Here is a 57,671-nt window from a genome sequence, read left to right as displayed (position 1 = left end):
ACTGGCATATAAAACAGGTACAACCGCTAAGGTTAAAATTGTGCCAACGCCTAAGCCGAATGCTAATACGGTTGCCATACCATAAAACATTGACATTGGGTCTATCAATAACGGTAATAATCCCATAATAGTGGTAACGGTTGTCATCGTTATTGGGCGTAAACGTGTTAAACACGAATTAACAATGGCTTGATAGTCACTTTGCCCTGTGGCTCGTTCAATTTCAATTCGGTCAATTAAGACAATCGCATTATTAATAATAATACCTGCCAAACTATAAATACCTAAGGTGACCATAAATCCAAAAGGCGCATTCATGACTAATAAACCAACAACCGTCCCTATCAGTGATAAGGGAATAGTCAGCACAATAATTGACGCTCGGCGGAATGAATTAAATTGCATAACCAATAAAATTAGCACCAAACCAATAACCATCGGCATACTAGCCCCAAGAGCTTGTTGCGCTTCTTTAGACTGGACAATAACACCGTCGTATTCAATTAAATGGTTAACGGGTAAATCTTTTTTTAATGCTTGAATATCGCCGTCAATAACCCCCTTTAGATCTTCCGCTGTCATTTGGGTATTACTGGCTTCAATCGTGATAGTCGTAAACATGTTCTCACGTTGAATTTTTGCATACTGATTAACTGGAATAAAGTCTGCCACTTGAAATAAGGGCACTGATGATCCAGTTTGATTAGAAAATATTGAAACGGTACGCAGCCTATCTAGATTAAAACGCTCTTCTTCTTCTGCGCGAAACACCACGGGAATAATATCATCGCCATCACGATATTCAGTAACATTAGCGCCGCTAAAGTAGCCTTGTAAGGCGGTAGCTACGTCAGAAGAGGTAACACCGGCTCGACGGGCACGATGTTGATCAATTTTAACTTGCATCTTAACAATACGATTTTCCCAATCGGTACGCACATTTTTAGTATGAGGGACCGCTTGTAAAACGCTCATAATTTCTTTAGCTTTTTCATATAAAATGTCTTTATCAGGACCTTTTACTTGAATACTTATTGTGCTTGAATCTGAAGGGCCCGCAAACATCCGCTTAACGCGTCCAGACACATTGGGGAAGTTTTCAATAATACCGTTATGTAATTTATTAACAAAAGTATTAATTTTTGTCTCATCTTTAACATTAATGACGACAAACCCTTTATTATTAGCGGGATCTTCTGGATTAAGTGTTAATACAAAACGCGGTCCGTTAAAACCAGAATACCCCGAATAGTTACTGATCTCAGGAAAACTCGTCTTATCATCTAACCAAGTAAACACCTCTTGCATTTGACGATTAGTTTCTCTTGCCGAAGTCCCATTAGGTAGGTCAATGTACATCATCACCTGAGTTCGGTCAGAGTCAGGAAAGAATTGTTTTTTTAGTAAGCCAAAGCCACTTAAAGATACGATTAAGGTGACGACCATCAAGGTCATAAAAATGGCTTTATGTGCTAAAACCCAATGAAGAAATTTTTCATATATTTGATAGAATTTCGTTGAATTTTCAGTGGGTTTATCTGTTGTTGCCGCCCCCTTATTTTCAGCTTTGATAAAGAAATAACAAAGCGTTGGAGTAACACATAAAGCTAAAACCCAACTGGTCATCAACGTTATCAGTATAACCAGGGAAACTGAGCGGGTGAATTCACCCGCCACATGCTCGGCAAGCATTAAGGGTAAGAAAAATAAAATCGTGGTTACCGATGAACTGAGTAATGGCATGGCAAGTTCTTTACCGCCCTGGCACATGGCATCAAAGCGGTCTATACCTTGTTCAATTCTTCGTTTAAAGTCTTCAGCGATAACAATGCCATTATCAACCAATAAACCCAAGGCAATGATAAGTGTTGCTAAGCTCATTTTCTCTAACGTCATACCAGAGAACTTCATAATAGCTAATGTGGTTAGCATCACAAAAGGTACAATTGAGCCAACAATTAAACCAGTACGTAAACCTAAAAAGTAAATAACAACCAATAATACAATCACCAGTGTTTGTATTACATTGATTGAGACCCCTTCAATAGATTTCTGTACTTGATCCGCTTGATAAGTTGCAATATTGATTTTGTAACCAATCGGTAAAGTATTTTCAATATTGGTGACCATATTTTTAACTCTTGGCGCATATTCCAATAAGTTATATTTTTGCAGCATGGAAACGCCAAACATAATAGCGGGCTCGCCATTAAAGTAGGCAGGTTTATCTGGCGGATCAATAAAGCCTCGGCGCAGGCTAACAATATCTTTTAGCGCGATGGTATCGTCAGTCCCGGTGATCCTAATATGAGTATTACCTATTTCTTCCAGTGAAGAAAAATTACCCGTTGGCTCAACCACTATGGAACGTAAACCCGTATCGATTTGTCCACCTGGACTAATAATATTTTGATTTTGTAGTTCACTAATAATGCTACGCGGTGAAATACCCAATTGAGCGAGTTTAGCTGTTTTTACTTCAAGGTATATTCGCTCAGCTTGAACGCCGATAATATCAACCTTTTTAGTACCTGCAACACTGTATAAATTGTCACGAATATGTTTAGAAATATCATACATTTCACCTAAGTCAAAACCGTCAGCGGTTAAGGCTAAAGTGACAACAGATACGTCACCAAATGAGTCATTAACAAAAGGAGGACTAGTCCCTTCTGGCAAATTCAATTGCGCTTGTTTAACTTTATTACGTAAGTCTTGCCAAATATTATCTAAATTAAAATAGCGATCGTAAATTTCAACATGAATGACCGATTGTCCCGTCATTGAGGTCGATGTAAGTTTTTCAACTTCAGGAATTTTTCTAATTTCTTTTTCAATGGCACGCGTGATTAATTGTTCAACACGTTCGGGGGCCATACCTGGGTATGAAGTGGTAACAATGGCTTTACGTATAGTTATTGTTGGGTTTTCTTGTGCTGGTAAGGTTAAATAAGCAAAAACACCGTTAATCAATAATAAGGCAAGTACCATTAAAATGGACTTTCGGTAGGTAAAAGCAATTTTAGTTAAATTCATAAAAGTCTCTAAATTTCAAGTTATACGGGAACGTGATTAATTAAAACGCTTTACATGCTTATCAAGCAACCGAACCGACTGGCCATCACGTAAAAACGAGACACCGGCAATCGCAATAATTTCTCCTGACGATAAGCCAGCAGAAACCAAGACTTCATTGTTTAAAATACTTTCTGTTTGCACCATACGTTTTTGTAAAATTTGTTGTTCAACGTTATAAACAAATACATACGACTTTTGTCCTTCATCTGCTGCCAGTGCTGCAATAGGGAGACGAAAAGCTTTACCTTGATAACCCGTTCGTCCAATACCTTGAAAGGTAAAGTCAACTTCGGCTGTCATGCCTGCTCGCAAATTTTTTGTTTCAGAATTAATAAGAATAGTCACCGGAAATGCATTAGCTGTAGCGGCGCGAGAACTAATTTCTGCGATTGTGCCTTTACTGTTTAAGCCGGGAAACGCGGGATAATGAATATCAATTTCGCTTCCTTTAGATAAATCTCTGATCATCGTTTCGGGGACCATGACTTGCACCTCTAAACCATCGTCACCTTCAATTTGAAAAATGGCTTGGCCCGGAGAAATTTGCATAGAAGGTTCGCTAAGACGTTTCGTTATTTTACCATTGTAAGGGGCCGTTAATATTGAATCACTTAAATCTTTATTGGCGATATCAAGTTGAGTTTTAGCAATGTTTACGGCACTGCTTGCTGACTCAAAAGCTGCTTTGGCATTATCAAAGCCAGACTTTGACACTAAACCTTTGGCTGATAACTCGGCGTAACGTTTATATTCATTTTCAGTTTCAGATAGTGCGGCATAGCTTTTTTGTAGGTTTGCTTGTGCTGATTGACGACTCAAATTAAAGTTTCGTTGGTCTAAACGCGCTAGGGCATCGCCTCGCTTAACTTCATCACCGAGTTTTACTTTTATCCATTGTATTTTTCCACCAACCTCAAAACTTAAATTAGCTTCTTCAACCGGGTAAATAGTGCCAGACAAACGACGCACTTGGTCAAATGAGGTTTGCTGAACTTCTTGCCATGCAATAGGACGAATAACTTCTTCAAAAGGCTGCTCTTCTTTACCACACCCTGAGAGTACCGTGATAATAGAAAAAGCTAATAAAAATAAACGCATACAAAACTCCATGAAAAAAACTGCAATAATAAGGCTATTATAGCGGCTTTACAGTTAACGACCGGTTAATTATCAATACTGTTAAATAATTGCTCTGCTAACGCTTTTAATGTCTCTGGATCTGGATTTGATTGAGCAAAAGTGCGTAAACCATAAATACCCATGATTAAAAATTGCGCTAAGTGTTCACTCTTTTTATTTGATGATAATTCTTTCGCTGCTTGTGCTTGCAAAAACTTATCAGCTAGCGCTTGTTGCCATTGTAAAACATTGTCGGCAATAACGGCTTGTACTTCTTGATCTTCTTCTGTTGACTCGTAAAGGGTTTTAATAAATAAGCAGCCTTTCGCGGGATCACCGCTGACACACTCATTGACCATATGGTCTAAATATTTTTTTAATTGTGCAAGAATGGTTTCGTCACTTATAAAAAACTGTGAAAATTCGGCATTACGGTCAGCTTTATACTGGGCGATAGCGGCTAACAGTAAACCGCGTTTATTCTCAAATGCACAATAAATTGAACCTGGATGTAAACCTGTCACTTTTTTTAAATCAGGCATACTTGTTTTGCTATAGCCTTTTTCCAGAAATAAGCTCATCGCTGCTCTTAGTACTTTTTCTCGGTCGAACTCAGCATTTCTCATGATCACCACTTTCCATTTATCTACTAGATAACGACATGATACTTAATTTTGAACAATCATTCAAAAATAATACTTGAATGATTGTTCAAATAACGTTATCTTGAACGCATATTCAAGAAAGAAATCAATTAATAGAGATAATTAATGACTGATAATTTATTCCAACCTTATGCACTAAATGACACCATCACTTTAAATAACCGTATATTAATGGCGCCATTAACCCGCTGTATGGCCGATGATAACTTAGTGCCTACGGTAGCAATGGCCGAATATTATGGCCGCAGAGCAGAAGCCGGTTTAATCATTTCTGAAGCAACGATAATCCGTCCTGATGGTCAAGGTAATCCAAATACACCGGGCTTATTTACCCAAGAACAAGTCAATGCTTGGAAATTTGTCACCAAGACAGTTCACGATAAGGGCGGTAAAATATTTGCTCAACTTTGGCACACCGGCCGAGTTGCTCATCCTCACTTCTTTGAGCACAATAATAATGGCTCTAGTGACGTTTTAGCGCCATCGGCGGTAGGTGTTGAAGGCACAGTACCGAGAATGCGCGATTTAAACTATCAAGTGCCAAGAGCTGTTACTCATCAAGAGATTGAGCAGTTAATAGCAGACTTTGCTCAAGCGGCAAAAAATGCTATCGAAGCAGGTTTTGACGGTGTCGAGATTCATGGTGCTAACGGCTATTTAATTGACCAGTTCCTTCATTACGACAGCAACCGTCGCACCGATGAATACGGCGAAACACCAGAAAACATGACACGTTTTCCGTTAGCGGTTGTTGATGCGGTTATTGCCAGCATTGGTAAAGATAGAACGGCATTAAGAATAAGCCCAGGTGCCTATTTCTTCATGTCTGGGGATGCAAGAGACCGCCAAGTATTTGATCACTTACTGACCGAACTTGAACAGCGTGATCTGGCATTTTTACACTTAGGTATTTTTGATGATTCTATGGTCTTTGATTATTTAGATGGCCAAGCATCAAGTTATATCCGCGCCAACTACACTAAAACATTAGTGGGTGTAGGCAGTTATACTCCAGATACTGGCAGTAATGCCATTGCCGATAATAAGTTTGACTTAGTCGCAATCGGACGACCTTTTATTGCTAATGCTGATTACGTCGCTAAAGTGCGAGCGGGTGAAGATTTGGTTGAATATAATGCCGAAATGTTAACAAGCTTAATTTAAATAATAGCGAAGCGAAGCATAACTTGCTTCGCTTTTTTTAGTCGCTTACCCTAAATTTAAATCGCTAAAAAATGTCCGTAATAAAGCCGTGATCCAACCAGTGACTCTAGCTCCGCACTGCTAGGAAAAGTAGCCCACTTTTTAGCATTTTCTTCAACCGCTGCTTCATCTAACCAAACTAATTGCCAACAAATTTCTTCATCATTATCGGTCTTACTTAATATACGATGTGATATTAAGACGGCTCTTTCCTTGTTCATTTCTTCAAACAATAACTGACTTAATTCAATCACTCTTTGTTGATTTTCTTTACTAACAGAAAATACGGCAACCTCATAACAATATGACATGTAAACTCTCACTAGGTGATCAATCAATGACTTCACTTGGTATATCCATCAATGATGATTATAATCTCGAATAATTTTTCAAATATACAACGAGCTAAGATTAATTACTATGGATCTATTTTTACTTAAAAAAATTATTAGCGCGCTGATCATGCCGTTAAGTATCGTCATACTATTATTGGTATTAGCTATTATTTTTTATCAATATAAAAAGAGATTCAGTTATAGCTGCTTAATCTTGGCGACCTTATTATTAACGCTAGGTTCATTAGGTCCGGTTGCTAATCTAGTTATGGCGCCGCTAGAAAGCCAATACTCCGCGTTCACACGTTCAAGTAAACCTGTTGATTATATTATTATTTTAGGCTGCAAGCACACCACAGATGCTCAATTACCAGCGACTAGCGAATTAGGTATTTGTTCGTTGCAACGACTTGTTGAAGCGATGCGTATTCTGCGTATTCACCCTGAAGCGCACTTAATTACCTCAGGTTATGCCGGTAATGACGAAACAAGTAATGCCGAGAAGGTTAAGCAAGCCGCAATGCTGTTAGGTGTTGCTGAGAGAAAAATAATTGTTGAGGGATTTGCACAAGATACCGAAGAAGAAGCACAATTAATGGCGCCAAGGGTCAGTGGAAAAAACGTTGTCTTAGTAACTAATTCTGACCACATGCCGCGTGCAATAAAGTACTTCCAACGAGAAGGTATTAACCCCATCGCCGCCCCCGCAGGTAAATGGACCAAAGGAATGAATGACGAAAAATATTGGCAAGATTATATCCCTACGCCAAAAAAATTAGAACAAACAACTCATGCCTGGTATGAGAGCATAGGCCGCGTGGTTCAGTGGTTAAAGAGCTAGTAGCGGCTTATATTGCCCATGACGGTTTCAGTATTTGGGCTTTATCTTCTTCGCCCGTCATGCTGAACTCGTTTCAGTATCTGGTCTTTGTATTCTCCGCCGTCATGCTGAACTCGTTTCAGTATCAAGTCTTTGTATTCTCCGCCGTCATACTGATACTGAAATAAATTCAGCATGACGGTTTCTGTATCTGCTCTTTGTGCCATGAAATACGAGATGCTGAAATAAATTCAGGATGACGGAAGGGGCTCATATGACGAATGGGGCCCATTCAGTATCTGGTCTTTGTATTCTCCGCCGTCATAATAATACTGAAATAAATTCAGCATGACGGTTTCTGTATCTGCTCTTTGTGCCATGAAATACGAGATCCTGAAATAAATTCAGGATGACGGATGGGGGCTCATATGACGCTTGAGGTGCATTCAGTATCTGGGCTTTATGTTCTTCGCCCGTCATGCTGAACTCGTTTCAGTATCTGGTCTTTGTATTCTCCGCCGCCATACTGATACTGAAATAAATTCAGGATGACGGAAGGGGGGTCATATGACGGATGGAGAGTCATATGACGTTCGGGGGTTCATATGTCGAATGGGGTGCATTCTGGATGACGTAGGGTTTAATCATTACGGCTGGGTATATTCTCTAAGCAGGGTTATCAATATCAATAAAAACTGTCGGTATTGATAATTCTTTTTCAAGATGTTTTGCCAACGCTTTAGCGCCATAACGCTCGGTTGCATGATGGCCAGCAGCAAAAAAATGAATATCCATTTCTGTTGCAACATGGGTCGTTTGCTCTGAAATTTCGCCACTAATAAATGCGTCAATGCCCTGCTCTGCAGCAAGCTCGATATAATTTTGTCCGCCACCACTGCACCAAGCAACTGTTTTTATTTTTTTATTAGACGGTGGTGTAATATGCAAGCAATTTCTCGATAGTTGCTGGGAGATACGTGTACTCAGTTCATCACCTGAAATATGATGTGAGAACTCACCACGTACAGCGACACTTAAAGGATTGCCAACTTCTAGAGGTTGGACATTATTTATTTCAAATAATTGAGCAAGCTGAGCGTTATTTCCTAATACCGGATGAATATCAAGCGGCAAATGGTAGGCAAATAAACTTATATTGTGATCAAGCAGCGCCTTAATTCGTTGATATTTCATGCCACGAATAACATAAGATTCATTTTTCCAAAAAAAACCATGGTGTACCACTAAAGCATCTGCTTTTTCATCAATAGCTCTGGCAATTAACGCTTGTGTTGCGGTTACGCCCGTGACAATTTTATGGATTTGATCACTGCCCTGAACTTGTAAACCATTAGGACAAAAGTCTTTAATTTGTTCAGGCTTTAGCAAGGCATTTAGGTGCTGCTCTAAATCGTTACGATGGATCATTACTGTATTCTCTTTGTTAGGAACTTAAAAGTTAGTTAATTTTATGTGATGAATTCATACTAGGCACTTCTACCTGTTTAAACTTCGGCCTTATCGCCCATTTAGGCTTAATAGGCGTTAACGGGTGAACACGTTTTTTGGCCACTAAGACATAGATAGACCCTAAATTAGGTAAGAAGTCACTCGCGATTTTTTGCCAAAGTTGAACAATTTTACCTTGGCTTAACCGTCCCGATAAAGAAGAATAAATAACTTTTTCATCAACTAATATTTCATAGCCCATTAAGTGTAGCCAATCTTTCACTCGCATTGCCGAAAAAAAACGTTCGTTCCACGGAGTGTTATGTTTACGATAAGGAATAAATTTATTAAGTCCCGCTAAACTAAAAGGGTTAAAACCAGTAATAACTAAGTAACCATTAGGGATCAATACTCGGTTTGCTTCTCGCACTACATGGTGAGGGTCAAGTGAAAATTCTAAGGCGTGACTAAGTAAACAAACATCAATGCTATGTTCTAAAAAGGGTAAATCATCTACATCAGCAATAATATCGCCGGTTTGTTTTCGCTCGACTAAATTTATTTGATGTTTAATTGTACAGCTTGAGCTGTCAATATGACCACTGAGTGCACCAATTTTTAATAGATGATAACCAAAAAATTTTGGCCACCACGGCGCTAACACTTGTTCAATTTCTTTAACAATGACCTCGCCGTTTGGTAAAGCTTGCCAAGATTTTGGGTAATGGGGTTGTCGATAGCCCAAAGCAGGTTTCATCAGTTAGATACGCCTTTTTAGTTCGTTTACGGGTATACTACTTACTCTACCTTCATTGAGGACGATTTAACGTGCAAAGTCAAACACTAAAGCCAATTTTGATTACGGCAATCCCCGCTTTTACCGACAATTATTTTTGGGCAATAACCTCTCATGAAGTAAACGTTACCGATAATAAAACGCTAAAACCCGTTGCTCTGGTCGATCCCGGAGATGCTAAACCTTGCATTACTTATTTAGAGGAAAATAATTTACAGCTATGCGCTATTTTAATCACCCATCATCATGCTGATCATACCGGTGGTGTTGCTGAGTTAAAGAGCTACTGTAAAAATAAGAACTGGCCACTTACTGTTTACGCGCCTGAAAATGAAAAGATAACCAATGTTGATGTTCGGGTAGTCGCTAAGCAAATAATCGAAATTCCTGCGCTTGAAACTTCTTTTGAAGTCATTGATCTCGCTGGGCACACCTTAGATCATATAGGTTATTACACTGGTGATGCTGTTTTTTGTGGTGATACTTTATTCTCAGGCGGCTGTGGGCGGATATTTGAAGGGTCACCAAAACAGATGTTGAGCGCTTTAACCCGTTTAACCGACTTACCCGATCGAACACATGTTTACTGCGCGCACGAATACACTTTAGCCAATTTAAAGTTTGCTTTAGCGGTTGAGCCAAATAACGCTGAACTCGTTCACTATTACAATCAAGTAGTAGAACGACGAGCAAAAAATATTCCCACCATCCCTAGTTCTATTTTACTTGAGAAAAAAATCAATCCGTTTTTACGTTGCCAACAACAAGAAATCATCGAAAGCGCTGTTGATTATAGTGGTAAAAACTCAATAAATACCTTAGCAACTTTCACCGTTATTAGGCAGTGGAAGAATGAATTCTAAGCCGAGAACACTTTGACTAATGTATTAGCCACGCTTGAATAAGCAGGCTAAATAAGTGAAACTAACCTTAAGTAAAATAATATAGTGCCTACATGAAATTTATCTTAAAAACATCAAACAAATCACCTGCTAAAAAATATACTCTTGCAAAAGCTCTACCGCTATCATTTTCTGTTGCTTTCTCGGTCATGCTAATGGGTTGTCAAGCGACGTCAGTGCAAAATAGTGATGGCGCTCAAGCAACAGATATTGACCAACGGATGATCGCTAGCACTGCTGAAATTAATCAGGCGATATTAGCCGATGAAAACATTGACATTATTCATCCGGTTGCGGATGTAGAATTTACCTTAACTGACCCAGAAATTGTTGATGATATTTATGTATCCGATGATATCTGGCAACGTATTCGCACTAAATTTACCTTTGAAATTCCAGAAGATAAACGCCTTACGCAGCAACGCAATTGGTTTGTAAAACATCCTGAATATCTTGACCGCGTAGCAAAACGTGCTGAGCCCTTTATTTTTTATATTGTGCAAGAACTTGAAAAAAATGATATGCCGCTAGAAATAGCGCTTTTACCTATAGTTGAAAGTGCTTTTGATCCCTTTGCATACTCTCATGGACGTGCTTCAGGTATGTGGCAATTTGTTCCAGGAACCGGCAAGCGATTCAATATGAAGCAGAACTGGTGGTATGACGGACGCCGTGATGTCATTGCATCAACACAAGGTGCGATTCAATATTTAAAATATTTAAACAAATTTTTTGATGGTGACTGGTTATTAGCACTCGCTGCGTATAATTCTGGTGAAGGTCGCGTAAAACGGGCAATGAAAAAAAATGCTCGTAAGAATTTACCAACAGATTTTTGGTCTTTAGATTTACCCAGAGAAACTAGAGCTTACGTACCAAAATTACTTGCGTTGGCCGATGTAATAAAACGTCCTGAAGATTTCAATATTAAACTTTACGAAATTGAAAACAAGAGTCAGATCACCAATATTGATATAGGATCGCAGTTAGATTTAGCAAAAGCGGCTAAGTTAGCTGATTTATCTTTAGCTGAATTACAGCGCTTAAACCCTGGATTTAATCGTTGGGCAACTGACCCTGATGGCCCTCACAGTTTATTGATACCAAACCATAAAGTCGCTAATTTTGTGAAGAAGCTTGCTGAACTTCCCCAAGAAGATCGTTTAGCATGGCAACGTTATAAAATTAAAGAAGGTGATAACTTAGGTGAAATTGCCCATAAATTTAATACTGATATCAAGTTAATTAAACAGGTTAATAATATTAGAGGCACACAAATTCGTGCGGGCAAACATTTATTAATTCCTGTAGCGACGCAGTCGCTCGACAGTTATGTCTTTTCTCAAAAGCAACGGACGGCGACAACTAAAAACCGTCAACGAAGTGGAGAAAAAACAACACACCTTGTCGTAGCAGGCGATACTTTATGGGATATAGGACAAACCTATAAGGTCAGTAGCCGAAGTATTGCAAAATGGAACGGTATGGCGCCACGCGATGTTTTAAAACTTGGCCAGAAACTGGTTATTTGGCAGAAAAGCGCTGTGGTTGAAGACAATTTAGCCAGCACAACGTCTTACCAGCCGCCAGAGCAGGCAATCATGCGAAATATCACCTACAAGGTAAGACGTGGTGATTCTTTCGCACGTATTGCCAATAAATTTAGGGTCTCAATTAGTGATATTGAACGCTGGAACAGTTTAAATCGCAAAAAATATTTACAACCTGGTCAAATGATAAAATTGTCGGTTGATGTGACTAACAATATTTAATCAATAACATTTGATGGTTAATAAAACGCTATTGACTGCAGTCTTTAGCGTTTTTTTACATTAAAAATGGCTCTTTATAACCATATATAAGTTATTCAGCAAAATAGCACTTGATAATATTTTTATAGCTGTCACAGTGGCCCTATCGTATAAACGATTAATTTTATACGTACCTCACAATTTGTTAATAATTTAAAGGAGTAGCGCTTCAATGTGTTCGATCTTTGGTATATTAGATATAAAAACAGGTGCAGACGCACTTCGTCCGAAAGCCCTAGAATATTCTCGTTTATTACGTCACCGTGGTCCTGATTGGTCCGGTATTTACAGCAGCGAACATGCTATTTTAGTGCATGAACGTTTATCAATTGTTGATACTGAGCATGGTGCTCAACCATTATATAACGAAGACAAAACAAACATTCTCGCTGTAAATGGTGAAATTTATAACCATAAAGCCCTAGCAGCAAACTTAACGGTAGATTACCAATTTCAAACTGGCTCAGATTGTGAAATTATTCTGCCACTATATAAAGAATTTGGCGTCGAATTTATTGATAAACTTCAAGGCATGTTTGCTTTTTGTTTATACAACGAAACTGATAACTCTTACCTTATAGCACGCGATCATATCGGTATTATCCCACTTTACACTGGCTATGATGAAGACGGTAACTTTTATGTTGCCTCTGAAATGAAAGCATTGATGCCTATTTGTAAAACAGTGAGTGAGTTTCCTCCTGGCCATATTCTTGACAGTCGTGTTGGCAAGTTACAAAAGTATTATAAACGTAACTGGCAACAATATTCTGCGATTAAAGATAATACCACCAGTAAAACAAAAATTCGTGAAGCGCTAGAAGAGTCGGTTAAAAGTCATTTAATGACTGATGTACCTTATGGTGTTTTATTATCGGGTGGTTTAGATTCATCGCTAATATCGGCTATAACGCAAAAATTTGCCGCTCGCCGTATTGAAGATAATGACTTAGCTGAAGCTTGGTGGCCAAAGGTTCACTCCTTTGCTTGTGGTCTTGAAGGCTCACCAGATTTAATTGCCGCGAAAACAGTAGCAGACAGCATAGGCACTATTCATCACAGTGTGGTGTTTACTGAGCAAGAAGGTATAGATGCCTTACAAGAAGTTATCTATCACTTAGAGACTTATGACGTCACCACTATTCGAGCTTCTACCCCTATGTACTTAATGGCGCGTAAAATTAAAGCCATGGGTATAAAAATGGTACTTTCAGGTGAAGGCGCTGATGAAATTTTTGGTGGTTACTTATATTTCCATAAGGCGCCTAACGCACAAGAGTTTCATGAAGAACTTAACCGTAAGTTAGACAGATTACATAAGTTTGATTGCTTACGTGCCAATAAATCTATGTCAGCTTGGGGTATTGAAGCCCGAGTGCCATTTTTAGATAAAAACTTTATGGATGTTGCCATGCGCATCAACCCAGAAGATAAAATGTGTGGCAATGGAAAAATGGAAAAAGCGATTTTACGTGAGTCGTTTGAAGGTTATTTGCCTAAAGAGATCTTGTGGCGTCAAAAAGAGCAGTTTTCTGATGGCGTTGGTTATTCTTGGATTGACGGCTTAAAAGCGCATGTTGAGTCTCAAGTGACCGATCAGCAACTTGCAACGGCTAACTTTAAATTTCCAGTGAATACACCAGACAGTAAAGAAGCCTACTTTTATCGTACTGTTTTTGAGGATAAGTTTCCACTTTCCTCAGCAGCCGACTGTGTTATTGGTGGTAAATCTGTTGCCTGTAGTACTGAAGAAGCATTAGCATGGGATGAAAGTTTTCGAAATAATGCTGACCCTTCAGGTCGAGCGGTAATGAGTGTTCATAACGATAGTTACTAGCATTTATCCTTAAAATATTATAAAACCGATAAGTCTGACTTATTGGTTTTTTTTTCAATTTTTTATCTCATTAAAATAATGATATTAATTTGAATACATAGAATTATAATTGTGTAGAATAACCAATAAGATAAAAATGATATAAATAGTACTAACAGGAAAATATTTTGACCAAGCAAATCGACCATAACATGCCGAGTATCACGCCTGATAAAGATCAGGTCGAGGCATTCAAAAATACTCGAACTTATTCTCCCGCTTCAGCTAATTCGGTTGATAATACATCACCTCAGCCTAAAATAGTAAAGCCACAAAAAACACCTAGTTCACCACCAATAAAAATAGCTAAAGCGGCTATTATTTTTATCTATTTATTTATTGCGGGTGCTGGCTATTGGCTTTATCAAGAAAATATTAAAACAAATGCCATTATAGCTTCAGCAGAGCAACGTATTGCCGACTTAGAGCACCAACTTTCCGCTACAGGCGAAGAAATGGGTGAATCTGCAGTAGAGATGAAAGTACGCATAGAAACACTCGGCAAGACCAGTGATAAACTGTGGGAAGAAATGGACAAGCTCTGGGCTTCTGCTTGGCGAAGAAACCAATCTGAAATTAAGACTTTACAAAAAGACAATAAATTATTGACTGACTTATCGGTAACTCAAGGTAAAACACTTGTGGCAACAAACGCCACAGTAAACGAGGTCAATAATAAGCAAGTAGCTACTGAGTTCTCAATAGACGCGCTAAAAGAAAAGTTGACTGAAAATATTAAAAATTTATCGCTGGAGTTATCCGCTATAGAGTCAAACTCTCAACGTCGTGATAAACAGCAAATAGCCCTGGCGAGCCGTGTTACTCAACTCAGTGAGCAGAATAAAAAATTATTATTAAAAGTTGAAAGTTTAGAAGCACTAAGCAACATACCTGCGAGAACAGCACCTCCTTTCGTTGAAGGTTCTTAGCACCGTAAAAATAAGCAAGAGTAGGTTAATGACTATTTAATAACCTACTCTTACCTACCCCTTGTCGACTAAAATCTAAACTGACTCTCTAGCTCGCTTACACCTAAGCCACTGCATTTTTTAACTTTTATTTGCACAGGAATACGTTCTTTAAGCGTATCTACATGACTTATGACACCAATCATTTTGCCACTAGCATTTAAACTGTCTAACGCATCAAGTGCCACTTCGAGTGTATCGTTATCAAGTGTGCCAAAACCTTCATCAAGAAAAAGAGAGTCGATACTGGTTTTGGCGCTGACCAAATCAGACAAAGCTAACGCCAACGCCAAACTCACTAAAAAACTCTCACCGCCAGAAAGTGTTTTGGTGTCCCGTACGCTATCTGCTTGCCATGTATCAAGGACTTCAAGGGTTAATGCCTCCGATTGTTGGCACTTAAGTTGATAACGAGCATGTAAGCGCTCGAGCTGTTGATTCGCTAAATAAACGAGATGAGCGAGCGTTAATCCTTGAGCAAACTTTCTAAATTTCGCGCCATCTGCCGAACCAATTAAGCCATTTAAATGGGCTAAATCATCGACATCTTTTTGTAAAGCCGTTATTTTTTCAAGTAAACCTTGTTGTTGTTGGCGTTGAATGTCGTCTTGTTTTAATGTTTGCCCTAATTGTCCTAGTTGTATCTGCGCTTGTTTCAATTGCTCTTTACATGCTGCCAATTTTTCCGTGATCGCCAAGGTGCTAAAATCAGTAACACCTGCTTGTTGAATCGCAGCTTGCTCAAAAGTCAATTGTTGAAGTTGTTGCTGATATTGTTCAAGTAGTGTTTGTGAACGCTGTTTTTCAAGGGTAATACTGTCTGACACTTGCTGAAACACATCTTGTTTATCAGGGGGTAATAACGCATTGATAAAATCAACTTCTTGCGAAAAATCACTTTTAGATAAGGCGTTTTGCCACGCTGAAGTCAATAATTCAACTTCTTCATTAAGCTGTGTTAATTGCTGTTCAGCGCTTTTTAAAAGACCTTGTTGGTGTTGGTGCGTTTGCATGCATTGCTGAAAAGTTTGTTGTAATTTATCAAGCTCATCAGCTACCGCATTACGCTTAGTGGTGATATCCGCTCTGACTTGGCTAATGGTTTTTTCTTCAAAAAGAGTAAAGCGTTGCTGTTGAGCTTGTTTAAGTTCACTAATCACTTGCCCGTGAGTTTGACTAACTTGCGCGTGGTCGTCATTGAGGCCATTGTGGTGTATTTGTGCAACAGCCAACTGTTGCTTTAACCCTGTAATGACCTGCAAGAACTGTTCTTGTTGTTGCAACGTCAGTTGATAGTGTTTTACTTGTTCGCTTATTTCAGTAAACCAAGTAGAAAAAATTTCATTACTGGTTAGCGTTTCAGTGTTTTCGTTAAACAACGCTGCAAATGATACGCTACTTTGCTCGGTATTTACCTGCTTGGCGATGGCGGTAATATCGGCTTTAAAAGCAGTAAGCCCTTCGGCCTTAATTTTTTGCTTTTGTGTGAGAAGAACCGTTAATTGTTGCAAACTTATTTGGACATTTTCTTGATTATTTATCAGCAGTAAAGCTTGGTTTTCAAGCGTTGATTTATCTTTTTCAGCAGCGACTAATTGCTGCTGGCACTGCTGTAAATGTTGTTCAGCCTTTTGAAGCCTAACGTTTGTGTTAACAAAATTTTCTAGCTTATTTTCTCGCTCGCCAATAAAAGACTCAATAAAGGCCAAATCTGCTATTGGACAATCTAGATCGAGTGGCTGTGCTTTTGAGTGCCATTGACTGAATAAAACTTGTTGCTCTGTTAATTTTTCTTCTTGTTGTTTATCGGCAACGCCAAGTTCCGCCTTAAGCTGAGCTTGTATTTCTGCTTGAGCCTTGCCTTGCTGCTCTAATTGTTTTAATTGTTGCGTTAACTGATCAAACCTTTGCTGGTACTCAGACGATTCCCCCTCGGCTAATGATGAATATTCGTCAATAGCCGGATGCTCATTTGAACCACATAATGGACACGCTTGCTCGGGCTGAAGATTTTTACGATGTTCATTTAACGATAAAATAGTTTTTTGTTGATCGACAATAAGCATGACATCATCACGCCTTATCTGCACTTGTCGATATTGGTTTCTTAATTCAAGTACTTGTTCAGAAACGCGTTGATATTGCTGTTTTTTTTCTGCGTTATCGGCACTAGCATTAGCGACTTCGTTTGATAAAAAGTTAAAGCGACGAGCGCTTTCAAGGGCAGTTATTTGCTCAGCAATTTGCCCCTGTCGTTGTTGTATCTTGTTTTGTAAAGCTGATCGGTCATTCATCGACACTTGCGCTAGGACGTCGGTTATTTCTTGTTGATATTGTTCAAATCGCTCAATAAGACCATCTTGCACACTTTGCTGTTTATTGATCAAATTTTGCTGGGTTTCTTGTTGAACATTTAATTGTTGACGTTGTAAATGTAAGCTTTTTTGGTCACTCAGGATTTGCTGCACTTCATCTTCAGTGAGCGATAAATATTGATACTGACTTTGCCATAATGGCAGCTTCTCGGGCAAAAGTTTCAATATCTGATTATTGCTAATAAAGCCTTCATTTTTAATAAACTGTACTTGATGTTGTTCTTGCTCGTTAGCTAACTTGTCACAATTATTTTTTGATAATTGTTGAGCACTAGCTAACTCAACTAATTTATTGGCTGATTCTTCTTTTTGTTTAACCCAATGAAAGATTTTGTTATCCAGGGGGATCACTTCTTCAATGATCAGATTTTCAATGCGTTGATCGGCTAAATATTGAATGCCCTGCTCTTTCGTTAAGGCTTCATAGGCTTGCTGAGCGATAGTTGTTTGCTGTTCGATATTTTTACAACTAATTAAAAGTTCATTGTTACTGACCACTAATGATTTTTGTAATTGTATTTTTTGCTGATATTGCTCGAAAACAGGTCGCAATTTCTCAGCCGGCTTAGCTAAAGCCAATAAGCGTAAGTCATCTTCGGCGTCGCGCTCTTTTTGTGCTACACACTCAAGTTGGTTGTTAACCACATTAATACTGTTATGGTTTTCAAGCGACTTTTGTTGCCAAAGATGTGCTTTTTGCCACAAATCATGTTCAGTGGCCACTCGTTGTTCATCATCACCAAGCGTTGCAAGTTGTTGAGTCAACGAGGTTAATTCTTCTGCCGATAATATAACGGTACCTTGACTCTGTGCTTGTAATATTTTTAAGTCGTTACTGGCATTTTTATGGTTCAGATAGACTTGCTGTGAAACCTGCCCATAAATTTCAGTACCGGTTAACTCTTCTAAAAGTTCAGCTCGTTCGTTGCTGGGGGCATTTAAAAAAGCGGCAAACTGTCCCTGTGAAAGCATCATAGATTTGGTAAAACGAGAAAAATCTAAACCGGTTAAACTGGCTATTTCATTGCGCACTTGCGAGACTTTTGTTGCTATTATTTGATCATTCTGTGCTGTCGACATTGAAATCTCGGCAAGTTCCGCAATCGGTTTCTGTAAATTCCCTTCAACACTATTTTTAGCGCGTCGTTGACTCCAAAAAGCTCGATAAGCTTTACCTTTTACTTCAAATTCAACTTCAGCTAAACAACTCGCCGTATGGCGGGTCATTAATTGGTTTTGCTTATCTGAAATATTTAGACGGGGTGTTTGATGGTAAAGCGCCAAGCAAATAGCATCTAATATGGTGGTTTTTCCAGCGCCTGTTGGTCCTGTAATGGCGAACAAGCCACTATTGTCAAAAGGTGCTTGGCTAAAATCAATTTTCCACGCACCTTTAAGTGAGTTGATATTTTCAAATCGTAAACTTAATATTCTCACTTAATTTCACCTGCAACTTGAGATTTTTCACTGTGTTTTTCGCCTGTGGTATTTTGCTGTTGCACTTGCTCTAGCGTTTGCGCAAACATTTTTTCAAGTCGATCTTTTTGGCTTATCTCTGTATCTGTTTGCCAATTTTCTTGCTGTAATCGCGTTGAGAACACCTCGGCTAAAGATAATTCATTTAAGGTAATTTTCTTTTGGCTTTCTGGCATCGACTGCCTAGATGTTTTACTGCGTCGCACCAACAAGACCTCTACCGGTAGTTCTTTGACAAGCGCTTCAATGCGAGGGGTTAAATCTTGTAAATATTCAGCACTGTTAATCTCAATATCAAGCCAAATTTTTTGTTCTTTCTCTAATGAGGTCTTCGAACTATTGAGCTCGCTAACCAGCTTATTGATATCATCACTGAGCTGTTCTAATTTACTTTTTACCATCAATAAAGGTTGAAAACAGGGAATATCTTGTTCAATAACCTGACTCAGTTTTGCTTGTTCAAATTCTGCGATTAAGACTTTTTTAGTTTGACTTGCTTCATCAAAGCTTAAGGCTATTGGCGATCCGCAATAACGAATATGCTCAGATTTAGCAACCCGTTGACTGCGATGGATATGGCCAAGCGCTATGTAATCGGCTTGCGGAAAAGCATTGGCAGGGAAAGCTTCCAAGGTGCCAATATAAATATCGCGCACCGACTCACTACTGGTCACACCAACGGTGGTTAGATGCCCAGTGGCAATAACCGGTAATTTTTTTTCATCATTTACTGAAGAAATAACTTCTGCTTGGGTAAATAGTGTTTGATAGTGTTCACTAATCGCTTGCTGCAATGACTGTTGTTTATCTTTAACAGATTGCCCCGCACTGCTGCTAATAATATCGCGCGGGCGGATAAAAGGAATAGCACACAATATCGCCCCTGGTTGACCTTGTTTATTGTTAAGCGTAATGACTTGCTGATTTATCTTATCGCTAACACTGGTGATCACCTGACATGATAGATGTGACAATAACTGCTTCGACTCACCAAGCATGGCAACAGAGTCATGGTTACCGGCCAGAATGATTAATTGGCAGTTTTTTTCATGCATATTAACAATAAAATCAAAATACATTTCTCGGGCATAGCTAGGTGGCGTCCCGGTATCAAAAATATCACCCGCAACAATCACTGCATCAATGTCATGTTCACTAACTTGTGTGAGTAACCAATTTAAAAAATTTTGATGCTCTGCAGCACGACTTTTACCGTAAAAATTTTGGCCTAGATGCCAGTCAGAAGTATGGAGAATACGAAATTTCATAAAGTTATCTTAAGGTTTTAAACCTAGGTGTGAGTTATTTTTCATGGGTTTTTATGGTTTTTTTCTTACCGACAAAGCGAGTATAAAGTTGCTGGTGAGCTAGCTTTGAAAAAGTATCGGTGCGTGTATCATAAGCCTTTATCCAATCGATTAGCATGGCTAAATTATCATCCTGAGCTTGCTTTGATGGATATTTATGCGCTTCCCACGGACGATTTTCAGCATGGGTAATGCATGTATTAATCGTTATATCTAAGTAGATAATTTCGTTAGCAAACGCTTTCTTGTTAACGTTGTCATGGTCTACTGCATTATTATTAATCAGTAGCTCTAGTAAGTCACTGTAGCATCCTTCTATTACCCAATTTTCATGTTGTTGAGTAAATGTGTCAATTGCAATGGCTGAATCTGACAGGCATTTTCTTTGCGGTGGAGATGTTGCCAGCCAGGCGAGCGTATCAAGATCTAAATGTGCTAAGCCTTGTTTTGCCGCTATTTTTTTAGCTAAAGTCGACTTACCTGCTGCAGCATTGCCAAAAATAAGGATTTTTTGCAAGTAGCTCACCTTTTGTCATATTATTATCAAAGGTAGTGTACCTGAACCGATGATAAAAAATTAGCGTTTTAATGCAAAAAAAACAAGTTGATAGCGTTTATCCTTACTAACAACTAGCCATGATTTAAATGCGAATAAAGCTTAAGATTATAGGCTTAGGCAATAACAAAGGTTATCTGCTTAACTTGATTCGTAGCAAACAAGTGCCTGAATAAAAAGAGCGGTACTCTCGTATCGCCCTTTATCGACTTGCTTAAATATGACTACTTAAATGACTAAAAGCGATACGAAGCATTTAAGAAAAAGCTACGTCCATATAAATCATATCCCGATGAAGTCACCATGTTGCCACGGTTCGAGCCAGCAGTTAAATCCACTAACTCTGGCGCTTTATCAAAGACATTTTTCATACCTGCTGTCACTAAAAAGTCATCACCGGTATAAGTGACTGATGTATTAACATAAACCGCACTATCGGCAGAACAAACAGGTACCGTTTGCGGCTTACCAACTAAGTCTTCATTTTTAATAAAGACATCACATTTAGCCGTATCTCTGACATCATCAGCTGATTGAGTACCCGACATATAATTTGCCATGATCATCCAGTTCCATTCATCCATTGAAAAATTCAAGGTTGACACTAAACGATGCTCTGGCGTACCAAAATCTTCTAACAAGTCCTCAGATGATTCGCCTTTGAATATAGTGACTTCTCGTTCAGTTTGTAAGGTATATTGGTTGTCCCATGTCATTCTTACATTATCAAAGTTAGTCACGAACCGTGTATTAACATCAACACCTTTCGAGGTCTCTTCACCAATATTAATAAACGAGGTATCAATTAAATTTGGAAAATTAATCACGGGTGCATTACCACTGTTTCTTGAAATACGAGGGCAAAATGAGCTTTCCATATTAGGAGAATCAAAACAACGCTTTAAAATAGTCGCCGCACTAATTGTTCGAATAGTATCTTCAACCACTAAGCTGAAGTAAGTAACCCCAAAGTTAAACTCGTAATCCCCTTCAAACACCGGTGTCCACTTAAATGTTGCCGTAATATTTTCTGATGTTTCAGGTTTTAGGTCTTTAGCATTACCGCTTGAAGAGGTTGGGATACTGGGTACGCCACTCAAACCAATTTGAGTAAAGTCAGCACCTTGAGCACTACAGTTATCTAAAATTGTTTGTGAGCGATTTTCTTTAGAGGGATCATATTGGCTATTTGTCGTTAAAGATTCAGAGACCATACAAGGATCAGCACTACCACTTACACCTCCAAATTGGTTAGCAAGAAATTGCTCTCGTAAATTTGGTGCTCGAAAAGAGGTACCATACGAGGTGCTAAATAGTAAAGTTTCAGAAGGCTTGTAGGTAACACGTGCACGATTGGTTAATTCACTGCCAAAGTTAGACTCATCGGTATAACGAAGTGCCGCTTCAACTTCAAATAAATTTGCCCAGTTTTGATCGACCGCAATCGGTAATGATATCTCCGCAAAAACATCACTCACATCACGAGAGCCAACGGTTGCTCCTTCTGTTAAAGGATTCTCTGCCGCGACTAACCCTGTTGAACCTAGCATATCACCCGCAGAATCTATGCGATCTTTTCTGTACTCAAGTCCCATGGCAACGGTTGCAGCCGCACCTTTTTCAAAGTCAAAGACGTCACCGGTAACAAAACCTGAGAGCATTGATTGCTGAACAGTTGTTGTATTAATACGCGTACCGATTAAAAAGTCTTTTTCTGCTTGTGTAGCGAATGTACCGCCACCGTAGCTGCCGCCATTAAAGATAGATTCTGCAAAAAAGTCGACAGGAACACATTCATTGGCAGTAATAAAACCAATACCAGCTGGGGCATTAATTCCACAAATAGGGTTACCGGCATTGTCTAGACGCAATGTCCCTAAACTTAATGCTAGGTTAGTTTCATTCATTACGGGTTGAGTTTGATCACCAACACCGCGGTCGTATGAAACAAACACCTCATAACTCCAGCCCTTATTAGATAGCCAGTCACTGGTAAAGTCACCACGTAAACCAGTAACAAAGCGGAAGTGATTTAATTCAACCTCTCGTTTTTGTGGTAAGTCTTCTAAAGTCATGATGTGAGAAACATCATAATCTGGAAATGGGTTTAGTGGGTTATCAACTAAATTTAATGAGCCATCGGGGTTAGTGACTAAATTACCATTAGCATCTTCATGGGGGATATTAGCAGCTATTGTTGGATAAATTTGTTCAGTAGAAGCTAAGCTGGTTAGGTTACGATGGAAATAATAACCTTCGTAAAATATTTCTTCATCACCACCAAAAAAATCAGGTGAGTAGCTACCATTTACCGCCAGAGTAAAACGAGTTACTGGTTGAATTAAATCGGCTTCCATACGGTCAACAGCATCAGAATGTGCCGGTGAGTATATACGGCGGTTAAATTGATCTGAACTGGTAATATCAATGTTAGGATCATTTGGAATGGGTAAACCAAAAGCCGAACTAAAACCCGGAATACCAACATCAGATGAGCCAGGGGTGGTAAAAAAACCAATACCTGATGGATGCGGATAGGTCATCACTGGCGCGTTTGGATCATCAGCATTGTAACCGGTAATATCTAAGATAGAATTATCCCAAAAGCGGCTTGAGCACACCGAGGTTCTTTTGCCGTTGTCGTCTTCAAATATTTTACGAATACAATCGGTACGGTCTTTTACGGCGATGCGATCGCGCTCATAATAAGATGCAGAGAGGGTGAATTTTGATTTTTTACCTTCAAAACCAGTAATAAATGAGAAATCTTTTGTAGCGCCCCCACCGTGTTGCGTATCAGAAATATTTGCTGAAACTTCAAAACCATCAAAACTTTCTTTGAGAATAATATTAATAACACCCGCAACAGCATCGGCGCCGTAGATAGATGAAGCTCCTTCGGTGATCACTTCAATACGCTGCACCATATTAACCGGGATCAAACTTAAATCAGGTTGTGATGGAGCACCTCGCACACCTGATGAGCCCAATCGTCGACCATTAATAAGAATAAGAGTTCGCTCTGGGCCTAAACCACGTAAACCAACATTAGATGAACCGACACCACCACTTGGCGGTGCCTCTGATGCATTAGAGCCACCAGAGTTAGAGTTATATGAACCATCAAATTGTTGACCATTTGCCATTGATGTATTTTGTAATAAATCAGCGACTGTTCTAACGCCAGCTTTCATTGCATCTTCAGCCGTGATGACATGGATAGGTGAAGCATTTGAAAATTCTGCTTTTTTTAAGCGTGAACCCGTAACGGAAATTCGTTCAACTTCTTTTTCTGCGCCAACTTCTTCAGCAAAAACAGGCATTGATAACATTGAAGTAGATACACCAGCAAGCAGTGCGTATTTGATAGCTTTCGCTATTGGGGATGCTTTTGTCATAATATTATCCTTTAGTTAATTATATTTATTTTTATAATTATTCAGCTAATTCCTTAACACTGATCACTCAAGTACAACTTCGTAATATCCTTAACTAAACGTAACTTAAGTTAAACTGAACAAACTAACATTAGCCTAAACGTATAGAATTCATACCAAAAATAGTAAACAAATTTAAAAGGTTTACTTTTTCTGTAAACTTTTAGCAACACATTGATAAATAAAGTCACTCTAAAAATGAGTTGTAATTTAATTGATAGCTTCACCACTGATTTATATTAAAAATTCACGGGTAAAGTTTTAATAAATCATTAAAGAAATTCTTATATCTAACTGATCTCTATCTAGTTACTTTAAGATGTTAACTTTTTATTTTTTCTCCTGTTCATATTTTATTGAAAACAAACTTGACTGATTATTCCCCAAGCGTTATGTATAGTTAAAACAATAAAAGAAAATAATATAATGAAAATTATTCCTTTGCTGCTTATGCCAGCTTTTTTAATCAATTGTGCTTACGCGACCTCTATTTTTAATAGCGACATTGAGAACTTAATTGCCACATTAAAGGCGCCCACCCCAGTTATTTCAGACTTGAAGCAACTAACGGATGAAATAGGCGCTCGCTTAACAGGTACTCAGGCAAATAAAAAATCGGTTAACTGGGCGCTGAAAAAATTTCATGAAGCGGGTGTTACCGCTAAAAAAGAAAGTTTTACTATGCCAAGAGCTTGGTCTGAGAAAACGATTAGCGCTAAAGTATTTAATAGCCAAATAAATTTTTCACCTCGTATTGTTGCTATGCCTTTTACTAAAAAAACCCATTATCGAGGCCTGAGCGCTAAAATCGTCAATCTGAATAAAGGTAGCGTGGCAGATTTTGAAAAAATGAATATTGACCATTACTTAGCAGATAAATGGTTACTTATTGAGACCGATATTTTGGATGATGAACGCGGCATTTCAGGCCTTTTTCAAGAGTATAACAATGCGGTCATCATCGAAGAACAAGCGTTAGCGGTCAAAGCCACAGGTATTATTTATATGTCTTCTCGGCCAAAAAATCTCTTGTACCGCCACTTACCTAGCTCAGGGGTTGATAATAAATTAGCCATTGTTGTTATGGAAAGGGAAAGTGCCCTACGCACTCAACGCTTACTGAACTCAGGTGAATCACTAAAATTAACAGCGAAAATAAATATATTAGGTGAAAAGCCTTATCAAGCTAATAATGTTGTTGCTGAAATAAAAGGTGACACCTATCCCGATGAGATTGTCTTAATTGGTGCTCATATTGATTCTTTTGATTTGGGTACTGGCGCTCTTGATAATGGCGCTAATGTTAGTCTAGTGATAGATCTTGCACGCCAAATCACTAAGCTTGCTATAACACCTAAGCGTACTATTCGCTTTGTACTCTTTAACGGCGAAGAACAAGGTATGTACGGTTCTTGGGGGTACACTCAAACACATAGAGACGAGTTAGATAATCATGTTTTAGCCGCAACCATAGACATTGGCACTGGTGCTATTACTGGTTTTTTTATTAATGGTCGTGAAGAAATTAGAGCAACCATCGACAGTGTTTTGCATCCCGACGCAGAATTGGGTTCATTTAGCCAAATAATCGATCCGGTTGTTGGCACTGACAATTATGACTTTATGATGCAAGGTATCGCAAACCTTGTGGCTAACCAAGCAGACGCTAACTATGCATCTAATTATCATGCTCAATCAGACACCTTTGAAAAAGTAGACCAACAACAATTAAAATTGAACGCCGCTATTATGGGGGCAACTATTTTAGGTATTGCTAACCTTGACCAGATCCCTTGGCAACGTCAAACCTCAGAGCAAGTGGTAAAAATGGTTGAAAAATATAACCTTGAACAAGCGATGAAAACCTTTGGTTTACAACAAAGCTGGCAAGAAAACAAACGTGGTATTCAACACTAAAAGCTCGTCAACTTGTTTTAAATACTTTTCGCCGCTCGATAGCAATATCTAGCGGTTTTTTGTTGATAGAGGAAAAAACTCATTCTACGACAGTAGAAAGCGGCTATATCGATGATATTGTCTCTTATTAAGGAAGGGGATAAATACTCATCTATTTAGTTATTAACTTGATGAGCGGCCAAGTACTTTACTACAAGCTAAAACTTCTTTATCTACTCTAGCGTGCTTTAAGCGCCTTTTTTAAAATAAAGGTCGTTTTTTTATTAATATTATCTATACTCCATCAAAATGTTATTAATGGAGTAATAATATGAAGAGAATGCCAACTGCTCTGGTAAAAACTTGGTTATTTCTGCTTAAAAGTAAAGACCCCAAACTCGCAAGACAAAAATTCATTGCTTATCAAAAAATCAAAAAATCATTCGGCAGTGCTGACCTAGCACAGTTATATCTTGAACAAGATAGGGATAATGACATAGAAGTCGTTATTATTTAAACAAAAAAAATGAGTAGGTGCTAACACCAACTCACTTTATATCAAGCCTGATATATTTATTTGAATATTTACATTTGTTTATCAAGCCGTACTGAGCCATTTTCCAAATAAATGAGGCGGATAGCGTCATTACGTTGAAAAATCATTCTTGAGTCTAAGTATTGTATGACCATAAACTCCTTACCCTGGTCAGTTTTTATCATTAATTCAACTAAATGAAGCGTCTTACGGTGGTATTGTGGGTTTTTATTATTGGCCATAGAACCGCCTAATAAAGCACCAAGGACAGTAGCAACATCTCGGCCACTACCACTACCAAATTGATTGCCAACCGCACCACCAATAAGCGCACCACCAAAAACTTTCCAGCCTTTGTCTTTATCTTCGATAAGTTCTACTTCAGTAATATTTCTAACCGATTGTACTTTTCCAAAGAGAACTTTTTCGACAGGTACGGCTTTGTTTCTGTCATATTGCGCATTCACTATTGGACTTAATAAAATCGTTAATAGGCACAAACAAGAAAATAGCTTTGTTTTCATGATCTCCCCCTAAATATTTAATATCAGCTCTTACCAACCCACTGATGCTTTAACTTTAGTTTTGCGAATTTCAGTTTCGTCAGCCCATTCAACTAAGCCACTTTCTAAATCCATTAAACGTAGTGTAAATTTATAATAGACATCAGACTTGTCTTTGTTAGATTTTACAATACTTGATAAGTTCCCATAAAGCATATACTCAGCGCCAACTTGCTTACCAAATTGCACAGCTTTATTGGTGTCAACCATACCACTGTCTTGTTGAAATTTTATTTGTTCACGAGCCGCTTCTACTCGCGCCATATCAACAAAGCGAAACTTGCCTGAACGTAGTAACTTTGTGGAAATTGAATCAGTAATTGATTCAGTATCAATATGTTCGCTGGTTTTATTTTTTAGGCGCTCAACGAACATGATCGGACGTTTATTTTGCGTTAACGTACCTACAACTGGCGACAATAATAGCGAGTCAGTCATTTCTCCAGCAACTTTTTGTAAGTCAGTAGAGCCAAAGTTAATATCGGTCGTCTCAACCGCTGTCGCATCACCGTAGCGAACAACTGACTTTTGTGCACAACCCGCCACAAGGGTAATAGCTAAACCAACAGTAGTAGCAATCATTAATTTTTTCATAAGTACTTCCTTAATATATAACGTAATAAATTTTAATATTTAATATCTATAAGCTTTTTCTGGGATTTCTCTCACGTAAACAGTGAACGAAGCAACCTGTTCATTCGGTGCGAGTCCACTTAAGCTTGTTGACTGAAAACCATGTAATTCAAGTGGCTTCCAGGGTGTTTTTCGTGATTCAATCACAAATCCTTGCGCATCAAACCAGTTAAAGTGGTATTGCAATTTCAATGACTTTTTATAGGTACTGTTAAGCTGTAGATTTATTTCTAGTAAACCATTGGTTTTTCTTGATTTTACATCAATAATTTTTAGCTGTTGTGCTAATTTAGGGTTATGGACCTCTAAATGCTTCGAAAACTCATCACCTTGTGTCATCGCACTGGTACCGATACCCGAGGTTATTGGCGCAGCGCAACCCAGAAAAAATATTGAGCTGAACACGGTAATAGCTGAAATTCTTATAAAATAATGCATATTTTTATCCTTACAAATTTATAGTTTGATAACCGGTAAAGTTACCCAGAGCGGTAAAATTAATGAGCGTCGTTCTATTTTCTGCTACGTCAATGTCAACGAGCTGCTTTTTACCTGCATATGAAATCGTCAATTTTTTCTGACCTACCGCAACATTATCCAACCTCATTATTTGCACATTATCGGGCAAACTTGACCAACTGCGAGTATCGGCTTTTTCTGAAGCAATATTATAAAGGCTGGCTAAAATATTACCGACATCACCACCCGACTTGCTCAAATTCTGACGTATCTGCTCTTTGGCGACTAAACGTATCGCTTGTCTTGTTACCAAACCCGGCAATTTTTCTTTTAAGTCTTTGCTTGCTAAAGACTGAAGCCTGACAATTTCTTGCGAAAGGTAACTTTTTTCATCAATACTGATACTCAAAGGTATTAATGCCGGTAAGCGCCCTCGATAAACAGGTAAAGCAAAAGTGAAAAATTTAAAATCTGAGCGAGTATTAAAGATAGGTAAATTTAAACTTGCCTCTTCTTTTGCACTAACAATTCCTTGTTCAAAAATAACAACTATTTGACCTGTGTTTATTTTATTTTGCCCTTGATATCGACCAAACCTTTGCTCAAAGCGGGCAAGTTCTTCATTCATATTTAGCTTATTAGCTAATCGCAAGACATCTTGTTGCACAAACGTATTATTGGGATATATTTCTAGTGCTCGCTTATAGTCAATATAGGCATCATCAAACTTTTTAGCTGTTTCATACAATAAACCCGAAAGATAAAAAGTATAAGCATTTTGAAAACTGTTTTTTAGATCACCAATTAAGTTATCCATTGATGGGAAGTTCTCATATAATTTATTACTGTTGATGCCTTTTTCGGCCATTTCTTCTTCAGCTTTGTAGAGTTCAGCTTGATTAGTTTTTAATGCACGTTCTTGCACTAAATTAGCTCTGCGCACTTCAACCAAAGCGCCCTCTAAACTGCCTTGATATAAATAATTTAGCGCTTGATAAGAATGCAACATACCTTGCTCGTATGAAGGTATTTCATAGCCAATAGCATTGTCATTAGTCACCACCGCACTGACTTTTTTCAAGCCACTGCTTATTTGTATTTTCGCTGCTTGCTCTTCAGCCTGAACTTGTTGGTAGGCTAATTCAAAACTTTTTTGACTCGCCAGCCAATCATGAGAAAGAAACTGTAAACGGGCTTTTTCTAGTTGGCTCAAGGCATAATTATTATGCTGGCGATTAACCGAGATAACTGATGTTGTCGCAACAACGAAATCACCTCTTAACTGAGCTGAACGAGATTCTTGCATCTGTTGACTGTAACCAAAAAACAAATCACTCATGCCTATAGATGTACAGCCAACAAGCGTCGCTACTGAAAACATAAGACAAAATTTTATTAATAACTGTTTACACATAAAATTTTCAAGTAACCCTTAATGATGAAGACATTATAACACTTTACTAGCTAAGCCTGCGCTTGATTCGCTAGATGTAAAATTAATACGAAACAGCCTAATAGGCAATACAATAATTGTGAGTAAATTGTAAGAATTTTGTAATGTTCTGAGAGTGTTAACCGTTAGCAAAGCTTGATTGCCCTATTATTGACATATTTGGTCAGTACTTTGCCCTAATACCGCCCCCGCTAACGCTCAATGCTTTGCTTTAATATCATCTACTACTTACACAAAAGAGCAAGTGATGTTTACTTCTAGAAAAAACCGACAATTTATAGATTACCAAGACTCATACTATTACCGACAACAGAATAAAAAACGTCGAAATAAATGGTTAAAGTTATCACTGCTAGTGTTTCTTATCCTATTGTCTTCTTTGGCTTTAGTGCGTTATGCGCAAAGTAGTGAAATGGCTTTGACTGAAAATACAGCCAATAATAATACGCTTATTTATGGTCCACAATTATTATTTGATCACCCAAATCCAGCAAAGCAAGCCAATTTACCCCTTGATATTCAGACCAATGTTGAGATTAATGGTTTAATTGCTTATGTAGAAATAAAACAAACCTTCGTTAATCCTCATGCGATTGCTTTAGAAGGAACCTATCAATTTCCCTTACCTGAAGATGCTGCAATAAAACGGTTAATGATAAAGGTTGGCGATAATGAGATAGTTGGCGAGATAATGGCAAAAAACACCGCTAAGGTTGTATATCAACAAGCGAAAAGCCAAGGAAGAAAAGCGAGCTTACTCGAGCAACAACAAGCTAATTTGTTTATCAATAAAATTGCTAATATTCCACCACAAGCAAGCGTTATTGTTACGCTAACTTTTATGATGCCAGTCTCTTTTTCACAGGGTAATTTTGATCTACGATTACCACTAGCAATGACTCAAAGGTACCAACCCAAATTATCCCAGCCATTATCTGAAAATCCACAAGTAGCAAAAGCTTCTGAGCTTACAGAGCAACGAATAGCGTACTCTGCAGATAAATTACCTGCACAGCTGCAAGCATCAACCACAAAAGCGCCTAGCCACTTACCTTCAATGGCCAGCAGTCAATCATCTATTAATATTTCCTTAAATTCGGGTATTGCGATTACTGCGATTAGTAGTGCTAGTCATAAAATAGTGATGCGCGCGTTAAACTCCCATCAAAATGCTTACTTTATTACCTTAAATCAGGCCGAAATGGTCGCTCATAAAAGTTTCGTTCTAAGCTGGCGATTATTAGCCAGTGAGCAAGCTAAAATTAGCAGTTTTACTGAACAAGTAGCAGATGAATATTATACGCTGCTGACCTTTTTCCCGCCAAAGACAGACCTTGCACAAGTGATCGCACGAGATATCATTTTTATCATTGATACCTCAGGTTCTATGCAAGGTTCGGCTATGGAACAAGCAAAAGCGAGTCTCTCGTTAGCTATATTACAACTTAACGATAAAGACAGTTTTAATATTATCGCTTTCAATGACACTACCGAATTACTCTTTTCCGGCACCAAAATGGCTGCAGGTCATCATATTAAAAAAGCGCAACAATTTATTAGTCACTTAATGGCCGATGGTGGCACTGAAATGTACCGTCCCTTGAGTAACGCTTTGATGATGAAAAAAAGTGCTGTGCAAGCAGCGCAGGCTATTCGCCAAATAGTTTTTATTACCGACGGAGCTGTCGCTAACGAATTTGAACTTATGCAACTGCTTGAAAATGCCCAAGGTGATTTTCGTTTATACACCGTTGGCATAGGCGCTGCGCCCAATGGTTACTTTATGAAGAAAGCCGCTCAATTTGGTAGGGGTCGCTATGTTTTTATTCAAAGCCAAAGTGATGTTCAACAAAAGATGAGCGACTTTATGACTAAAATAAGTCAACCCGCAATCACTAATATCGACTTAATCATCGACAGCCGAGTTCATCAACACCTCGAGGTTTATCCTAAAAGCATCCCTGATTTATATTTCGACGAGCCCTTGCAAATAGCGATAAAATCTCAGTTTCCTATCACGAGTTTGCAATTAACAGGTGATACCGTCAGTGCGCCCTGGCACCAAGAATTAATTATTGATAGCGAGCAATCTTCAACCGGTATTTCATCCCTTTGGGCGCGTAGAAAAATAGAAAGCTTACTCGATAGCTTAGTCAGCGGAGCAGATAAAGCTAAGGTGAAGTTTCAGGTTATTACTACCTCACTCAAGCATCAAATCATATCGCCCTATACCAGTTTTATAGCCTTAGAGAAACAGCAAAAAGACGGATTATTACTCGCTAAGAATACCGTTTTTCAAGCCCATGAAAGTTTAATGGTCGCTATGCCTAAAACAGCATTAGGGTGGAAATTACAATTTCTGCTTGGCATGGCACTCTTGTTATTGGTAACTATGAGCGAGGCTATTATATTGCGGGGTTATCAGTGTATTAAATTAAGGGGTGGTCAACCTTGAAAAAATTAATTAAAACATCCTTATTGATCATCGGTAGCTTGCTGTGTTTACAAGCCAGTTGGTTGCCTACTAAAGCTTGGTTATCTCAGCAATTAATTAATTATAGCTGGCATCAGACACTGGCTTTACAGCAAAGAATAAAACCTTGGCCATGGGCTGATACCTACCCTATTGCCGAGCTTTCATTTAAACGCTTAGCAAAGTCTCTGGTGATACTTAATGGCGGCGACCCAACCACACTCGCTTTTTCAGCCGGCGCTATTGCTCCTTTCAACCAGGTCAGCCGTGCTCAACCTTTTGTGGTTGCTGGCCATAGAGATAGCCACTTTTCATTTTTAGACGAGGTAGATATGAAGGATATTATTTCATTAACTGACCGATATGGTCAAAGCCAGCTTTATCAAGTTGAAGCGATTAACATTGTTGACGCTTCAACAGGTCAAATGCCCCTGCTAGCTGATGACTCATCATTAATATTAATCACTTGCTACCCTTTTAATAACTCGAGCAGTAATAGCAATGAAAGGTATGTGATAACCGCAAAGTTACTTTAAGGGGATAAGTGGTTACGGGTCATTAAGCCAATAACCCTATTATTACGGTATTTAACCTTATAAAATCTATCAAGAAGTACCGACGGCTATTTAAAGTTTATCCCGTTAACATTAATTGCCTGAGGGGGTTGGTAAAATGATTATCTAAGCTATAGTTTAAAATATGATGAATGAAATTATAAAATTTATGAAAGGACTAAAGAAAAATTTAGCTTTTGGCTTAGTATTGTTATTGGTATTTTACTGCGGCCAAGTATCTGCAACTAAGATCAGCATTCTTACTGAACATTTGGCTCCTTTTCAAATTGTCACGACCAATGCAATAGAAGGCTTGTCAACAGAAATAGTCGAAGCGACGTTAGCACAAGCTCAGTATGAATACGCCATCAGTGCTCACCCATGGGCGTTGTCTTATAGAAGAGCACAGCATGGAAAAAACACCTGTATATATTCACTTGCTCGTATCCCAGAGCGTGAGCCTTTGTTTAAGTGGGTTGGACATATTGCTTCAAGTACCATCTCTCTTTATTCCCTTAATAATAGTCAGATAACTATCTCTGCTATAGAAGAAGCTAAAAAATATAACATTGCGGTGATACGTGATGATGTTACCCACCATTTTTTATTATCAAAAAAATTTATTGAAAACCAAAACCTTTATGTGGTTGACAATTATGATGCCTTATTAAAATTATTAGACCTATCTAGTCGCCATATTGATTTAGTTGTTCTCAATGATGATTTACTTAGAAATAGAGTAAAAGACTTGGGAGAAACAACAAAATATAAAAATGTATTTCAGTTCAAGGCGTTAACACTAAACTTTCATTTTGCTTGCAGTTTAAACACAGAGCAAGTCATTGTAGATAACCTTATTAATGCAATGATGCTACTTGAGCAACGTGGTGTATTGTTAACTATCAGGAAGAAGTGGCAAAAAAACATGGTGAGTTTAATTAATTAAATACACATTCCAGTAAAATTGGTGGTTAGCTGTGTGCTATTAACACTATTCTCGTATACGTTTAATCGCAAGTTGAACAGTTATCTTTTCATAATAAGAGAGCCGTAATGAAACAACGTAATAAAAATATGCTAGTAAAATTTATTACCTTGATGACGTTAATAGGCAATGTTTTTCCACTTTCCGGGCAAACACTCCAGATTGAAACAATCAATGTCGCTCCCTTTGGCTTTATTGGGGACAATAGTAAGCCAACTGGAATGATGTTCGAAATAAGTAATAGAATTGCCGAAGTAGCAGGGCTTAACTATACCAATAAGATAATTCCTTATGCTCGTACTATTATTCACCTGAAACAAGGCAAATCAGATTTTGTGCTACGTTTCAATAATGATCAGTTGCCCGTGGTCTCCATCCCATTAGTCTCAGTGATCACTATGCCAATTATTATCCTGTCTAGGGCGGGAACTCACTATCGAAGCCTAAAGGATCTCCATGGAAAAACAGTGGGAGTGGTGCGAGGCGGTGAATTTGATGTCAATTTTGATAATGATACCGCCATTAATAAAGTTGAAGTCAATAATTACACACAAATGCTAAAACTGTTAATCAGTGGTCGAATTGACGGCTGTATTGGTACCAATGTTGGATTATATTACAACGCTAAGCAACTTGGCATAAAACCTGAGGTATTGAATTCACCATTACAACTAAGTTTCAAAGATTTTGTACTTCATTTTTCTAAAAAGAAGATAAATACCCAGACAATGAAAATATTAAAAAAATCAGTAGAAAAGCTTAAAAGTAATGGGGAGATCCAGACAATCGTCAACAAATACATCGGCGATTTCAAATAGCGGCTTTCATCAAGCCATTAATCAATTTTTGTTAATCGCTTGAAATCGAGAGCGGCGTTAAATATTGACGATATTGAATTTTTATATTTTAGAAAAAACTAATAGCCGATTATTCGCGGGCATTGGATGATCGTCAATTAACTCAAGTCCTGCTCCCGTTGCCAATAATAAGACTGCCTCAATATCTCTAATACCGCTATCCTTATCTCTTTCTTTAAGCCACACATCGAAGTCTGCGTTACTCTCACTAGAGAACTGCCCTTGATAGTTAAAAGGTCCGTATATACAAATACTTGCTGAAGATGATAAGTTTTGCGCAAGCCCCTCAAAAAACTTAACCACTAATGGCCAGCTAATGATATGCAGTGTATTAGCGGTATATACGCCATCAAGGGGGGCATTTTGATTAAGCTTAGGCCAAGTTCTATTTAGATCAACGACGACCGGCCTTTTTACATTCAACCACTTGCTTTCATCGAGCCAGGCATTAATACCCTGATGGTTTATTAGTAAATCACTGGTTTGCCAGGTTAGATGGGGTAAATTTGGACCAAAAAAGGCCGCGTGCTGCCCTGTTCCTGAGCCAATTTCAAGGACATGCTTAGCACTTGCAAACACTTTCGTTAAAACATTCAAAATAGGTGATTTATTGTTTTCACATGCTTGGGAAAAAGGTTTATTCATTATTTTTCTTAAGTTGATTCATTGGTAGCTAACGTTTTGAAAGGTAACGCCTGCTGGCATTGCTGCTGGTACGTTAGCATATGCTGTTGCTCTTGATGACAAAAATTTTTAATTGCTGCCTTAAAAGCTGGGTGTTTTATCCAGTGGTAAGAGTAGGTTAATGTTGGTTCAAAGCCCCGTTGAATTTTGTGTTCACCTTGAGTACCCGGGTTAAAAACTTGCAAGTTGTGTTCAATACAAAACTCGATACCTCGATAATAACAAAGCTCAAAATGTAAATTATTATAATGTTTAGTACAGCCCCAATATCGCCCATATAAGTGAGTATCATCATAAAAAAAGAGCGCACAGGCGATGTCTTCTTGCTGATGACTGGCGATGATCAATAAAATATTATCAGTCATACTAAGCACTATTTGCTTAAAAAAATCATAGCTCAAGTGTGGTTGATGACCCCGCTTTAAATAAGTTAATTGATAAGTTAGATAGAAAAAATCAAGTTCTTGTCGGCTAATTTCGCTATTTTTCAGTTGACGAATTTTAATCTCTTGTTGAGTAATAGACAGCCTTTCTTTGCGAGTGTTTTTTCTTTTGCGCGAAGTAAACGTACCTAGAAAGTCGTCAAAGGTTTTATAATCACGATTAAACCAGTGAAATTGCACCGTATTACGTTGATAAATATCCGCTGGTAAAACTGTTTTTATTTCATCACAGTATAATATATGCCAACTATTAATATTTTCTTGCTGGCAATGTTCAATGAGCGGTGCAAACAACTCATTTATTTGGAATTTTTCTGAAAGTAATTTATTACTGGTTACGGGGGTAAAGGGAATAGTTGCGACTAATTTAGGGTAATAATTTATCTCATTGCGTTGATAAGCCTCGGCCCAATCCCAATCAAAAACATACTCCCCCCAAGAGTGGCTTTTCAAGTACATCGGCATAACGCCTGTGACATCACCGTTTGTTGATGTCACTAAATGATGAGCTTGCCAACCTTGTTTAACACTAACTGAGTCACTTTTTTCAAGCGCGCTAAAAAACTCATAAGCAAGAAAAGGGCTAGGTGAATTATTTAACGCCTGCCAATCAATAGCACTTATTTTGTCAATATGATTAAGAAAATTAATATTTATATCAGCATTCAATCGCGTTTTACTCAACAGCCAATGGCTGTTTATCTAGCAATAGTGACTTAATTTTACTGTCAAAATAGCATTATTAAAGGATGTTGCGTCAATGATAGCGCTATTTTTTCTCGAAATGTATCACTAAGCCATATTTTTAAGTTATCAGGGGTGGCAAAATAAAAAATAGCCAACAATAAAAAGAGTTCTAATACTAAGTAACGCAGCCTGATATTTCGCTGAAATATATAGAGTATCTAGTACTAGAATTTATTTAACAGCACTTATACAATACATCTTTATAGTAAATAAAGGTGAATTTCCGGTGTCTGAGAAAGTGATAAACTTCGAGTTTGAAAAGCACAATAAAAACAGTATTCGATATAAAGAAGTACCTGAGAATGGAATGCCCCCCGTTTTAGGGTCTATCTATGTGCAAAAATGGTTTGCCGGTGACAATAAAAACATTGAAATAACCATTAAAACAAAAGATTAAACAACTAAAGTCCGCTCCCTACTCTATCGCGCATATAGGCGGTGCTGTATTAAGGCAACGTGCAGTTGAGGTTGAGGTTTAAAATATTTAAGATGAGGAGTGCCAGCAACGGCCATGATCAATCCTGAAGTATTGACCTTATCAGCTTAAAGAAAAAAAGGTTGAGAAGACTGTTTAAGTGTACCTAAGATGCGCAGTTTTGTGCCATGGTACAGTGACATCAGATTCCGATATTATCACTGACAAGGTATTGAACAACAAAAAGAATTAGCCAGTTTTTCAGCATGAATTTGAACGGTTTAACTTTTATTGACAAAGTAAAGTCGACAACAGACTTTGTCAGTGAAAATAAATGGTATAAACAGATAATTGGTGAAAACGTTAACAACTAATTATGCTCTTTACTGGCTTTAAGTTGACTATCAATAGTGGCTAGATAAATAAAAATAAAGCTTTATACTGCCTATAATGATGAAATTTATAAAAATAATACCTTTACTTTTCCTTTACTCATTAAGTGCATTAGCACAATCGAGCGCAAAGCCAGATTTGGCGTTATTGGAAAAGGGCAAAATAATTCTAACCGTAGCTACGGAAAATATTGGTTACTACCCATTTTACTATCCAGAAAATGGTGAAATAAAAGGTTTTTCGGTTGAGGTTCTTAATTATATTGAAGCGCATTCAAACTATGATTTTGAGTTTATTATTCTCCCTTGGCCAAGGGCCGTTCACTTGGTTGCAGAAGGCAGGATCGATTTAATACTGACCTTATTTAAAACACCGAAGCGCGAACAAATGTATCATTTTATTGAGCCTTCTTATGCTAATGAAATTAATCAATTATTCACTTTAAAAGATAATAATTTTGAGTTTGATGGAAAATTAAAACAACTAACACCCTACTCTGTCGGCACTATTAGAGAATATTCCTACGGCGAATATTTTGATGGTGCCAGCTACCTAAATAAATTGCCCGCATTAACAGAAGAAGTACTTTTAAAACTGTTGCTCGGCAAACAAATAGACATGTTAATCAGTAACCCATTAGTGTTTAATCAATTAATTTTAAAAGAAAAGGTTGGCGCCCAGGTTAAGGCGATAGAGCCACATATATCAATGACTCCTGTCTATATGGCGCTAACTAAGAAGAGAAAAGACTCGCTAGCAATAAATACCACACTTGGGCAACTCACTGAGCAGTTAAAAGCGTCTCCTTACTATCAAGAATTACTCAATAAATATCAGTTGAATTTTAAATAATAGAGTTAAATTAAAGACACTGCGGGTTTAGCTTACTAACACCATTACTTTTCAGCAGATTAAGCTGATATTATCGGTTTATAATTTGCTATTACTTAGTTAAAAATCCTACTATCATTCAATGATAGTCTCAATCATAATTACGGAGTCTACAATGTCTACAGATACCTATGTACCACCAAAGATATGGGAATGGAATAAAGAGTCTGGTGGTAAATTTGCCAGTATTAATCGCCCTATTGCAGGAGAAACGCATCAAGGCGACTTGCCCGTAGGTAAGCACCCTTTCCAGCTATACTCGCTGGCTACCCCTAACGGTGTCAAAATTACCATTTTATTAGAAGAGCTATTAGCGTTAAATATAGCTGAAGCCGAATACGATGCGCACTTGATTGATATAATGGCCGGTGATCAATTTAGCTCAGGCTTTGTTGATATCAATCCCAACTCTAAAATACCGGCTTTAGTTGATAATAGTGGCGATAATAAACTGCCCATTTTTGAATCTGGCGCGATACTTCTGCATTTGGCTGAGAAGTTTGCTGTATTCATACCCAAAGAGCCGTTACTTAAAGCACAATGCTTATCATGGCTATTTTGGCAAGTGGGTAGTGGCCCTTATTTAGGCGGTGGGTTTGGTCATTTTTTTGCTTACGCACCCGAAAAATTTGAATATCCAATAGAACGTTTCACTATGGAAGTTAAACGACAACTCGATGTACTCGACCGTCATTTAGCCAATAATAAATATATGTGTGGCGAGCAATACACTATTGCAGATATCGCTATATGGCCATGGTATGGAGCATTAGTACAAAATAAAGTCTATGAAGCTGCAGAGTTTTTACAAACGCAATCCTATAAAAACTTATTGCGATGGACAGAAGAAGTTGGCAATCGAGCAGCTGTTAAGCGTGGTTTAATGGTCAATCGTACTTGGGGAGAGTTAGAAGAACAATTACATGAACGACATGATGCCAGTGATTTTGAACTTAAAACTCAAGACAAGCTAGTCGATTCTCAATAATCAACTCGGGTCTTTAGCCTGATAGTTGTGCTGCCAAAATTTTTTACCCGCAGGCTCATTGACTAATGAGCCATGACCAACTTTGGCGATAACAGGAGCAAAAAATTTAAAAGACAAAAATATCATGACTCACTGCTTATTCCTTAGCAGGAGTCTTGATTTATTATCGGATTTATTTAATGTAGATTCGAATATACTAGGTGTTTAATTCGTATTTATCGAAGTATTAAGGCTAACTTATACGCTGAATTTAGCCTTAATAACTTATACTAACAAGCAGATAAACCGCATAAGAAAACGTTAAATTTAACATTAAAATTAATGTTTTCATTGGGGTAAACGGACACTGCAATTCAAAATTATATGTAAGAAGTCAATAAATTATGATTCTGGCTTAATTATCTCGTTAGCCTGCGTACTTTTCTTTTTTATTAACCAGTACGTTACTCCAAGAGAAATAGTCACCAAAGCAAGACCAACAATTTGATCTGCAGAAACAAGTTTAAGATCTAACACAATAACTTTACGGGCAACTGCCATCAATGCTGTGGCAACAACCAATTCTACCGGGATAACGTTTGAGCCAAGGTACAAACGAATATTGATAAAGATTTCAACCGCGATTAACACCACCATAAAAGCGCCAAAAGTTTGTAAAATATCATCAATATCTAAAAGAAAATAAGGCGGCATCGATAGTTTCAAATAGAGTACATAAACCACATCAGCGATACTCCAATAGATCACTAATACCATTAACAAGGCCAGTATTCTTATCGCAAATCGAATCGAGCGATGCAGTACCTTTAACAATGGATCTGAATGATTTTCAGGTAATTCTTCGTGTCTCATGGATCTTCCTATATGAAAAGCAGGGTAAATATATCGATATATCTATGTTCATAAAGCCATAACGTTATGATCATAGAAAATATCAATATTGAAAATACGGCTCGAAACTAGCAAATATTCGCTATCATAGCCCGCCCAAGGTCAATATAAGCGTTAACATCTTCATTCATCCCCTTGGTTTTAATATGATCAGCAAAACCAAGTCGCGCCGTCATAGCTAGCCAAAATATGGCACTAATTAAGCCAGCAATACGCCACAAATTAGTCTTAGCCCACTTAAGCGCCAACGTAATAGAGAGGACATAGATAACAAAACCCGCAAGTTTAGATGATGCCCAACCATTAACGAAAGGATACAAATTAAGCGGGTTAACGATCACCAAATAAATAAAAGTAACAGCAAATAACGTATATAAAATATGTGGTCCAATTTTTAACAGTTTGTTGTTAGCTTTTTCAGACCCTTTCATCATTAACACAAAGTTAATGAGAAAAAGAACAAAAGTAAGTGTAATTATGGTTATGTGTAGATGCTTAATTATCATGTACATGTGGTTGTTCCCTAAAAATTCATTATTTATTTAATACTTAGGCTGTCAGTATATCGTTTATTTACCTAAGCAACTGCTATCTTTTATATTATTTTAATAAGTTCAGCCAAGATAAGCTGAGCATATTCATTGCACAAGTTTCTCTGTTGATAAGTTTTTGTGTCATGCAAGCATTTAGTCAAGCTTACTGTGCTTTTTTTCTAGATAAGTTAGCGAGGCTTCTAAAGCTTCATAGCGCAATGAATAGATATTATCATTGGCGACTAAATCCAATACATTACACTTTTCGAGCTGTTGATGTGTTTGCTTATTTGGGCATAATAAAAAAACTTCACATTGACCATCTTGAGCATCTTTTACTGCGTTTTCTAGCGCAAGTCCTACCGTTTCATCAATCATAGGGACATCCGTTAAATCGAGGATCATGACCTCAAAATCTGCAACACTGGTATGCTGACGAGAAATAGCTTTTGATACACTAAAAATCATCGGCCCTGATAAGTAAAAAAATAACACCTTACCATTCGCTTTATCGAGTAAGCCGCGTTCAAGCACAGTTAATGGCACATCATTGCCATCAGCATCACTAATTGCTTTAACCTTTCTGGCTTGCTCTCGACTTAAACGCTCAATAACAATGATATTAGAAATGAAGACACCAAGACCTACAGCGACAATTAAATCAACAAAAATAGTTAATAACATAACACCATACATAATGGCCATGCCCTGAACACTGACTTTATGAGCACGTTGAATAAAGCTCCAGTCAAGGATATTAAAACCTACATAAACGGCAATCCCCGCTAACACAGCCATGGGGATAGGCTCAGTTAGACCTGCAGCCACTAACACCACTAATGCAAGTACCAAGGCGCGAATGATACCTGACACAGGTGAGCGTGCACCCACTTGAATATTAGTCACGGTACCCATAGTTGCGCCAGCGCCTGGTAAAGCACCGAACAAGCCAGAGATCATATTAGCGATACCTTGTCCGCGTAACTCCCTGTCGGGATCATGTTCTTTTCGTGTTAATGAATCACCAATCACAGCAGTCAATAAGGTATCAATGCAGCCAAGTGTGCCCAGGACCAAAGCATCTATCACCATAGTAGTAAAGATGTCGACGTTGAAATGAGGAATAACTAAAGAAGGTAAACCTGCCGGTATCTCACCAATTCTGCGGATGTCATCGCTGTTGAAAAAAATTAAAGAAAGTACAGTAACAACAACTAATGCGACCAGTTGAGCCGGAACATATTTGCGGTAATGTTTAGGTAAGTAAAATAAAATACCTAAAGTAAGTGCCCCTAAAAATAATTCACTGAACTTAATATTTACGAGTATATTAGGCAGTGCTGATAAGCTTCCCGTAACGCCACCAGAAGGTGTCTGATGCCCTAATAACGGAGCTAACTGCAAGATAATTAAAATAACACCTATGCCTGACATAAAGCCAGAAATAACACTATAAGGCATTAACGTAATATATTTTCCAAGCTTTAGTGTGCCAAGCAACATCTGAAATGCACCGGCCATCATCACAATAGTAAATGAAATTGCCATGCCTGTTTCTGGATATTTTGCCATCATGCTGGTTAATATGGCTGTCATAATAACGGTCATTGGACCGGTAGGCTCTGATATCAAACTAGATGAACCACCAAACAATGCGGCAAAAAATCCAACCATTATCGCGCCCCAAAGCCCAGCTTCAGCGCCAGCTCCTGACGCAACACCAAAAGCAAGTGCTAAAGGCAAAGAAATAATTGCGGTAGTTACACCACCAAACATATCTCCTTTGAGATTGAACTCTTTAAAACGATTTCCAAACACCGCGCAAATCCTTACTAAAAAAGATGATCAGGCCAGATAACATTTTATCTGACCCGTAAACAGAAAAACATAGAACCTAACGAATATGATTCAACTTAAGAACGCACTCAAAATTATCCATTTGTTGAACAAGATTTACTCGGTCTTTATCGAAAAAATTAACATGACCCAATTTTCGTTGCGGTTTTACTGATTTGTTGTACCAATGCAATGTTGATAAAGCTGAAAGCGAAGTCATTGGTGGTTTTTCATTACCGATTAAATTAATCATACCCGCTGTGCCAAGCGACTCTGTGCTACCTAGCACTAAGCCAGCAACCGCTCTTATATGATTTTCAAATTGGCAGGTTATACTCCCTGCTTGTGTCCAATGTCCACTATTGTGAACACGAGGTGCTAATTCATTGATCATTAATTCACCATCAACGACAAAGCACTCCATCGCCAGAACACCAACATAGTCGAGGGCATTTAATACGCTTTCCATATACGTTTGAGCTTTAAGCGCTAGCGTATTATTTTGATCTACAGCGGGTGCAATAGATTGCAGCAAAATACCATTTTTATGGGTATTCTCTGTTAAAGCATAGTGTTCGATATTGCCATTTTTTGAACGAACCGAGACGAGAGATATTTCTCGTTCGAACTTTATCCAAGCTTCAATAATATAATCTTCGATGTTTAAACGGTCAAAGTATTCAATATCTGCCAAGGTTTTTAGAACCCATTGGTTTTTACCATCGTAGCCATCACTACAAGATTTAACCACCATAGGTAGCTGTAAGACTTTCAATGCTTCACTAGCTGGCAACGAATAAGCAAAGGGTGAAGTTGGTATTGATAATTTTTCTAATAATTGCTTTTCTCGATAACGATGCTGACAGGCAGAAATTGCTTCAATGTTTGGCAAAACATCACAATATGCTTGCAGAGCTTTAAGCAATTCTATATCTACTTGTTCTTTTTCTACGGTAATTACATCAGGCTTTCCAAGGAGGTTATAGAGCTTATGAATATTTTGCTCTTCCCGCCAACTTTTAGTCAGTGTAACCACTCGACCTAAACCGTCAACACAATCAGTTACTTGCTGGAGATTATCATTAATAAAGCTGAATTTTATCCCTAGTGGCAGTCCTGCAAGTGCCAACATACGAGAAAGTTGTCCACAACCTACAATGGCTATGCGCATTATTCTACCTCCCATGAGACACTTTCACTTTGCTGTGAACGCCATATTTGTAGCTTGCCTTGCAGTACCGTATCATTAATGGCAAGGATTTGTGAGGCCATTAACCCCGCATTAAATGCGCCTGCTTCGCCAATACCTTGGGTGGCAACTGCAACGCCTTTAGGCATTTGTACGATAGATAATAGACTGTCCATTCCTTTGAGTGCTTTGCTCATTACCGGCACACCAATAACAGGTAACCAAGTTAATGCGGCAGCCATACCGGGTAAATGTGCGGCGCCACCAGCACCCGCTATAATCACGCTGTACTCTTTATCGGCATTCTCGGCAAAGTCATATAAACGTTTAGGGGTACGATGGGCTGAAACAACCATAGCTTTATACTCTATGCCCAGTGCTTCAAGAACTGTAACCGCATTTTTCATCACTGGCCAATCTGACTGTGATCCCATGATAATCGCGACTTTAATTTTTTTCATTGTAAATGGCCTTATTTTTAATGGTTAAGCGCTGGCTTGAGTTAAACATCAATCCGCTAATTAAATATTCTGATAGTGATATTATGACAAAAAAGATAAATAGATAAAAATTGATATTACCTATAGTATAAATAGATAAAAATCTATTTGATGGGGTGTAATTATGAAATCGAGGCTTCATGCTCATGTTGGCACAATCAGACAGCTGGAAATATTATTGTCAGTTCATGATAAAGGTAGTATTAAAGAAGCGTCAAAAGCACTTTTTCTAACGCAACCAACGGTATCAATACAAATGAAAAAGCTTGCAGAGGCAATGGGAGCTCCTCTATATAACTATACCAATAGACAAATATTATTTACGGATATAGGCCTAGAGTTAGTAAAAACCGCGGTAGAGGTACTTGATAGTTTTTCACGACTTGATATGGCGATAGGCAATATTAAAGGTTTTAAGTCTGGCACCTTAAGGTTGGCTGTTGTCACCACTTCTAAATATTTTATTCCCCATTTGTTGGGACCTTTTTTAGAAAAATATCCAGATATAGATATACAGTTAAATATTGGTAATCGACAACAAACCATTGATCGCCTAAAGCAAGGTATTGACGACTTCTATGTGTTTAGTCATCCGCCATCTGATATTGAAACTGAGTCGATTGAATTTTTAACCAATCCGCTGGTAGCCATAGCACATCAAGACCACCCCATTGCTAAAAAGAAAAACCTCACTTTAAAAGATTTAAGCAAGGAACCTTTCATTATGCGTGAAAAAGGTTCAGGTACAAGGTATGCCATTGAGGAATTTTTAAAGCATCATAACACTAAGCTAAATGTAAAAATGACCATTGAAAGTAATGAAGCAATTAAACATCTGGTGATGTCAAAGCTTGGCATCTCAATATTGTCAGCGCATACCTTAATGTATGGTGGACAAAGTGGACTAGTGCGTTTACCAATAAGTGAACTGCCAATAAATGCTCATTGGTTTTTTGTTTGGTCTAAATCAAAACGTCAAACCTTATTAGCGGCTGAATTTCTTGCTCATATTGAAACTAATGGCCGTTCATTATTACAAAAAGAAATGATATCAAACGATATTTTATCTCGCTAAATCACTGTTAAGTTAACCTGCTTAATAAAGTAGGTTAAATGATGGGCTAATTAAATCAATTTTTTCATAAGATTGATACCGGCTGAACAGCCAAGTATTTAACCTTTTGATAAAATAGCGCATGCACCGCATTATTAGCGAATAGAGGTAATTGAACACCAAGTGCTTGTAGTATTTGCCAATAATAATAGTTCCTTTCACCATACCTTAGCTTACTGTCGTATAAAAGCACCGCTGAACAGCATGGTTAAACTGAGCCATAATCCCCCTTTACTCCCTAACGCCTTGTCAGTAATTTACACGACTAAAAAAAACAGTTATCAACTTTTAGTTGATAATAAAACAATTACAATCGACTTTAATTGCAGTAAATAGTTAGTTATAAATAACACAGCTAAGCAGTTAACAATGATGTTGTCTAAGCGATAACATCGCTGTTAACACTTTGGCGCTGAGTCATAGTAAATAATCATTTTTAAAATTAAACGAGGCACTTATGGAATTAACAATTACCGATCTGAAAATTGAACTTTCGTCAGAAAACTTGTCGCACATCCGAGATAAAGCACGTCACATGTTTAATAAATTTTATGATCGTGTTCAAGTAATAAAAGTGACCATTGATGATATTAACGGCCCCAAAGGTGGTAAAGATAAGCACTGTAGAGTGGTTATTTACAGTAAAGGTATGCCTGATATTGTTGTTACTGATAATCAAAGCTCTGTAATGTCAGCGGTGAATATTGCCCTATCAAGAGCAAGAGCAAGTTTTTTAAAAAAGGTAAAGCGCCAGCAAAAAAATTATCCGACTTGGTCTCCTAAAAGTGATATTGAACTCTCTAAAAGGGTCGAACTAGAGCGTATTGAATTAATGGTGAACTAACAATGCTAACCCCTGTGTTCACCCCTTACCGATAAAATAACGAGTAAATAACACAACTTATTTACTCATTTATTTAATGGCTGGGTTAGTGAACACCATAACGCTAGAAACTTAAATAATAATAGTTATATTGGCGCATGGGGCATTCAATAAACACATTATGTAAAAGGAGATAATCATGTTCGCAATATACACGCCAAATGGACGAAGCTTTTCAGGCCCACTGGAAGAGCTCTATCATATTCAAAAAACACAATTGACGGAGCAATCACGAAGTTTTCAGGAACTCGATGAGTTTTCACCTTTGCTAAAAAAAGGTTATTCGCCGCCCCCAAAAGCCATTGATGCTTATAAAGATGCTATCAGTAAAACTGAGACAAAAGAGTTGATATGTCACGCTTATCAAATTATGACTTACCCCGTTGCCGTAATATCAGCCAGTGATACTTTAACGACGGTTATTAAGATATTTACCGAGCGGGCATATCAAGAATTTCCAATTGTAAATAGCCAGCAACAACTTATGGGGAGCTTATCTAGACAACAACTTTACGAATACCTTTTAAAGCATGGCACGGATGTTGATAAAAGTGCAAAATCAAAAAGCGTCGCTGATTTATTTCTCAATGAGCATTCTAAAATTTATACCGCAGAACCAGTTACAGACATCCGACGTATTGCGGTCCTGCAAGTAAAAAATCGTTTGCACACAATTCCTATTTTAGAAAACAATGGCAAAGTAGTGGGCATTATTTCACGTACCGATATTATAAAAGCAGTAGCTATCGACCCTCCGTTATCATTGTGGTGTTAACGAAGAGAGGATAAAAGAATGCTTTAAAAAGATGGCCGTTTGCCGTTAACACAATAATAGCGGGGTAATTGTCGAGCTGTTAAATTAACTTCCCAGTATTTTCAGCGGTAATGACAACGCACTGTTGCCGGTTTGACCAACAAACCAAATAATGCCACTTAGCCCGCCTAATGTAATGACATACCATAATACTGAGACAATTTGAGCATAACGGTTTAGGGGTAATAGGTCACTCAAATGTCGACGTTTATATTCAAAGAAAATTTCTATACTACCAATAGCAAGTAAAAAGCCTAATAGCGCTAAACCAAAGTGATAACTAATATAAACACCTAATGCAGCACCTAATACACAAGCAACTAAACCAACTCGGGTATTAATTGAAAAGGCAATACTCTTGAGTATGTGTCCACCATCTAAGGGTAATACCGGCAACAAATTAAATAGATTAAGTAAGGCATTAAAAACCGCTAAACCGGCCAGTATTTCTAAATCGGTTAGCCAGTAACCTACCAAGCAAACAATAGAGAGTATTAGGCCAAAGAAAGGGCCCATTATCGAAATAACAACATCTTGCCAGCGGGTATTAATTTTATCGTCGCTCAATGCTAAGCCTCCGACAAAGGGAATAAGGTAAATACCTTTGGTTTTCAAACCAAAGTATTTCATCGCCTTAATATGTCCATATTCATGAAAGACGAGACAAAGAATAAGTGCTATGGCAAATTCAATAGAAAATAACCAGCTATATGCGGCTAAACTACCAGCAGCAAATAGCACTTTGATGACTTTGGCACTTTTTAACAATTTCAAGCCAAGTCCAGCCATGCCAATGAAACTAAATTTCATCGGCTGCTTGCTAGCTTGGCTAACTTGGCGTTGTTCTATATCTTTTTCAAGGAGGGTATCTTCTTGTTGAAGTTTATTATCAACAAAAAGCTGGTATTTAAGCGCAAAAGGCTGCCAATGCAGTGTGCCCTTAAGTTCTATATGTAAATCACCTTGTTCACTTTGTAGAGAGAATTGATGGGTAAAGGTATCGTTGCCATCGACTGCGTCAATTTGTGAGACACACTGGTCGTCCCAAAAAAGTTGTTGCCATCCCGCCATTGAACCTTCTAATCGTAGTGTTTTATTCAAACACGTTACTGCTAATAGTTGCACTTTATAAACTCAGTAAATAGAACCTTGCCCGATTATCACTATATTTGGAGGGGCAGCAAGGTTTATTGCCACTATTATTGATTTATCGGCAAACAGATAAGCGGGTAAAAAGTTATTTATTCGCATCGCGATAGAAAAAGCCAGCTAAAGCTGGCTTAATAGTAAACAATTGATTAAGTATCAGTAGTTAAAGCAATACTTTACAATAACTTTACTTAGGCATTAACACTGTATCAATGACATGTATGACACCGTTACTTGCTTTAACGTCAGCCATAATCACTTTCGCATTGTTTATCATTACATTACCGCCATCTACTTTCACCATCAACATTTGGCCTTGTACTGTAGTAGCACTGTCTACTTTAACAACATCTGTAGACATCACTTTTCCAGCAACGACGTGATAAGTTAAAATCGATACTAATTTATCTTTGTTTTCTGGTTTTAATAGCATTTCAACCGTGCCTGCAGGTAACTTTGCAAAAGCTTCATCCGTTGGTGCAAATACAGTAAAAGGCCCTTTGCCTTTGAGTGTATCGACAAGTCCACCGGCTTTAACTGCAGCAACAAGAGTATTGAAAGAACCATTTGCAGCAGCTACATCAACAATGTCTTTTTTCATACCATGGTGTTCTGCATGAGAAGTCGGCATAAAAGCTAAGCTGGCAACTACGAGTAAACCTGTTGTAATAAATTTATTGAACATGTTAATTCCTATTTAATGGATAATATTTAGTTTCAGCAATATTTACGTACTGTTAAACAATTAAGATCAGTTTGCTTAACATCTTTATAATAAAAACGGATGAAATATAATCACATCTACCCTATCTACTAAAAAATCCATCCCTAAGGCTACAAGTATATCGTCACCTTATTCTTGAGTAATAGCCTCGTTTCAGCAATGAACTATGGCAAAAAACTATAAAATTTTATTATCGAAGTTCAAGGATAACGTCTAAGTAATCAATAATAATTTACCTTAATAAATTTGCGAAAATACTTAAATAAATATATTTTATAAGTTGTTTATGAAGGGTTAGATTATTTAAATAAATAAGTGAGATAAATAAATGTCAAAAAAATCAGCTAGTGATATCCCTCAAGAAGCATTTGACTGGTACGACGAATACGCTCATGGCGGTATGGATCGCAGAAGCTTTATGGCAAAATTAGCGACTTTAGTTGCAGTGGGATACTCAATGACAGTGCTCACATCAGCATTGCTTCCAAATTATGCCCTAGCCGAACAAGTTTCTTTTAATGATGATGAAATAAAAGCTTCCTATGAAACTTTCGATTCACCCGAAGGTCACGGTAAAGGTGTCGGCTACTTAGTAACACCAACCAACAAAACAGGAACCTTGCCTGTTGTTTTAGTTATTCATGAAAACAGAGGCCTAAACCCCTACGTAAAAGATGTTGCTCGACGTTTAGCTAAAGCTGGGTATCTTGCCTTTGCTCCAGATGCTTTGTTCCCCTTAGGTGGATATCCTGGTAATGATGATGAAGGCAGATCTATGCAAAAGTCGATGGATGCTGAAAAAATACAGCATGACTTTGTTGCAGCAGCAAAATTCATCAAAAAACATCACAGAAGTAATGGAAAGCTTGGTGCTGTTGGCTTTTGTTTTGGTGGTTACATAGTCAATTATTTAGCCGCAGTGGAGTCTGATTTGATTATTGCTGGCGTACCTTTTTATGGCACACCAGCCAAAAAAGAATTACGTAAAAATATTAAGGCTTCGTTACTGATTCAATTGGCTGAACTCGATGAAAGGGTTAATAACTCTTGGCCTGACTATGAAAGTGACTTAAAAATTGTTCAAGCCCCCTATCAAATGCAGATCTATAAAAATGCCAAACATGGCTTTCATAATGACTCAACCAGCCGTTATGATAAAGAAAATGCCGAGCTTGCCTGGCATCGCACCCTAGCCTTTTTTACTGAGAAGCTGGTATAAAAATCATCTAAAAACACTTTATTAACGAGTTAAGCGAGCAAAGTCATCAATAAAGTAGACTTGTACTCGCTTAGCTATATTTAGCGTTTAAACTCTGATGTTTTACTCCATTGTGGCCACACATTTTCTTTGGAAAGCTGATAACCAATGTCAAAAAATGCTTGCATATCTTCTTCGGCGCCAGAAAGATCCCATGTATCATTATATTCATCACAAAGGTTGTGATAACACTTACCAAGACTTTCCTTTAATTGAGTTCGCAACACTTTAGTCGCTTCATCAACGGCAGTTTCTCCCGTTTTAGCATATAACGCCGGAATGCCGATATTTGCAAAGGCAAAGTGATCAGAGCGGTAATAGATACCCGCAGCAGGACGAGGATCCCCGGCTATAGTGCGGTTTTGCTTCTTCGCTGCATCACTAAGAAAGTTATCAAGTTCTGACTGCCCTAATCCATAGACAGAGACATCGCTACTGCGACCATTCACCCCTAAAGCATCCATATTAATATTTGCAACTGTCTTAGCCGCTGGAATAATAGGATTAGCCGCATAAAACTTAGAACCTAACAACCCTTGTTCTTCTGCAGTTACTGCCATGATGGTAATGGAACGCGCTGGTGCAACAGGCAATTTAGCAAAGGCTTCAGCGACTTCAATAAGTGCCCCAGTACCCGATGCATTATCGACAGCGCCATTATAAATTTGGTCGCCAATTAAGCTGGTATCTTTGCCTAAATGATCCCAATGTGCGGTATATAAAATATGCTCATCAGGCTTAACGCTTCCAGGTAAGGTGGCGATAAAGTTATAAGACACTGATTCTTTCACGGTGTTATTTACGGTAACAGAAGCTGTTAAGTCGCCCATATCAAGATGATAACTTCCCTTGGCAGCCGCAACTTTAGCCTGTTCGAAGTTGACACCGGCTTTAGTAAATAACTCTTTGGCAACCTCGCTATTTATCCAACCTTCAACCGCAACACGGTCTTTATTTTTGTCTTCACGCACAAAGCCAAATTGAGGACCAGACCACGAGTGTTCTACTACCGACCAATCGTATGATGCCGGAGCGGTTTCATGAATGATGATCGCACCTTCAGCACCTTGTCGGCTAGCTTCTTCATATTTATAGGTCCAGCGCCCGTAATAGGTCATCGCATTACCGTTGAAAAGTTTAGCGTCTTGAGTTGCAAAACCCGGATCATTAACTAAAATCACAACGGTTTTACCTTTAACATCCAAATCTTGGTAATCATTCCAGTTGTATTCTGGCGCATTAATACCGTAACCAACAAAGACTAATTCTGAGTCTTTAAGTTGTTCAAGGTTACTTATGCGAGCAGAGCCCATTACCATATCCGTTCCGTATTGATAGTCTTTATCACCAATTGACAATGTCATGTCTGGTGATGCCTCAATTGACACCATAGGTACAGCTTGCAGGAAACTATTACCATTGCCTGGCTTAAAACCTATTGCCGTTAATTGTTTAGTTAAGTAATCAAGCGTAAGCGCTTCACCTTTACTTGACGGTGCGCGCCCTTCAAACTCATCTGAAGCAAGTACTTTGATATGCTCAATAAGTTGTTCTTTGTTAATGCTTTGATAACTCGCCGCAACATCTACTTCGGTATTTTTTGAAACATTACTTTCTTTGCCACAGCCACTTACCAGCGCTAAAGTAAATAAGGTTAAAGCTATTTTATTTTTCATTTTTTATACTTTTATTAAGAATGACACTTGGATTATAAACGAGTATTGGCGGCGTTTGATAGACTTAGTTGAAAAGTTATAGTCAGCAAAGAGTTAACTAGTTAATAAAGTATTAAGTCCGTAAATAAACTCATAATATAAGCAAGGTCATCATATGAATAATCTTAAAATGATGACCTTGTGTGAAAACGTATAAAGTTTGAGACGACCAATCACTAAATGAGATTGGCTTCTAATGATCATTTTTGCCACTTTTGAGACATTAGCACTAATGCGATAAAACTGAATTCGGATTAGTATTAATAACACTCCATTAATAGCCAATTGCTATTTGTCATGCTTAGATGTCTTTTTATTTTTTTATCAGAAAATAATAATGAGAAGTCGCCGTAATAGCCCAAATTTAAAATCAATTTAACTATTATTTAAACAAAACCTAACGCATAAATTAACCGGTAGTTGTGTTTCACTGAAGAGTATCCGTAACATGATAGAAACAATGCATTAAAAAGTATATGAAGGCTAATGTCAGGAAGGTACAAAGCCGAACTAATATTGAAACTAAAAAGCAGTCTATAGAAGACTGCTTATAGCCCAAACTCTCAGCTTACAATTTTTATGCAACGCTATGTAAATTCAAAGGTAGTTTGACACTAAACTTATTACAGATTTAAATCTACAGAGCCTTTTTTCGTTGATATTTCCAAATTACGCAAGTTCAGAATAGTTTTCACACAGCCTGAGCCAAAAGCTGACATTAACTTTTGAGTTACTAACGGCTGTTCACAGACTATTGCAGCCGTTAGCTAAATGCGATTTATTACCTCACAAATGGCGGTAATGTAAACTCGATTTCTTTGTCTTCTACTGGCTTGTCACTCAAGAATATTTTAATCGTTTCAGTTACTTTGGGTGATACCATAAACAAGTTATGACCTGCATTATTTACCGTTACTTTTGTTAAGTTACTCAAACCTGCTGTAGCTTCATATTGCGACTGTACATATGTTCTTCCGTCTAGTGTGCCTGTTAATAATAACGTCGGTACGTCACTTTTTGGCTTAGTGCGGAAATCATCACCTAAGTCTAAATTTGGAATAACTTTGTTTAAATGCGGCATTGGGAAATTCAGCATTTTACCTACTAATGAAGCTGGAGCTTGTTGCTCAATTAAGTTTAATCGTTCGTCTGAGACGCCTGATGCGACATCCATTCCAAACGACATGATGTCGAAGCTGATTTTAGAGTCCATAAAACCAGCACGTTCGATAACGCTAGGTAACATTGCAGTTATTCCACTATCAATACCTGAGTATATTTGCAACAGCATAGACACATAGCGGTGCGGATCTGAAATCATTGCAGACGCTATTCCTTGCATGTGACTTTTTTGAAATAAGAACTCAATTGGCTCACCGTCTTTTTGCGGCATTGTTACTGTAATAGGGTTAGCTTCTAATTTTCTGTTTACACGTTTTACTAAGCCAATAACATCAGGATATTCTGCTTTGGCTTTAGGCTGTTGATTAATAGCTTGCTGCAAACGCTTAAAATACGCTTCAGTTCTGGCTGGTAGCTTTACTGTTTGGTTTAGTCCTTCCGCACTGGCAAGTACCATTTTGTCTATGTGATTTTCCATCACCTTTAGACTGGCAAGTGCTAGATGAGTACCATAAGAAATGCCCCATAAAGTAAGTTTGTCAGCCTGTAGGTGTTTCCTTAAATCATTTAAGTCGTGGGCACTTTGCACTGTAGTATAACCAAGTACATCAGCGCCTTTTTTGTTCCAAAACTCAACACACTCTGTTGCCGCAGCACGATAAATCTTGGTCACTTGTGATTCAGATAAACGTTCATTCAATGGTAAAGATTTTTTCGATTCACACTTAGGGACAATCTGCGACTTGCCTGTTCCACGCTGATCTAAAGCGATTACATCGCCAAACTCTCTTAACGCCATAAATAGTGGGAATCGAAAATTTGGGTACTGCGCAGTAGAAATACCTGAGCCTCCAGGTCCTCCCGACAAATAAACTATAGGTGACCCTTTTTTATTGCCAGTGGCAGGAAAACGTACATAGGTCAGTGGAATGGTACGGCTATTTTTATCGTTACGGTTTTCCAATACCTGAATAGAACCTTCGTAAGCCATCACTGACTGCTCACCACTTTTGAATTGAATTTCTTTCTCATTGCCAAACGTCTTGGCCGCAAAACTGTAAAATGACATTAATGTGACTGTTAATAACAACAAACCAACGGTTAAATTTTTAATATTCATAATTTCTTCCTTCGAGTTTTAATGTCGTCACTATTGCTTAAGTAACAAGTAGATGCATCCATAACTCGTTGAAAGGCATGTTTTATTCCGCTTATTCCGTTAAGTGGTATAAACTAATCGGTAAATGGTCGAGCAAAACGACTGAATTTTTAATATAATATTTAACATGACAATACGTATTTTTCTACTTCAACTCTGTACCATCCTGTGCTTGTATTCTGGGTTTGGTTTTTCACAATCATTAGTGACTATTAATCTAGACTCAGTCATTATCTGCCCGATTACCTCTTCCTCTAATGTGATACCCAGTTTTAGTGAACGAGAATGTAAAACAACAAACGCTTGGAAAATAGATCCTCAAAACACAGCTTTATGGGTAAAAACAACCGTCAATGTTCCTGAATATATGCTGAAAGACAAAAATCCTCACAGTGTTTATATTTCAGGTAAGGCGGCGAGTAAGGTCTATTTTAATGGTCAATATTTAGGAAGTAACGGCTCACCTAATGTTATTCCTAACTTAGAACAGGTAGGTAAAATAGATGCAATGTTTTATGTACCCGCTAATTTAATAAAACCTAAAATCAACGAAATTATTATAAAAATGTCATCACATCACGGATTTTTAACCTTAAGCAACCCGCTGAATTTTATCGGTTTTGGCATCTATTCCGACCCTACTTACTTTATTCACCGGAATTTAGGTGTATCAATAGTGCCGCTAGGTGCACTCCTGTTAGGCGCTATTTACTTTTTGGTGGCTAGTTTCAGCCCCAGAAATCGCCCAAACAATTTGTTATTTTTATTGATGACCTCGTTTGCGTCATTACAGCTATTTGCCGAAATATCCCGTTCATTATTTTCTTATCCGTATCCATTTCAGGATGTCAGACTGTTGCTCATTGTTTCGCTCTCGCTTCTATTTGGCTTGTGTTTTTTGACTTTTATTATTTTAAAATTAGAAAAGAACAAGCCGTATTTGTGGGTTTTTGCAGGTGGCAGTTTTAGTTTATTAACTGTGTTGTTAACCCCTGGTTTTGACCCTAAAACCGCTTTGGCGATATTTGTCCCAAGTGCGATTAGTGCCACACTTTTAACGACTCAAGCTGTAAAGACCAAATCAAAAGAGTGGGCAATTTATGCTGCTGTGTTTGTTTTGTTTTCAGTCACAATTGTATTAACGTTAACTACCTTTCACGATGTGCTGTTTTATTACATCATTACAGGGGTGCTAATATTACTATTTGTTCTTCAAGCGCAAAAGCTCAACCAAGAACAAAAAGACAAGGAAGCAGAACAAGCCTTAGTCGCAAAACTGCAATTCAAACTAGAACAAAACCAACAACAAACTGAGCCAAGTACAATCAAAATTAACAGCGCAGGGAAAATAGAGATCATCGCCAGCAACCAAGTGGTGTTTTGCAAAGCTGCGGGTGATTACGTAGAAATAAATCTAAAAGACCACCAACAGCGCTTGTTTACAGGCAGTTTAAAAGAGTTAGAGTCTAGCCTTCCTAAAACGTTTTTAAGGGTGCATCGTTCATATTTAGTGAATGTGGAATTTATTAACAGTTTGAATACCAAAAGCTCACATCAGACTGAAACATCGGGCGCAGGCTTCCTGCAACTGCACGACGCAGTGGAAGTACCCGTAAGTCGAAGAATTATGCCTACGGTGCGAAATTACATAAAACAAAGTTGAGTTTAGAATACTTGCAACCTATATGCCTCTCACTTGATAGACAGAGGCAGGTAAACTTTAAGCCATGATTACATTTATTGTATATCGAATGTCGAATGTCGAAAATCTAATCTTAGACTAAACACATTTTGGGACAGAAATAAGGATGAGCGAATGACCGCTATGTCGGATCACTTGTCGCTAGATGAGCCAAGGCTAACGTATATATTCGTATCTTTGTTAACATTAAGCTAGTGATCATTAGAGACTTCTTCAACTAGCCATAAGCCGACATTAGCTTTTGTGCATCCTAGATCATATTTAGCAATAATATTAGCCAAGATTTCCTGCTCACTTGTGGGGATGGTTTAAGCCCAAAACTGCCGCTGGACTTTTATTTGTAAACACTAACTTTTACCTTATTTCTGACATCCCACAAATTATTTCGGTATTTCAAAATCACTTTGGAAACAAAACAAAAAGACACAGTGTTCGAATTTAGGCTCCCACTGTTAATCTATATACGGGCATAAAATAAGGGCGAGCCATTACTTTATTGAGTTCACAATGAAATTTAATTGACTTAAAATCGTCCAGTTTCAGTTGACCACGATACTAAAAATTATAACTAAGTTTTAGTATCGTCTGGCGTCCTCGTGCAGGAAATGCTTGTACGTTTTCATCTACTCCTAAAGATGTATGTGATGATGTGGCATAGCTCTCATCAAGTAAATTTGAAATAGTTAACGATAGACTTACTTCTTTTGATAGTTGATTTTTTATATGGCTATTTAACAGCCACAACGAACCTTCGTCTAATACTTTTACCTTAGAGCGCCAATTACCATTGAGATTGAACGACCAAGATTGGTATTGGTAATAAGCACTGAAATTCAACAAACTATCTGGAGAAAGATCTTCCGACTTGGGTAGTCCTGATGATTGTTCCAAGTGTGTTTTGTTTTTTGATAAATGAGTAGCAGAAGACACTAATCTAAAGCTATCTATTGGTTGCCAAATCAATTCTAATTCAATACCTTCAACATCATTTTTAGCAATATTATCTAACGCATGGACCCCATTTTCATTGGCTTTATAACCTATAATATTCGTTTGTCTGTTAGAAAATAACGTTGCCGTAAACTGTGATTGTGTATATGAATGTAGATAAACAATTTCGGTGGTGCTAATTTCACTGGCTTCTAAATCTTGGCTACCTTGAGTGAGACCACTCTCTTCATCGTACATATCGCCAAGCGATGGGGCTCTATAAGCTTGACCATGAAGAAACTTAATCGTTTGTTTTTCATTTAAATGATGCACCAAGGCAAACCTAGGCATAAGTGCACTGTTAATATCGTTGTAACCATCATATCTAAGGCCCGCTGTCATTTGCAGAGCCGACGTTACTTGCCACTGCGTTTGCAAATAGGCACTGGAAATTTCTCGTTTTTTATCTAAAACTGTTCTTTGTTCGTCTTGATCAAACGTAATCACTTCAGGTAGTTGAGAAGAATCGCCATATATATCGAAATTACTTCTTAAATAAGCGTCAGGAACCTGACTTTGAGAGTAAGACAAGCCAGTATTTATTTTAAAATCTTCGTTTAATTGATATTTACCATTTAAAGCAAAATCTATCGCATGATATTTAAAGTCGGTTCCAAAGAGAAAGTCCACCTGCTCAAAGGGCACTTCTCCCTTGGGTACCAATGCACCCAGTTCTCGTCTTTTTGCTTGCTGGTAACTAGTACTAATATCCCAACTCATTGTCTCAGAATTATATATTCGCTGATCTATACCGGCGATAAAATGTTGTAACTCAAGGATGTTTACCCCATCTCGTAAACGTCTAAAAAGATAATAATCGGATCTTTTTGTATCCAAAAGTTGAGCAAATAATTTTGTATCTTTATGAGTAAGATAAGCACGAAGTTGAGTAGATTCTCTAGGATCACGTGTAGTTGTTTGAATTTCATTACGGTCGAAAACATCATTAT

At 37.9% G+C, this 57,671-nt stretch carries 47 protein-coding genes (2 of these 47 cut by a window edge); 20 read left to right on the top strand and 27 right to left on the bottom strand.

All coding sequences use genetic code 11. The features are described 5' to 3' along the window. From H4J62_RS05605 to H4J62_RS05595, 3 genes are all read right to left on the bottom strand, one after another. Positions 1-3,036, bottom strand: partial view of an efflux RND transporter permease subunit gene (locus H4J62_RS05605; RefSeq protein WP_182214338.1) — the 5' portion only. It extends 24 nt beyond the left edge of the window; only the first 3,036 of its 3,060 coding nucleotides appear in the window; its start codon is at positions 3,034-3,036; its stop codon lies off the left edge, out of view. Positions 3,037-3,072: 36 nt separating this feature from the next. Next, positions 3,073-4,176: an efflux RND transporter periplasmic adaptor subunit gene (locus H4J62_RS05600; protein ID WP_157471051.1), complete on the bottom strand. Its 1,104-nt coding sequence runs from the start codon at positions 4,174-4,176 to the stop codon at positions 3,073-3,075. A 65-nt stretch (positions 4,177-4,241) separates the two neighbouring features. Beyond that, complete coding sequence (locus H4J62_RS05595) at positions 4,242-4,823, bottom strand: TetR/AcrR family transcriptional regulator (RefSeq protein ID WP_182214336.1); 582 nt, start codon at positions 4,821-4,823, stop codon at positions 4,242-4,244. Between the two features lie 144 nt (positions 4,824-4,967). On the opposite strand from H4J62_RS05595, the gene H4J62_RS05590 reads away from it, so the two are divergent. Continuing rightward, entirely contained in the window at positions 4,968-6,026 is a 1,059-nt protein-coding gene (locus H4J62_RS05590) for an alkene reductase (protein ID WP_182214334.1), read from the top strand. Between the two features lie 56 nt (positions 6,027-6,082). Here H4J62_RS05590 and H4J62_RS05585 read toward each other — a convergent pair whose 3' ends face one another. Next, positions 6,083-6,376 (bottom strand): hypothetical protein, encoded by a 294-nt coding sequence (locus H4J62_RS05585; protein ID WP_182214333.1) that lies wholly within the window; start codon positions 6,374-6,376, stop codon positions 6,083-6,085. Positions 6,377-6,485: 109 nt separating this feature from the next. Here H4J62_RS05585 and H4J62_RS05580 point away from each other — a divergent pair, with 109 nt between their 5' ends. Continuing rightward, positions 6,486-7,241: an ElyC/SanA/YdcF family protein gene (locus H4J62_RS05580; protein WP_182214331.1), complete on the top strand. Its 756-nt coding sequence runs from the start codon at positions 6,486-6,488 to the stop codon at positions 7,239-7,241. A 645-nt stretch (positions 7,242-7,886) separates the two neighbouring features. Here H4J62_RS05580 and H4J62_RS05575 read toward each other — a convergent pair. Both H4J62_RS05575 and H4J62_RS05570 read right to left on the bottom strand, forming a co-directional pair. Beyond that, entirely contained in the window at positions 7,887-8,648 is a 762-nt protein-coding gene (locus H4J62_RS05575; protein ID WP_220465294.1) for a Nif3-like dinuclear metal center hexameric protein, read from the bottom strand. Between the two features lie 31 nt (positions 8,649-8,679). Continuing rightward, positions 8,680-9,426 (bottom strand): class I SAM-dependent methyltransferase, encoded by a 747-nt coding sequence (locus tag H4J62_RS05570; protein WP_182214329.1) that lies wholly within the window; start codon positions 9,424-9,426, stop codon positions 8,680-8,682. A 71-nt stretch (positions 9,427-9,497) separates the two neighbouring features. Between H4J62_RS05570 and gloB the strand changes: the two genes are divergently transcribed. The 4 genes from gloB to H4J62_RS05550 all read left to right on the top strand — a co-directional run bounded on the left by gloB (position 9,498) and on the right by H4J62_RS05550 (position 14,983). After that, positions 9,498-10,328 (top strand): hydroxyacylglutathione hydrolase, encoded by an 831-nt coding sequence (gene gloB / locus H4J62_RS05565; RefSeq protein WP_310733526.1) that lies wholly within the window; start codon positions 9,498-9,500, stop codon positions 10,326-10,328. Between the two features lie 92 nt (positions 10,329-10,420). Beyond that, complete coding sequence (locus H4J62_RS05560) at positions 10,421-12,139, top strand: LysM peptidoglycan-binding domain-containing protein (RefSeq protein ID WP_182214328.1); 1,719 nt, start codon at positions 10,421-10,423, stop codon at positions 12,137-12,139. A gap of 211 nt (positions 12,140-12,350) precedes the next feature. Next, positions 12,351-14,015 (top strand): asparagine synthase B, encoded by a 1,665-nt coding sequence (gene asnB / locus H4J62_RS05555; protein ID WP_182214326.1) that lies wholly within the window; start codon positions 12,351-12,353, stop codon positions 14,013-14,015. Positions 14,016-14,182: 167 nt separating this feature from the next. Then, positions 14,183-14,983, top strand: a complete 801-nt coding sequence (locus H4J62_RS05550) for a hypothetical protein (protein WP_182214324.1) — start codon at positions 14,183-14,185, stop codon at positions 14,981-14,983. A 68-nt stretch (positions 14,984-15,051) separates the two neighbouring features. Here H4J62_RS05550 and H4J62_RS20635 read toward each other — a convergent pair whose 3' ends face one another. The 4 genes from H4J62_RS20635 to H4J62_RS05530 form a co-directional block, all read right to left on the bottom strand. Further along, entirely contained in the window at positions 15,052-18,834 is a 3,783-nt protein-coding gene (locus tag H4J62_RS20635) for an AAA family ATPase (protein WP_182214323.1), read from the bottom strand. Next, a complete protein-coding gene (gene sbcD, locus H4J62_RS05540) occupies positions 18,831-20,141 on the bottom strand; it encodes an exonuclease subunit SbcD (protein WP_182214321.1) in 1,311 nt (436 codons plus the stop codon). Before sbcD ends, H4J62_RS20635 begins: the two co-directional genes overlap by 4 nt. Before the next feature lie 34 nt (positions 20,142-20,175). Beyond that, positions 20,176-20,697: a shikimate kinase gene (locus tag H4J62_RS05535; protein WP_182214319.1), complete on the bottom strand. Its 522-nt coding sequence runs from the start codon at positions 20,695-20,697 to the stop codon at positions 20,176-20,178. A gap of 275 nt (positions 20,698-20,972) precedes the next feature. Further along, the gene (locus H4J62_RS05530; protein WP_182214317.1) at positions 20,973-24,134 is read right to left on the bottom strand and encodes a TonB-dependent receptor domain-containing protein; all 3,162 of its coding nucleotides are present in this window, start codon (positions 24,132-24,134) and stop codon (positions 20,973-20,975) included. Between the two features lie 465 nt (positions 24,135-24,599). Here H4J62_RS05530 and H4J62_RS05525 point away from each other — a divergent pair, with 465 nt between their 5' ends. After that, positions 24,600-26,090: a M28 family peptidase gene (locus H4J62_RS05525; RefSeq protein WP_182214315.1), complete on the top strand. Its 1,491-nt coding sequence runs from the start codon at positions 24,600-24,602 to the stop codon at positions 26,088-26,090. A 310-nt stretch (positions 26,091-26,400) separates the two neighbouring features. Beyond that, on the top strand, positions 26,401-26,586 hold the full coding sequence (locus tag H4J62_RS05520) for a hypothetical protein (protein ID WP_182214313.1): 186 nt from the start codon (positions 26,401-26,403) through the stop codon (positions 26,584-26,586). A gap of 68 nt (positions 26,587-26,654) precedes the next feature. Here H4J62_RS05520 and H4J62_RS05515 read toward each other — a convergent pair whose 3' ends face one another. The 4 genes from H4J62_RS05515 to H4J62_RS05500 are packed head-to-tail and all read right to left on the bottom strand — an operon-like array spanning position 26,655 to position 29,640. Continuing rightward, on the bottom strand, positions 26,655-27,128 hold the full coding sequence (locus H4J62_RS05515; protein ID WP_182214311.1) for a glycine zipper 2TM domain-containing protein: 474 nt from the start codon (positions 27,126-27,128) through the stop codon (positions 26,655-26,657). Between the two features lie 30 nt (positions 27,129-27,158). Further along, positions 27,159-27,761 carry a penicillin-binding protein activator LpoB gene (lpoB, locus tag H4J62_RS05510; protein ID WP_070376678.1) on the bottom strand — a complete coding sequence of 201 codons (603 nt, stop codon included), beginning with the start codon at positions 27,759-27,761 and terminating at the stop codon, positions 27,159-27,161. 39 nt (positions 27,762-27,800) lie between these two features. Next, a complete protein-coding gene (locus H4J62_RS05505; RefSeq protein WP_182203657.1) occupies positions 27,801-28,238 on the bottom strand; it encodes a YcfL family protein in 438 nt (145 codons plus the stop codon). 10 nt (positions 28,239-28,248) lie between these two features. Continuing rightward, entirely contained in the window at positions 28,249-29,640 is a 1,392-nt protein-coding gene (locus H4J62_RS05500) for a COG3014 family protein (protein ID WP_220470062.1), read from the bottom strand. 319 nt (positions 29,641-29,959) lie between these two features. Between H4J62_RS05500 and H4J62_RS05495 the strand changes: the two genes are divergently transcribed. The 4 genes from H4J62_RS05495 to H4J62_RS05480 all read left to right on the top strand — a co-directional run bounded on the left by H4J62_RS05495 (position 29,960) and on the right by H4J62_RS05480 (position 34,542). Further along, positions 29,960-32,167, top strand: coding sequence for a marine proteobacterial sortase target protein (locus H4J62_RS05495; protein ID WP_182214309.1), 2,208 nt, complete (start codon positions 29,960-29,962; stop codon positions 32,165-32,167). Further along, positions 32,164-32,721, top strand: coding sequence for a class GN sortase (locus H4J62_RS05490; RefSeq protein ID WP_182214307.1), 558 nt, complete (start codon positions 32,164-32,166; stop codon positions 32,719-32,721). Before H4J62_RS05495 ends, H4J62_RS05490 begins: the two co-directional genes overlap by 4 nt. A 163-nt stretch (positions 32,722-32,884) precedes the next feature. After that, positions 32,885-33,685 (top strand): ABC transporter substrate-binding protein, encoded by an 801-nt coding sequence (locus H4J62_RS05485; RefSeq protein WP_182214305.1) that lies wholly within the window; start codon positions 32,885-32,887, stop codon positions 33,683-33,685. Between the two features lie 107 nt (positions 33,686-33,792). Next, positions 33,793-34,542 carry an ABC transporter substrate-binding protein gene (locus H4J62_RS05480; protein ID WP_182214303.1) on the top strand — a complete coding sequence of 250 codons (750 nt, stop codon included), beginning with the start codon at positions 33,793-33,795 and terminating at the stop codon, positions 34,540-34,542. Positions 34,543-34,623: 81 nt separating this feature from the next. Here the strand turns inward: H4J62_RS05480 and H4J62_RS05475 are convergent, their stop codons facing one another. Together H4J62_RS05475 and H4J62_RS05470 are read right to left on the bottom strand one after the other, a co-directional pair. Beyond that, on the bottom strand, positions 34,624-35,226 hold the full coding sequence (locus H4J62_RS05475; protein WP_182214302.1) for a DUF938 domain-containing protein: 603 nt from the start codon (positions 35,224-35,226) through the stop codon (positions 34,624-34,626). A gap of 8 nt (positions 35,227-35,234) precedes the next feature. Beyond that, a complete protein-coding gene (locus H4J62_RS05470) occupies positions 35,235-36,377 on the bottom strand; it encodes a GNAT family N-acetyltransferase (RefSeq protein WP_182214300.1) in 1,143 nt (380 codons plus the stop codon). Positions 36,378-36,681: 304 nt separating this feature from the next. On the opposite strand from H4J62_RS05470, the gene H4J62_RS05465 reads away from it, so the two are divergent. The 3 genes from H4J62_RS05465 to yghU all read left to right on the top strand — a co-directional run bounded on the left by H4J62_RS05465 (position 36,682) and on the right by yghU (position 39,142). Next, positions 36,682-36,852 carry a hypothetical protein gene (locus H4J62_RS05465; protein WP_182214298.1) on the top strand — a complete coding sequence of 57 codons (171 nt, stop codon included), beginning with the start codon at positions 36,682-36,684 and terminating at the stop codon, positions 36,850-36,852. Positions 36,853-37,320: 468 nt separating this feature from the next. Continuing rightward, positions 37,321-38,115 (top strand): ABC transporter substrate-binding protein, encoded by a 795-nt coding sequence (locus tag H4J62_RS05460; RefSeq protein ID WP_182214296.1) that lies wholly within the window; start codon positions 37,321-37,323, stop codon positions 38,113-38,115. A 154-nt stretch (positions 38,116-38,269) separates the two neighbouring features. Next, positions 38,270-39,142 carry a glutathione-dependent disulfide-bond oxidoreductase gene (gene yghU / locus H4J62_RS05455; RefSeq protein WP_182214294.1) on the top strand — a complete coding sequence of 291 codons (873 nt, stop codon included), beginning with the start codon at positions 38,270-38,272 and terminating at the stop codon, positions 39,140-39,142. On the opposite strand, the gene H4J62_RS20345 is transcribed toward yghU, so the two are convergent. The 6 genes from H4J62_RS20345 to purE form a co-directional block, all read right to left on the bottom strand. Further along, the gene (locus H4J62_RS20345; protein WP_259364629.1) at positions 39,143-39,268 is read right to left on the bottom strand and encodes a hypothetical protein; all 126 of its coding nucleotides are present in this window, start codon (positions 39,266-39,268) and stop codon (positions 39,143-39,145) included. It lies immediately after the preceding gene. A gap of 255 nt (positions 39,269-39,523) precedes the next feature. Then, positions 39,524-39,994, bottom strand: a complete 471-nt coding sequence (locus H4J62_RS05450; protein WP_182170271.1) for a phosphate-starvation-inducible PsiE family protein — start codon at positions 39,992-39,994, stop codon at positions 39,524-39,526. A gap of 107 nt (positions 39,995-40,101) precedes the next feature. Beyond that, positions 40,102-40,545 (bottom strand): SirB2 family protein, encoded by a 444-nt coding sequence (locus H4J62_RS05445; protein ID WP_182214292.1) that lies wholly within the window; start codon positions 40,543-40,545, stop codon positions 40,102-40,104. Between the two features lie 174 nt (positions 40,546-40,719). Next, a complete protein-coding gene (locus H4J62_RS05440) occupies positions 40,720-42,342 on the bottom strand; it encodes a SulP family inorganic anion transporter (RefSeq protein ID WP_220470064.1) in 1,623 nt (540 codons plus the stop codon). Positions 42,343-42,460: 118 nt separating this feature from the next. Beyond that, complete coding sequence (locus tag H4J62_RS05435; protein ID WP_182214289.1) at positions 42,461-43,573, bottom strand: 5-(carboxyamino)imidazole ribonucleotide synthase; 1,113 nt, start codon at positions 43,571-43,573, stop codon at positions 42,461-42,463. Further along, a complete protein-coding gene (gene purE, locus H4J62_RS05430; RefSeq protein WP_182170260.1) occupies positions 43,573-44,052 on the bottom strand; it encodes a 5-(carboxyamino)imidazole ribonucleotide mutase in 480 nt (159 codons plus the stop codon). Before purE ends, H4J62_RS05435 begins: the two co-directional genes overlap by 1 nt. 163 nt (positions 44,053-44,215) lie before the next feature. On the opposite strand from purE, the gene H4J62_RS05425 reads away from it, so the two are divergent. The 3 genes from H4J62_RS05425 (at position 44,216) to H4J62_RS05415 (ending at position 46,863) form a co-directional block, all read left to right on the top strand. After that, positions 44,216-45,166, top strand: coding sequence for a LysR family transcriptional regulator (locus H4J62_RS05425; protein ID WP_182214287.1), 951 nt, complete (start codon positions 44,216-44,218; stop codon positions 45,164-45,166). A 496-nt stretch (positions 45,167-45,662) separates the two neighbouring features. Continuing rightward, complete coding sequence (locus H4J62_RS05420) at positions 45,663-46,049, top strand: hypothetical protein (protein WP_182203676.1); 387 nt, start codon at positions 45,663-45,665, stop codon at positions 46,047-46,049. 178 nt (positions 46,050-46,227) lie between these two features. Then, positions 46,228-46,863: an HPP family protein gene (locus H4J62_RS05415; RefSeq protein WP_182214285.1), complete on the top strand. Its 636-nt coding sequence runs from the start codon at positions 46,228-46,230 to the stop codon at positions 46,861-46,863. Between the two features lie 84 nt (positions 46,864-46,947). Here the strand turns inward: H4J62_RS05415 and H4J62_RS05410 are convergent, their stop codons facing one another. After that, positions 46,948-48,027 (bottom strand): site-2 protease family protein, encoded by a 1,080-nt coding sequence (locus H4J62_RS05410; protein ID WP_182214283.1) that lies wholly within the window; start codon positions 48,025-48,027, stop codon positions 46,948-46,950. Between the two features lie 211 nt (positions 48,028-48,238). Next, a complete protein-coding gene (locus H4J62_RS05405) occupies positions 48,239-48,736 on the bottom strand; it encodes a fasciclin domain-containing protein (protein WP_182214281.1) in 498 nt (165 codons plus the stop codon). Between the two features lie 367 nt (positions 48,737-49,103). Between H4J62_RS05405 and H4J62_RS05400 the strand changes: the two genes are divergently transcribed. Further along, a complete protein-coding gene (locus tag H4J62_RS05400; RefSeq protein WP_182214279.1) occupies positions 49,104-49,994 on the top strand; it encodes a dienelactone hydrolase family protein in 891 nt (296 codons plus the stop codon). A gap of 80 nt (positions 49,995-50,074) precedes the next feature. Here the strand turns inward: H4J62_RS05400 and H4J62_RS05395 are convergent, their stop codons facing one another. Then, positions 50,075-51,709, bottom strand: a complete 1,635-nt coding sequence (locus H4J62_RS05395; RefSeq protein WP_182214278.1) for a M28 family metallopeptidase — start codon at positions 51,707-51,709, stop codon at positions 50,075-50,077. Positions 51,710-52,529: 820 nt separating this feature from the next. Further along, complete coding sequence (locus H4J62_RS05390) at positions 52,530-53,990, bottom strand: alpha/beta fold hydrolase (protein WP_182214276.1); 1,461 nt, start codon at positions 53,988-53,990, stop codon at positions 52,530-52,532. Between the two features lie 166 nt (positions 53,991-54,156). Between H4J62_RS05390 and H4J62_RS05385 the strand changes: the two genes are divergently transcribed. Continuing rightward, entirely contained in the window at positions 54,157-55,692 is a 1,536-nt protein-coding gene (locus tag H4J62_RS05385) for a LytTR family DNA-binding domain-containing protein (RefSeq protein WP_182214274.1), read from the top strand. Positions 55,693-56,286: 594 nt separating this feature from the next. Here the strand turns inward: H4J62_RS05385 and H4J62_RS05380 are convergent. After that, on the bottom strand, positions 56,287-57,671 hold the 3' portion of the coding sequence (locus tag H4J62_RS05380) for a TonB-dependent siderophore receptor (protein WP_182214272.1). It continues 628 nt past the right edge of the window; 1,385 of the gene's 2,013 nt are visible here — the last part of the coding sequence; the start codon falls outside the window, past its right edge; the stop codon is at positions 56,287-56,289.

Source organism: Colwellia sp. BRX8-5 (genome assembly GCF_014077325.1).
GTDB lineage: Bacteria > Pseudomonadota > Gammaproteobacteria > Enterobacterales > Alteromonadaceae > Colwellia_A.
The sequence above is the reverse complement of the archived record's forward strand: the minus strand, read 5'-3'. Positions and strand labels throughout refer to the sequence as shown.

Bases quoted from the DNA above. Each gene is read 5' to 3' on its own strand.
- H4J62_RS05400 (WP_182214279.1), top strand. From the start codon at position 49,104: ATGTCAAAAAAATCAGCTAGTGATATCCCTCAAGAAGCATTTGACTGG.
- yghU (WP_182214294.1), top strand. From the start codon at position 38,270: ATGTCTACAGATACCTATGTACCACCAAAGATATGGGAATGGAATAAA.
- H4J62_RS05385 (WP_182214274.1), top strand. From the start codon at position 54,157: ATGACAATACGTATTTTTCTACTTCAACTCTGTACCATCCTGTGCTTG.
- H4J62_RS05585 (WP_182214333.1), bottom strand. From the start codon at position 6,376: ATGTCATATTGTTATGAGGTTGCCGTATTTTCTGTTAGTAAAGAAAAT.
- H4J62_RS05580 (WP_182214331.1), top strand. From the start codon at position 6,486: ATGGATCTATTTTTACTTAAAAAAATTATTAGCGCGCTGATCATGCCG.
- H4J62_RS05475 (WP_182214302.1), bottom strand. From the start codon at position 35,226: ATGAATAAACCTTTTTCCCAAGCATGTGAAAACAATAAATCACCTATT.
- H4J62_RS05480 (WP_182214303.1), top strand. From the start codon at position 33,793: ATGAAACAACGTAATAAAAATATGCTAGTAAAATTTATTACCTTGATG.
- purE (WP_182170260.1), bottom strand. From the start codon at position 44,052: ATGAAAAAAATTAAAGTCGCGATTATCATGGGATCACAGTCAGATTGG.
- H4J62_RS05440 (WP_220470064.1), bottom strand. From the start codon at position 42,342: ATGTTTGGTGGTGTAACTACCGCAATTATTTCTTTGCCTTTAGCACTT.
- H4J62_RS05520 (WP_182214313.1), top strand. From the start codon at position 26,401: ATGAAGAGAATGCCAACTGCTCTGGTAAAAACTTGGTTATTTCTGCTT.
- H4J62_RS05405 (WP_182214281.1), bottom strand. From the start codon at position 48,736: ATGTTCAATAAATTTATTACAACAGGTTTACTCGTAGTTGCCAGCTTA.
- H4J62_RS05425 (WP_182214287.1), top strand. From the start codon at position 44,216: ATGAAATCGAGGCTTCATGCTCATGTTGGCACAATCAGACAGCTGGAA.
- H4J62_RS05505 (WP_182203657.1), bottom strand. From the start codon at position 28,238: ATGCATTATTTTATAAGAATTTCAGCTATTACCGTGTTCAGCTCAATA.
- H4J62_RS05515 (WP_182214311.1), bottom strand. From the start codon at position 27,128: ATGAAAACAAAGCTATTTTCTTGTTTGTGCCTATTAACGATTTTATTA.
- H4J62_RS05435 (WP_182214289.1), bottom strand. From the start codon at position 43,573: ATGCGCATAGCCATTGTAGGTTGTGGACAACTTTCTCGTATGTTGGCA.
- asnB (WP_182214326.1), top strand. From the start codon at position 12,351: ATGTGTTCGATCTTTGGTATATTAGATATAAAAACAGGTGCAGACGCA.
- H4J62_RS05445 (WP_182214292.1), bottom strand. From the start codon at position 40,545: ATGTACATGATAATTAAGCATCTACACATAACCATAATTACACTTACT.
- H4J62_RS05485 (WP_182214305.1), top strand. From the start codon at position 32,885: ATGATGAATGAAATTATAAAATTTATGAAAGGACTAAAGAAAAATTTA.
- sbcD (WP_182214321.1), bottom strand. From the start codon at position 20,141: ATGAAATTTCGTATTCTCCATACTTCTGACTGGCATCTAGGCCAAAAT.
- lpoB (WP_070376678.1), bottom strand. From the start codon at position 27,761: ATGAAAAAATTAATGATTGCTACTACTGTTGGTTTAGCTATTACCCTT.
- H4J62_RS05560 (WP_182214328.1), top strand. From the start codon at position 10,421: ATGAAATTTATCTTAAAAACATCAAACAAATCACCTGCTAAAAAATAT.
- H4J62_RS05460 (WP_182214296.1), top strand. From the start codon at position 37,321: ATGATGAAATTTATAAAAATAATACCTTTACTTTTCCTTTACTCATTA.
- H4J62_RS05530 (WP_182214317.1), bottom strand. From the start codon at position 24,134: ATGACAAAAGCATCCCCAATAGCGAAAGCTATCAAATACGCACTGCTT.
- H4J62_RS05450 (WP_182170271.1), bottom strand. From the start codon at position 39,994: ATGAGACACGAAGAATTACCTGAAAATCATTCAGATCCATTGTTAAAG.
- H4J62_RS05570 (WP_182214329.1), bottom strand. From the start codon at position 9,426: ATGAAACCTGCTTTGGGCTATCGACAACCCCATTACCCAAAATCTTGG.
- H4J62_RS05415 (WP_182214285.1), top strand. From the start codon at position 46,228: ATGTTCGCAATATACACGCCAAATGGACGAAGCTTTTCAGGCCCACTG.
- H4J62_RS05495 (WP_182214309.1), top strand. From the start codon at position 29,960: ATGTTTACTTCTAGAAAAAACCGACAATTTATAGATTACCAAGACTCA.
- H4J62_RS05420 (WP_182203676.1), top strand. From the start codon at position 45,663: ATGGAATTAACAATTACCGATCTGAAAATTGAACTTTCGTCAGAAAAC.
- H4J62_RS05525 (WP_182214315.1), top strand. From the start codon at position 24,600: ATGAAAATTATTCCTTTGCTGCTTATGCCAGCTTTTTTAATCAATTGT.
- H4J62_RS05390 (WP_182214276.1), bottom strand. From the start codon at position 53,990: ATGAATATTAAAAATTTAACCGTTGGTTTGTTGTTATTAACAGTCACA.
- H4J62_RS05600 (WP_157471051.1), bottom strand. From the start codon at position 4,176: ATGCGTTTATTTTTATTAGCTTTTTCTATTATCACGGTACTCTCAGGG.
- H4J62_RS05500 (WP_220470062.1), bottom strand. From the start codon at position 29,640: ATGTTTTCAGTAGCGACGCTTGTTGGCTGTACATCTATAGGCATGAGT.
- H4J62_RS05590 (WP_182214334.1), top strand. From the start codon at position 4,968: ATGACTGATAATTTATTCCAACCTTATGCACTAAATGACACCATCACT.
- H4J62_RS05595 (WP_182214336.1), bottom strand. From the start codon at position 4,823: ATGAGAAATGCTGAGTTCGACCGAGAAAAAGTACTAAGAGCAGCGATG.
- H4J62_RS05575 (WP_220465294.1), bottom strand. From the start codon at position 8,648: ATGATCCATCGTAACGATTTAGAGCAGCACCTAAATGCCTTGCTAAAG.
- H4J62_RS05395 (WP_182214278.1), bottom strand. From the start codon at position 51,709: ATGAAAAATAAAATAGCTTTAACCTTATTTACTTTAGCGCTGGTAAGT.
- H4J62_RS20345 (WP_259364629.1), bottom strand. From the start codon at position 39,268: ATGATATTTTTGTCTTTTAAATTTTTTGCTCCTGTTATCGCCAAAGTT.